Origin of the sequence: Methylobacterium bullatum (assembly GCF_014845095.1) — a bacterium.
GTDB lineage: Bacteria > Pseudomonadota > Alphaproteobacteria > Rhizobiales > Beijerinckiaceae > Methylobacterium > Methylobacterium bullatum.
In genome coordinates this window covers 1-56,728 of sequence record NZ_NKUG01000054.1, presented here as the reverse complement: position 1 = coordinate 56,728, position 56,728 = coordinate 1, and the positions used below count along the sequence as shown (strand labels likewise).

Annotated in this window: 50 protein-coding genes and 3 pseudogenes (1 of these 53 cut by a window edge); 25 read left to right on the top strand and 28 right to left on the bottom strand. The window is 65.0% G+C overall.

The genetic code is table 11. From position 1 onward, the window contains the following. A protein-coding gene (locus tag MBTS_RS08480; RefSeq protein WP_147832810.1) for a TonB-dependent receptor family protein crosses the window boundary here: on the top strand, positions 1–1,661 show its 3' portion. The gene continues 427 nt to the left of window position 1, outside the view; only the last 1,661 of its 2,088 coding nucleotides appear in the window; the start codon falls outside the window, past its left edge; it ends in the stop codon at positions 1,659–1,661. A 180-nt stretch (positions 1,662–1,841) separates the two neighbouring features. Here MBTS_RS08480 and MBTS_RS08475 read toward each other — a convergent pair whose 3' ends face one another. Next, the gene (locus MBTS_RS08475) at positions 1,842–4,262 is read right to left on the bottom strand and encodes a penicillin-binding protein 1A (protein ID WP_056145706.1); all 2,421 of its coding nucleotides are present in this window, start codon (positions 4,260–4,262) and stop codon (positions 1,842–1,844) included. A 173-nt stretch (positions 4,263–4,435) separates the two neighbouring features. Beyond that, a complete protein-coding gene (locus MBTS_RS08470) occupies positions 4,436–5,710 on the bottom strand; it encodes an N-acetylmuramoyl-L-alanine amidase (protein WP_056145701.1) in 1,275 nt (424 codons plus the stop codon). A gap of 770 nt (positions 5,711–6,480) precedes the next feature. Between MBTS_RS08470 and MBTS_RS08465 the strand changes: the two genes are divergently transcribed. From MBTS_RS08465 to MBTS_RS23730, 3 genes are all read left to right on the top strand, one after another. After that, positions 6,481–9,486: an Rne/Rng family ribonuclease gene (locus MBTS_RS08465; RefSeq protein ID WP_192215407.1), complete on the top strand. Its 3,006-nt coding sequence runs from the start codon at positions 6,481–6,483 to the stop codon at positions 9,484–9,486. Positions 9,487–9,960: 474 nt separating this feature from the next. Continuing rightward, complete coding sequence (locus MBTS_RS23735; RefSeq protein ID WP_238253820.1) at positions 9,961–10,329, top strand: TorF family putative porin; 369 nt, start codon at positions 9,961–9,963, stop codon at positions 10,327–10,329. Positions 10,330–10,419: 90 nt separating this feature from the next. Next, positions 10,420–10,935: a hypothetical protein gene (locus MBTS_RS23730; protein WP_238253822.1), complete on the top strand. Its 516-nt coding sequence runs from the start codon at positions 10,420–10,422 to the stop codon at positions 10,933–10,935. A gap of 73 nt (positions 10,936–11,008) precedes the next feature. Here MBTS_RS23730 and MBTS_RS08455 read toward each other — a convergent pair whose 3' ends face one another. After that, positions 11,009–12,199 carry a pyridoxal phosphate-dependent aminotransferase gene (locus tag MBTS_RS08455; protein ID WP_192215406.1) on the bottom strand — a complete coding sequence of 397 codons (1,191 nt, stop codon included), beginning with the start codon at positions 12,197–12,199 and terminating at the stop codon, positions 11,009–11,011. A 185-nt stretch (positions 12,200–12,384) separates the two neighbouring features. On the opposite strand from MBTS_RS08455, the gene MBTS_RS08450 reads away from it, so the two are divergent. The 6 genes from MBTS_RS08450 (at position 12,385) to aat (ending at position 17,645) form a co-directional block, all read left to right on the top strand. Beyond that, a complete protein-coding gene (locus MBTS_RS08450; protein ID WP_056145693.1) occupies positions 12,385–13,194 on the top strand; it encodes a DsbA family protein in 810 nt (269 codons plus the stop codon). Positions 13,195–13,306: 112 nt separating this feature from the next. Beyond that, positions 13,307–13,804, top strand: coding sequence for a type II 3-dehydroquinate dehydratase (aroQ, locus tag MBTS_RS08445; protein WP_018044714.1), 498 nt, complete (start codon positions 13,307–13,309; stop codon positions 13,802–13,804). A gap of 20 nt (positions 13,805–13,824) precedes the next feature. Beyond that, positions 13,825–14,310: an acetyl-CoA carboxylase biotin carboxyl carrier protein gene (accB, locus tag MBTS_RS08440; protein ID WP_192215405.1), complete on the top strand. Its 486-nt coding sequence runs from the start codon at positions 13,825–13,827 to the stop codon at positions 14,308–14,310. An 11-nt stretch (positions 14,311–14,321) separates the two neighbouring features. After that, positions 14,322–15,683, top strand: a complete 1,362-nt coding sequence (accC, locus tag MBTS_RS08435) for an acetyl-CoA carboxylase biotin carboxylase subunit (RefSeq protein WP_056145690.1) — start codon at positions 14,322–14,324, stop codon at positions 15,681–15,683. An 852-nt stretch (positions 15,684–16,535) separates the two neighbouring features. Beyond that, the gene (locus tag MBTS_RS08430; protein WP_198290830.1) at positions 16,536–16,841 is read left to right on the top strand and encodes a hypothetical protein; all 306 of its coding nucleotides are present in this window, start codon (positions 16,536–16,538) and stop codon (positions 16,839–16,841) included. Positions 16,842–16,964: 123 nt separating this feature from the next. Continuing rightward, complete coding sequence (gene aat / locus MBTS_RS08425) at positions 16,965–17,645, top strand: leucyl/phenylalanyl-tRNA--protein transferase (protein WP_192215420.1); 681 nt, start codon at positions 16,965–16,967, stop codon at positions 17,643–17,645. Between the two features lie 13 nt (positions 17,646–17,658). On the opposite strand, the gene MBTS_RS08420 is transcribed toward aat, so the two are convergent. The 3 genes from MBTS_RS08420 to MBTS_RS08410 all read right to left on the bottom strand — a co-directional run bounded on the left by MBTS_RS08420 (position 17,659) and on the right by MBTS_RS08410 (position 19,563). Continuing rightward, the gene (locus tag MBTS_RS08420) at positions 17,659–18,291 is read right to left on the bottom strand and encodes a LysE family translocator (RefSeq protein ID WP_192215404.1); all 633 of its coding nucleotides are present in this window, start codon (positions 18,289–18,291) and stop codon (positions 17,659–17,661) included. Between the two features lie 28 nt (positions 18,292–18,319). After that, on the bottom strand, positions 18,320–18,916 hold the full coding sequence (locus MBTS_RS08415; RefSeq protein WP_238253835.1) for a DUF2155 domain-containing protein: 597 nt from the start codon (positions 18,914–18,916) through the stop codon (positions 18,320–18,322). Between the two features lie 233 nt (positions 18,917–19,149). Further along, positions 19,150–19,563 (bottom strand): NADH:ubiquinone oxidoreductase subunit NDUFA12, encoded by a 414-nt coding sequence (locus MBTS_RS08410; protein WP_056145673.1) that lies wholly within the window; start codon positions 19,561–19,563, stop codon positions 19,150–19,152. A 538-nt stretch (positions 19,564–20,101) separates the two neighbouring features. On the opposite strand from MBTS_RS08410, the gene MBTS_RS08405 reads away from it, so the two are divergent. Next, positions 20,102–23,836: a vitamin B12-dependent ribonucleotide reductase gene (locus MBTS_RS08405; protein ID WP_192215403.1), complete on the top strand. Its 3,735-nt coding sequence runs from the start codon at positions 20,102–20,104 to the stop codon at positions 23,834–23,836. Positions 23,837–24,049: 213 nt separating this feature from the next. Here the strand turns inward: MBTS_RS08405 and MBTS_RS23725 are convergent. After that, a pseudogene (locus MBTS_RS23725) lies at positions 24,050–24,463 on the bottom strand (IS5/IS1182 family transposase); the annotation flags it as partial. 90 nt (positions 24,464–24,553) lie between these two features. Continuing rightward, positions 24,554–24,796: a hypothetical protein gene (locus MBTS_RS08400; RefSeq protein ID WP_192215402.1), complete on the bottom strand. Its 243-nt coding sequence runs from the start codon at positions 24,794–24,796 to the stop codon at positions 24,554–24,556. Between the two features lie 144 nt (positions 24,797–24,940). On the opposite strand from MBTS_RS08400, the gene MBTS_RS08395 reads away from it, so the two are divergent. Together MBTS_RS08395 and MBTS_RS23720 are read left to right on the top strand one after the other, a co-directional pair. Further along, positions 24,941–26,020 (top strand): YeiH family protein, encoded by a 1,080-nt coding sequence (locus MBTS_RS08395; protein ID WP_056253493.1) that lies wholly within the window; start codon positions 24,941–24,943, stop codon positions 26,018–26,020. A 21-nt stretch (positions 26,021–26,041) separates the two neighbouring features. After that, positions 26,042–26,440, top strand: a pseudogene (locus MBTS_RS23720) (3-keto-5-aminohexanoate cleavage protein); the annotation flags it as partial. A gap of 130 nt (positions 26,441–26,570) precedes the next feature. On the opposite strand, the gene MBTS_RS08390 reads toward MBTS_RS23720, so the two are convergent. The 5 genes from MBTS_RS08390 to MBTS_RS08370 all read right to left on the bottom strand — a co-directional run bounded on the left by MBTS_RS08390 (position 26,571) and on the right by MBTS_RS08370 (position 31,745). Continuing rightward, entirely contained in the window at positions 26,571–26,990 is a 420-nt protein-coding gene (locus tag MBTS_RS08390) for an FKBP-type peptidyl-prolyl cis-trans isomerase (RefSeq protein ID WP_027172428.1), read from the bottom strand. A 58-nt stretch (positions 26,991–27,048) separates the two neighbouring features. Further along, the gene (locus MBTS_RS08385; protein WP_192215401.1) at positions 27,049–28,200 is read right to left on the bottom strand and encodes a GNAT family N-acetyltransferase; all 1,152 of its coding nucleotides are present in this window, start codon (positions 28,198–28,200) and stop codon (positions 27,049–27,051) included. Beyond that, positions 28,197–29,561, bottom strand: a complete 1,365-nt coding sequence (locus tag MBTS_RS08380; protein WP_192215400.1) for a lipopolysaccharide biosynthesis protein — start codon at positions 29,559–29,561, stop codon at positions 28,197–28,199. Before MBTS_RS08380 ends, MBTS_RS08385 begins: the two co-directional genes overlap by 4 nt. A gap of 178 nt (positions 29,562–29,739) precedes the next feature. Then, complete coding sequence (locus MBTS_RS08375) at positions 29,740–30,687, bottom strand: SGNH/GDSL hydrolase family protein (RefSeq protein ID WP_056253500.1); 948 nt, start codon at positions 30,685–30,687, stop codon at positions 29,740–29,742. Continuing rightward, the gene (locus tag MBTS_RS08370; protein ID WP_147830601.1) at positions 30,657–31,745 is read right to left on the bottom strand and encodes an OpgC family protein; all 1,089 of its coding nucleotides are present in this window, start codon (positions 31,743–31,745) and stop codon (positions 30,657–30,659) included. Before MBTS_RS08370 ends, MBTS_RS08375 begins: the two co-directional genes overlap by 31 nt. Before the next feature lie 228 nt (positions 31,746–31,973). Here MBTS_RS08370 and MBTS_RS08365 point away from each other — a divergent pair, with 228 nt between their 5' ends. Both MBTS_RS08365 and MBTS_RS08360 read left to right on the top strand, forming a co-directional pair. After that, complete coding sequence (locus tag MBTS_RS08365) at positions 31,974–33,518, top strand: ATPase domain-containing protein (RefSeq protein WP_147830599.1); 1,545 nt, start codon at positions 31,974–31,976, stop codon at positions 33,516–33,518. Further along, on the top strand, positions 33,505–34,545 hold the full coding sequence (locus MBTS_RS08360; RefSeq protein WP_056146508.1) for a sensor histidine kinase: 1,041 nt from the start codon (positions 33,505–33,507) through the stop codon (positions 34,543–34,545). Before MBTS_RS08365 ends, MBTS_RS08360 begins: the two co-directional genes overlap by 14 nt. Positions 34,546–34,555: 10 nt before the next feature. Here MBTS_RS08360 and MBTS_RS08355 read toward each other — a convergent pair whose 3' ends face one another. The 9 genes from MBTS_RS08355 to tpiA form a co-directional block, all read right to left on the bottom strand. Further along, the gene (locus tag MBTS_RS08355) at positions 34,556–34,942 is read right to left on the bottom strand and encodes a hypothetical protein (protein WP_192215399.1); all 387 of its coding nucleotides are present in this window, start codon (positions 34,940–34,942) and stop codon (positions 34,556–34,558) included. Next, positions 34,939–36,537: a S10 family peptidase gene (locus MBTS_RS08350; protein ID WP_056145646.1), complete on the bottom strand. Its 1,599-nt coding sequence runs from the start codon at positions 36,535–36,537 to the stop codon at positions 34,939–34,941. The genes MBTS_RS08355 and MBTS_RS08350 overlap by 4 nt, the downstream gene beginning before the upstream one ends. Before the next feature lie 32 nt (positions 36,538–36,569). Then, positions 36,570–37,022, bottom strand: coding sequence for a DNA polymerase III subunit chi (locus MBTS_RS08345; protein ID WP_147830595.1), 453 nt, complete (start codon positions 37,020–37,022; stop codon positions 36,570–36,572). 53 nt (positions 37,023–37,075) lie between these two features. After that, positions 37,076–38,245 (bottom strand): glutathionylspermidine synthase family protein, encoded by a 1,170-nt coding sequence (locus MBTS_RS08340; RefSeq protein ID WP_147830593.1) that lies wholly within the window; start codon positions 38,243–38,245, stop codon positions 37,076–37,078. Continuing rightward, the gene (locus MBTS_RS08335) at positions 38,245–38,841 is read right to left on the bottom strand and encodes a DUF1190 domain-containing protein (protein ID WP_018044737.1); all 597 of its coding nucleotides are present in this window, start codon (positions 38,839–38,841) and stop codon (positions 38,245–38,247) included. Before MBTS_RS08335 ends, MBTS_RS08340 begins: the two co-directional genes overlap by 1 nt. Before the next feature lie 168 nt (positions 38,842–39,009). Then, positions 39,010–39,408 carry a DUF350 domain-containing protein gene (locus MBTS_RS08330; RefSeq protein ID WP_018044738.1) on the bottom strand — a complete coding sequence of 133 codons (399 nt, stop codon included), beginning with the start codon at positions 39,406–39,408 and terminating at the stop codon, positions 39,010–39,012. 16 nt (positions 39,409–39,424) lie between these two features. After that, positions 39,425–41,053, bottom strand: a complete 1,629-nt coding sequence (locus MBTS_RS08325) for a CTP synthase (protein ID WP_147830591.1) — start codon at positions 41,051–41,053, stop codon at positions 39,425–39,427. A 159-nt stretch (positions 41,054–41,212) separates the two neighbouring features. After that, the gene (gene secG / locus MBTS_RS08320) at positions 41,213–41,581 is read right to left on the bottom strand and encodes a preprotein translocase subunit SecG (RefSeq protein WP_018044740.1); all 369 of its coding nucleotides are present in this window, start codon (positions 41,579–41,581) and stop codon (positions 41,213–41,215) included. A 155-nt stretch (positions 41,582–41,736) separates the two neighbouring features. Next, positions 41,737–42,498 (bottom strand): triose-phosphate isomerase, encoded by a 762-nt coding sequence (tpiA, locus tag MBTS_RS08315; protein WP_056146506.1) that lies wholly within the window; start codon positions 42,496–42,498, stop codon positions 41,737–41,739. Between the two features lie 194 nt (positions 42,499–42,692). Here tpiA and MBTS_RS08310 point away from each other — a divergent pair, with 194 nt between their 5' ends. The 8 genes from MBTS_RS08310 to MBTS_RS08275 all read left to right on the top strand — a co-directional run bounded on the left by MBTS_RS08310 (position 42,693) and on the right by MBTS_RS08275 (position 51,460). Then, positions 42,693–44,594: a peptidylprolyl isomerase gene (locus tag MBTS_RS08310; RefSeq protein WP_192215398.1), complete on the top strand. Its 1,902-nt coding sequence runs from the start codon at positions 42,693–42,695 to the stop codon at positions 44,592–44,594. 7 nt (positions 44,595–44,601) lie between these two features. Further along, positions 44,602–46,122, top strand: coding sequence for an anthranilate synthase component I (gene trpE, locus MBTS_RS08305; protein ID WP_192215397.1), 1,521 nt, complete (start codon positions 44,602–44,604; stop codon positions 46,120–46,122). Positions 46,123–46,221: 99 nt separating this feature from the next. Further along, a complete protein-coding gene (locus MBTS_RS08300; protein WP_192215396.1) occupies positions 46,222–47,142 on the top strand; it encodes an alpha/beta hydrolase in 921 nt (306 codons plus the stop codon). Between the two features lie 76 nt (positions 47,143–47,218). Beyond that, complete coding sequence (locus MBTS_RS08295; RefSeq protein WP_192215395.1) at positions 47,219–47,833, top strand: anthranilate synthase component II; 615 nt, start codon at positions 47,219–47,221, stop codon at positions 47,831–47,833. Between the two features lie 36 nt (positions 47,834–47,869). Then, the gene (gene trpD / locus MBTS_RS08290) at positions 47,870–48,883 is read left to right on the top strand and encodes an anthranilate phosphoribosyltransferase (protein ID WP_018044746.1); all 1,014 of its coding nucleotides are present in this window, start codon (positions 47,870–47,872) and stop codon (positions 48,881–48,883) included. An 11-nt stretch (positions 48,884–48,894) separates the two neighbouring features. Continuing rightward, on the top strand, positions 48,895–49,752 hold the full coding sequence (trpC, locus tag MBTS_RS08285) for an indole-3-glycerol phosphate synthase TrpC (protein ID WP_147830582.1): 858 nt from the start codon (positions 48,895–48,897) through the stop codon (positions 49,750–49,752). Further along, positions 49,749–50,234, top strand: coding sequence for a cyclic pyranopterin monophosphate synthase MoaC (moaC, locus tag MBTS_RS08280; protein ID WP_147830580.1), 486 nt, complete (start codon positions 49,749–49,751; stop codon positions 50,232–50,234). Before trpC ends, moaC begins: the two co-directional genes overlap by 4 nt. Further along, complete coding sequence (locus MBTS_RS08275) at positions 50,231–51,460, top strand: molybdopterin molybdotransferase MoeA (protein WP_147830578.1); 1,230 nt, start codon at positions 50,231–50,233, stop codon at positions 51,458–51,460. Before moaC ends, MBTS_RS08275 begins: the two co-directional genes overlap by 4 nt. Positions 51,461–51,485: 25 nt before the next feature. On the opposite strand, the gene MBTS_RS08270 is transcribed toward MBTS_RS08275, so the two are convergent. The 3 genes from MBTS_RS08270 to MBTS_RS08260 all read right to left on the bottom strand — a co-directional run bounded on the left by MBTS_RS08270 (position 51,486) and on the right by MBTS_RS08260 (position 53,123). Further along, positions 51,486–52,181, bottom strand: coding sequence for an alpha/beta hydrolase (locus tag MBTS_RS08270; RefSeq protein ID WP_147830576.1), 696 nt, complete (start codon positions 52,179–52,181; stop codon positions 51,486–51,488). Between the two features lie 35 nt (positions 52,182–52,216). After that, positions 52,217–52,585: a YybH family protein gene (locus tag MBTS_RS08265; protein WP_147830574.1), complete on the bottom strand. Its 369-nt coding sequence runs from the start codon at positions 52,583–52,585 to the stop codon at positions 52,217–52,219. 94 nt (positions 52,586–52,679) lie between these two features. Beyond that, the gene (locus MBTS_RS08260) at positions 52,680–53,123 is read right to left on the bottom strand and encodes an OsmC family protein (RefSeq protein ID WP_147830572.1); all 444 of its coding nucleotides are present in this window, start codon (positions 53,121–53,123) and stop codon (positions 52,680–52,682) included. A gap of 405 nt (positions 53,124–53,528) precedes the next feature. On the opposite strand from MBTS_RS08260, the gene MBTS_RS08255 reads away from it, so the two are divergent. Both MBTS_RS08255 and frc read left to right on the top strand, forming a co-directional pair. Next, the gene (locus MBTS_RS08255; RefSeq protein WP_147830570.1) at positions 53,529–53,972 is read left to right on the top strand and encodes a PAS domain-containing protein; all 444 of its coding nucleotides are present in this window, start codon (positions 53,529–53,531) and stop codon (positions 53,970–53,972) included. Between the two features lie 125 nt (positions 53,973–54,097). Continuing rightward, positions 54,098–55,348, top strand: a complete 1,251-nt coding sequence (gene frc, locus MBTS_RS08250) for a formyl-CoA transferase (protein ID WP_147830568.1) — start codon at positions 54,098–54,100, stop codon at positions 55,346–55,348. Between the two features lie 160 nt (positions 55,349–55,508). Here the strand turns inward: frc and MBTS_RS08245 are convergent, their stop codons facing one another. The 3 genes and pseudogenes from MBTS_RS08245 to MBTS_RS23715 all read right to left on the bottom strand — a co-directional run. Beyond that, the gene (locus MBTS_RS08245) at positions 55,509–56,009 is read right to left on the bottom strand and encodes a DUF2867 domain-containing protein (protein ID WP_147830566.1); all 501 of its coding nucleotides are present in this window, start codon (positions 56,007–56,009) and stop codon (positions 55,509–55,511) included. A gap of 118 nt (positions 56,010–56,127) precedes the next feature. After that, positions 56,128–56,445 carry a hypothetical protein gene (locus MBTS_RS08240; RefSeq protein ID WP_147830549.1) on the bottom strand — a complete coding sequence of 106 codons (318 nt, stop codon included), beginning with the start codon at positions 56,443–56,445 and terminating at the stop codon, positions 56,128–56,130. Positions 56,446–56,551: 106 nt separating this feature from the next. Then, positions 56,552–56,728 (bottom strand): annotated as a pseudogene (locus MBTS_RS23715) (oxalate/formate MFS antiporter); the annotation flags it as partial.

Genomic DNA, 56,728 nt, shown 5'->3' with positions numbered 1-56,728 from the left:
GCTCTGTCGAAGTCTATAAGGGTGGCAACGCGCTCACCTTCGGTGCGACGACCCTGGGCGGCGCAATCAACTTTATCACGCCCACTGCCCAGACGGCCTTCGCGCCAAACATCCTGCGCGTCGATGGCGGCAGCTTTGGCACTATCCGAGAGCACTTCCAGTTCTCGCGGATCTCCGGCCCAGTCGATTTCCTCATCAGTGGCACGCTGACCAATTCCGATGGTTTTCGCGACCACGAAACCCAGCGGACCCAGAATTTCAACGCCAATGTCGGCTACCGGCTCGCACCCGGTGTCGAGACGCGGTTCTACGTCGGCATCTACCTCACCGATCAGAAGCTGCCCGGAACGCTCAGACTCTGGGACGCGCTTAACAACCCGACCATGGCCAATCCGAGCGCCATTTCGGGCAACCAGTCGCGCAAAGTCGAGACGGAGCGGGTGGCCAATCGCACGTCGTTCGCCCTCGATGTGGGCAAGCTCGATATCGACACCTGGGCGATCCACAAATCGCTCTATCACCCGATCTTCCAGGTCATCGACCAAGACGGCTGGACCTACGGCATCTCCCCGCATTGGGCCGGCACCTTCGACATCGGCGGATACCGCAACGACACGATCCTCGGCCTTCGTGCCTTCGCCGGTCAGAACTCGGCGCTGCAGTTCCAAAACGTCGCCGGACAGCGCGGAGCGCAGACTCTGAACGCGCTTCAGAGCTCATCGAACTACGAGGCCTATGGCGAGAACCGGTTCTGGTTCCTGCCGGATGTCGCCTTGATGACCGGGGCGAAGGCGTTCTCCTCGAACCGGACCTATAGCGATAAGGGCGGCTTCGGCCCAAACCCGGCGGTGAAATTCGACAACCGGACCTATCAGGGGATCAACCCGAAGCTCGGACTGATCTGGCAGCCGCTGCCCGACATCCAAGTTTTCGCGGACATCACCCGCTCCCGCGACGTGCCGGACTTCACTGACCTGACACAGACGATTGGGACGACGACGCAATTCGTGCCGCTTCAGGCCCAGCGGGCCTGGACCTACGAGGCTGGCACACGTGGCCGCCTTGACCGCCTCGCATGGGACGTGACGCTCTATCGCTCGGAAGTCCGGGACGAGCTCATCAACTTTTCTGTCGATCCGGGTCGCAACATCCCTGCGGCGACTTTCAATTCGCCGCGCACGATCCACCAGGGCGTCGAGGCGGCCGTTTCCCTCGACATCATCCGTGACCTCACCGGGGTCGGCGACCGAGTCTCGGCGTCGCAGGTCTGGACGCATAACGATTTCCGGTTCGTCGGCGATCCGGTCTTTGGCGACAATCAAATCGCCGGCATCCCTCAAGACGTGCTGCGCAGCGTCGTCACCTATACCCACCCGAGCGGCTTTCACCTCAGCCCTTCGGTGGATTGGGTGCCGCGAGGCGCCTTCTCGGATCATGCCAACACCCTGCAGGTGCCTGGCTACACCCTGATCAACGTCCAAACCGGCATCGACTTCTCGAATGGGGTGTCGCTGTTCCTCGACGCCCGCAATCTCGCCGATACACGTTACGTCTCTGACGTGGCGGTGGTGAACAACGCAGTGACGATGGGCGGCAATCCGACCGCCTTCTACCCTGGCGTCGGTCGCAGCTTCTTCGGGGGCGTGCGAGCTTCCTTTTGAGGGGGGCGTTCCCATCACCCGGCAAAACCGCCTGATCGGATGGGGCGCAAGGCCGGACCGAGACGGGTTCTCACTTCCTCGTTGCCGGCTCCATGAACGCTTCGGCTTCCTGCGGCTTTTGGGTCATCGAGCGCAGTCAGCGCCCGATGACCCGGAATGGGATCCCCGCGGAGCTCGCTCTCAGTACAATCCACCAGCCTGTGCCGCACGGTCGGCGTCCGCCGGTACGGCGGCGGGAGCGGCCGGCGCCGCGACGTAGGCGTCGGGCGGGGCGGTGCCCGGCTTGAACGCCTCGAGAATCGTACCGGAGCCTTCCCCGGAGCCGGCGCGCATGCCGGAGGCGACGTTGACGCGGATTAGCTTGATGCCGGGCGGCACACGGAACGGTGTCGGCGGCTTGTCCTTAAGGGCCTGTTTCAGGAAGTCGAGGGCCACAGGCGCCGCGAGACCGCCACCGGTTGCGCGGTCGCCGAGCGAGCGCGGCTTGTCGAAGCCGATATAGACCCCGACCGCGAGGTCCGGCGAGAAGCCGACGAACCACGCGTCCTTGGCATCGTTCGTCGTGCCGGTCTTGCCGGCGAGCGGCTTGCCGATCTGCTTCAGCAATGTCGCGGTGCCGCGCTGGACGACGCCCTCCATGATCGAGACCATCTGGTAGGCAGTGAGTGGATCGAGGACCTGCTCCGAATCATCCACCAGCTTCGGCTCGTCCTGGCCGGACCACTTTTCAGCGTCGCAGCCGAGACACTTTCGGTTGTCGTGCTTGTAGATGGTTTCGCCGACACGATCCTGGATGCGGTCGATGAGGGTCGGGCGAATACGGCGGCCGCCATTGGCCAGCATGGAATAGGCGGTGACCATGCGCATGACGGTCGTTTCGCCCGCCCCGAGCGACATCGGCAGGACGGGGAGCATATCGTCGTAGACACCGAAGCGGCGGGCGTATTCGGCGATGAGCGGCATGCCGACATCCTTGGCCAGCCGCACGGTCATCAGGTTCTTCGAATGCTCGATCCCGTAGCGGAGCGTATGCGGGCCGCCCGCCTTGCCGTCGTAGTTCGACGGAGACCACGCTTCCTGGCCGGGACCGGCCTCAATGGTGATCGGCGAGTCCTGTACGATCGAAGACGGCGTGTAACCGTTGTCGAGGGCGGCCGAGTAGACGATCGGCTTGAACGACGAGCCCGGCTGACGCTGGGCCTGCGTCGCACGGTTGAACTGGCTCTCGTCATAGGAGAATCCCCCGACCATGGCGTGGACGCGTCCGGTATAGGGGTCCATGGCGACGATGGCGCCGGAGACCTCCGGACGCTGGCGCAGCCGGTACTGTCCGCGCCCCCCGTCGATGGCCTCGACATAGATGACATCGCCGGCATTGAGCGCTGCCGATGGCGAGCGTCCGGTCCAGCGGGTGCCGTCGGCGGCGATAGTGCCGGTCTCACGCTCCTTCGAGACTTGACCGGATGCCTCGCGGCGGGGCTGCAAGCCGATCTGAGCAACGCCTCCCGTCGTGCTCAGGACGACGGCGAGACGCCAAGGTTGGACGTCACCGAGGCCCGGCACTTCGGCAACGGCGAGACCCCAATCGCGGCCGACGAGATCGACCTTCGCCTGAGCTCCCCGCCATCCGTGAGATTGATCGTAACGGATCAGGCCATCCACGAGCGCCTTGCGCGCCCAGGCCTGCATCTTCGGATCTAGGGTGGCGCGCACGGAGAGCCCGCCCTCATAGAGCTTCTTTTCGCCGTAGCGTTCCGTGATCTCGCGGCGAACCTCTTCCGTGAAGTAGTTGGCATTGGCGGCGTTGGCGAAGGCGACGCGCGGGTTGACGCCGAGCGGCATCTTACGCGCGGCTTCTCCTTCTTCCTTCGTGATGTAGCCGTTCACGGCCATAAGGCCGATGATCTCGTTGCGTCGGTCGAGGGCCTTCTGGGTCTGACGATAGGGGTGATAGTTGTTGGGGCCTTTCGGCAGCGCGGCCAGATAGGCAGCCTCGTTGATCGTCAGCTCGTGGACGGACTTGCCGAAATAATCGAGTGCGGCGGCGGCGACCCCGTGCAGGTTGCGGCCGGGCACGATGGTGCCGAGGAAGATTTCGTTGAGGTAGAGCTCGAGGATCTTGTCCTTGGAGTAGGCCGACTCGATCCGCAGGGCGATCAATGCCTCTTTGATCTTGCGGTCGAAGGTCTGCTCGTTGGTGAGCAAGAAGTTTTTCGCCACCTGCTGGGTGATGGTCGAGGCGCCCTGCTTCTTGCCACTCTTGGCGTTGGTCAAGATCGCCCGCACGACCCCCTCGGGGTCGATGCCGCCATGCTTGTAGAAGTTCTTGTCCTCGGCCGAGAGGAAGGCGGCCACGACGATCTTCGGCATCGCCTGGATCGGCAGGTAGAGCCGGCGCTCGTTGGCATATTCTGCGAGCAGGCTGCCATCCGCTGCGTGGACGCGGCTCATCACCGGCGGCTCATAATTGGCGAGGGCGGCGTGATCGGGCAGATCCTGACTGTAGGTGTAATAGAAATACGCGCCGGCTGCCGACAGCAGCACGAACAACATCGCCCCGATGCTGAACAGGAAGCCGAAGAAACGAAGGATGAAGCGCATCCGGGTCCCGTCCGTCGATGATCTGCCGCTGCCGGTCCGGCCGAGAGGCGAGGATGACCGAGACCTCAATCGTCCCGGAAAGGCAAGAATGACGCGACGACCCGCTATCGTTCGGAAGGCGTGAGAGGCCTATTCCGAGCCGGGGCGCCGTGAGCCCCGGTTTCACACCGTATCTATGGTGAAACTGGGGCGATTGCCGCAGAGCGGCGCGGCGGCACCGGCCGTGTCAGGGAAGTACGGTTAGCAAAAAATGCGTCAATGGCCTTCGCCATCCCGCCTGTGACATCGGCGCGCCAGGCTTCGGACTGCAGCAGGTCGAGGTCGCGCTTGCTCGACAGGTAGCCGAGCTCCACCAGCACTGACGGCACGTCCGGCGAACGCAGGACCACGAAACCCGCTTCACGATGCGGTTTGTTGCTCAGCTCCATGACGGGGCTGAGATAGGACATAAGACCCTTGGCGAAGCCCGACGAGAAGGTGCGCGTCTCGCGCAAAGTGAGTTCCTGGAGGATGTCGGCGATGTGGCCGGGACCTTGGCCGGAATCTGTGCCGGCGGTCGAATCCGCCTTGTTCTCACGCTCTGCGAGCTTGGCCGATTCGGCGTCCGTGGCCTTTTCGGAGCCAGTATAGATCGTCGCGCCGCGCACTTGCGGGGCCGACGAGATGGAATCAGCATGGATCGAGACGAAGAGATCGGCGCTGGCCTCGCGGGCGATTCGCACGCGCTCGGCCAGAGGAACGAACACGTCGCGATCACGTGTCATCCGCACCCTGTAGCGGCCGGACGCTTCGAGCTTACCGACGAGGGCCTGGGCGAAGCCAAACACGATGTCCTTTTCGAAGATGCCCGAGGCAGCGATGGCGCCTGGATCGATGCCGCCATGCCCGGCATCGATCATGATCAACGGCCGGGAATCACTCGGTTCTGCCATGGCTTCCTTGCGGGCCGGAGGTGACGGGTCGTTTGCCACAGCGGCGCGACGGAAGGTGTCGCGGTCGGCCCGCTGGAACTCTATCGAGAGGAGGATGGCGCCGTCTCGCATGCGCGTCGTCGTTTCGATGCGCCCGACTGTGGCCGGCTGAGCAAGGTCGACGACGATGCGCGAGCGACCCGGAGCGAACAGGCCGTATCGGAAGGAAGAGACCAACCCTTCGCGGCGTCGTCCGGTGTCAGGTGCGAGTTGAAAGTTCACTTCCGTAAGATCGATGACGACCCGGTCGGGCCGCTCCATGACAAAGGTGCGCGCCTCGATCGATTTCGACAATGTGAGGGTCAGCTTGGTCGATCCGCCCGCACCGGTGGAGAGGTCCGCCGCGATGGCGACGGCCGATTGTTGCCCGGATACTGTCGGATTCGTCCGGATGTCGTCCTGGGCCACGACCGGAACAGCCATCGCGAGGGCGGATAGGACAATTGCGTGGCGCAGCAGGCGAGCGAGAGGCGGCATCGATCCGGCAGTCGTTGTCCTGAAACCAGGGGGCCGTTGGAACCAACAGACTTCCGGAACCGAGGGGCCTTGGGAAGCGCGAGTGTTCGATAAGGGATACGGCCGGGATGGTTAACCGTTCCTCTCCGGCCGGATGGCGAAGCAGCCTGGATGTTGGTGTGGGGCGACAGGACCGAACCGGATGCCCGCCTGGGCGCCAAGGCGTCAAAGTTGTGGCGGCATGCTCTTGCTGCTTGCCAAGCGCCCGCGACGATCTGTAATGGTACTGTCCCTCCCCGGGTGTCGTGCGGTCTCATTCGCGGCCCGCGAGAGCGTCCTGGCCAGTCGCCGTGTCGCCTCGCAGTCGGCTCTCCGCGTCAAGTCCGTCGGCGTTTTTGAATTCGGGTGGGTACCGGTGCATGCGGCGATCGTTTCGCCAAGTCGCCGTTCTGGAAATCAGCGGCCGGCATTTGCACGGTCTCAAAGTCTTCGTGAGGTCAGGGAGCGGATGGACGGACGCACAGCATCGGTTGCCGTTGCTCGTGTTCAAAGCGTACGCGTTTCGCGTGGCGCCGGTTCGCCGTCGGCCCTGGCCATGTTCAACCCCACGCGCGCCGATCACCGGCGCCTAGCGGCGGTTGACGGCAATCCCTTCCCCAAAGCCCCCCTGGCCCGCATCGTCGGGCCTGGGCGTGCGCTCCCCCCGACGCCCGATGGGCCGGAATCGGGCAGCGCTTCGCCGGGACAGTTCGGCTGCAGAAGGACGACGTCGATCGCCATGAAAGTCCGTCATGGCCAACAACAACAAGATGCTCATCGATGCGATGCACCCGGAGGAAACCCGGGTCGTCACGGTCCACGGGTCTAGGGTCGAGGAGTTCGACTTCGAGGCGGCCAATCGGCGTCAGCTTCGTGGCAACATCTACCTTGCCAAAGTGACGCGCGTGGAGCCTTCGCTCCAAGCAGCCTTCATCGAGTATGGCGGCAACCGCCACGGTTTCCTCGCCTTCAGCGAGATTCATCCCGACTATTATCAGATCCCCCTCGCCGATCGTCAGGCGTTGCTGGAAGACGAGGCGCGGGACGCCGAGGAGCACCGCGAACGCGAGGAGCGCAAGCCGCGCCGCCGTTCGCGTGGGCGCCGTGCAGAGGCTGCATCCGCCAAGACCAGCGAGACAGTGAGTGCCGAAGACGTTTCGGAGACCGTCGAGGTAGGTCTTGCAGAGGAGCAGTCGGGTCAGGCCTCGGCACCGCCCAGCAACGAATCCGGTGAGCATCCCATCGTATCAAAGACCGCCGGCGAGCTCGACGGCGACGTGAGCGTCAATGACGAGGCCGCCCCTGCGGATGTCGTCCCGTCCGAGGCCATCGGCATCGAGCCCGGCTCGGATGAATCGTCCGATCTGCCGCCCGCTTCCCTCGAAGGCGAAGTCTCCGCACCGGTAAAGGCGACCTCATCTGCGCTCGAAGAAGCGGCGCCGGCCCAAGTGGACGTGGCGGAACCAGTCGCCGAGGGGCATCCCGATGCCCCCGTTCTCGAAGACGAAACCGACGAGGACGAAGAGACCGACGAAGATGAATCGGACGAGGACGACGATTCGGACGACGAGGAGGACGAATCCGACGACGAGGATTCGGACGACGAGCATGATGGTGAGGATGGCGAGCACAAGATCGCCCAGGTCGGCGGTAACGGCGACGCTCTGGCCGAGATCCCCGAGCGCCCCCGTACCTATCGCCGCCACTACAAGATTCAGGAGGTGATCAAGCGCCGCCAGATCATCCTGGTACAGGTCGTCAAGGAGGAGCGTGGCACCAAGGGCGCGGCACTGACCACGTATCTGTCGCTGGCTGGCCGCTACTCGGTGCTGATGCCCAATACCGGCCGTGGCGGCGGCATCTCGCGTAAGATCACCTCGGCGGCCGACCGCAAGCGCCTCAAGGAAGTCGCCCAGGATCTTGAGGTTCCGGAAGGCATGGGCGTGATCTTGCGCACTGCCGGTGCGTCCCGGACCAAGCCGGAGATCAAGCGCGACTTCGAATATCTCATGCGCCTCTGGGAAAGCGTGCGTGAGTTGACGCTGTCCTCCTCTGCGCCGGCCCTGGTCTACGAGGAAGGTTCGCTCATCAAGCGCGCCATCCGCGACCTCTACAACAAGGATATCGACGACATCCTTGTGGCGGGCGACGAGGCGTACCGCGAGGCCCGCGACTTCATGCGCATGCTGATGCCGGGCCAGTCCAAAGTGGTGCAGCCCTATCGCGACCCGACGCCGATTTTCGCGCGCCACGGAGTCGAGCAACAGCTCGATGCGATGTTCTCGACGCATGTGACGCTGAAGTCAGGCGGCTACCTCGTCATCAACCCGACCGAAGCCCTGGTTTCCATCGACGTCAATTCGGGCCGCTCGACCCGCGAGCACGACATTGAGGACACGGCACTCCGCACCAATCTGGAGGCGGCCGAAGAGGTCGCCCGCCAGCTTCGCCTGCGCGATCTCGCTGGTCTCGTCGTGATCGACTTCATCGACATGGAAGAGAAGCGCAACAACCGCGCGGTCGAGAAGAAGCTCAACGATTGCCTGAAAAACGATCGCGCACGCATTCAGGTCGGCCGCATCTCGCCCTTCGGTCTGCTCGAAATGAGCCGCCAGCGCATCCGCACCGGCATGCTGGAGAGCTCGTCGCTCCCCTGCGTCCATTGCGGTGGCTCGGGATATGTCCGCGCCACCGCCTCGGTGGCCCTTCAGATCCTGCGCGCCATCGAGGAGTCGCTTCTCAAGAGCACGACACACAATCTCATCCTTCGCACCCGCACGGAGGCGGCGCTCTACATCCTGAACCAGAAGCGTGCGCATCTGCGCGAACTGGAAATCCGCTTTGGCGTCACCGTGACCATTGCCGCGGACGAGCGGCTGGCCGCGACATCGGCGTTCCAGCTCGATCGAGGTGAGTTGGCGATCAGGAGCGAGGGTCCCGTAACCGGGGTCCGCGCCGTGGCGATCTCGCCTCAGCTCGATGCCGACGAGGATATCGACGGCGACGATGAGGAAGAGGCCATCCTCGAGGCTGAGGCCGAACCGGTCGAGCCGGAGGCACCGCGCGAGAAGTCGAGTGAAGGCAATGGCGAAGGCCGATCGGGCGGTCGTCGTCGGCGTCGGCGGCGGCGTGGTGGTCGCCACGAGACCGGCGAATCGTCGGGGGATCACGCGACCGGCGAAGACGAGCAGTCCGGCGACGACGAGACCGACAGCGAGAGCCGGGACAACGACGATCAAACCGGCGAAGATTCGGATGGACGGGTTGGAGAGAATGACGGCGATGAGCTCGTCGTAGCAGATGTCCGGGACGGCGAGGCAACACCTCGGTCCGACTTGTCCGACGACGAGGGGGCCGGTCGCCGTCGTCGTCGTGGACGCCGAGGCGGACGCGGTCGTGACCGCACAGAAGGTCGCCCGCGCGAGAATGGCGAAGAGCAGCAGGCCGTGTCGGCCTCCTTCGAAGAGGTTGCTCAGGTTTCGACCGGCCTGCCTCAGGAGGCGTCGGAAACGGCACCCGCACCCGTTTCGGTAGACCTCCCGGTCGCTGAAGAGCCTTCGATACCTGCCGCTGAGGCGGCAGCTCCGGAGGCGTTGGTCAGCGATACGGTGGATTCGGATATTGCCGCGACGGAGCCGGTTCCGGCTGCAACTCCGGCCCCCGAGCCGGTAGCAGTCGTGCTAACGCCAATCGATCCGGATCGTCCGAAGCGCGCCGGATGGTGGTCGCGGACCAAGGCCGCGCTCACGGGCGATTAGTCCAACTCCCGATAACGCCTATCCCAACGTTCGAGCGGGCCGCATCCAGACAGGATGCGGCCCGTTTCGTTTGTCGCTTCGAGGTCAGTGGGCGAGGCAACGACCTTTGACGGATCGAGAGACCGCGTCCGCGGGCAGATTTCCATGGCCGAATGATAACTGTTGTGCATTGTCATTATAAATATTGTTCTGACTGCCTTCAGTGAGTAAAAAAACCAATTTCTAAAATAATAATATGTGATTGATTGGGAATTTTTCAGCAAAGCAATTTTTTCCGAAGCCATGATCGCTTACGGTCGAGCAGGATTTGAAGACAAAGTATACGACGTCGGAAAGGACGGTTGTTATCCTGCTGTCTTCGCCGTCGCGAGACGGCCGGAGTGTTTTCAAGTCGGCCTGGAAGACTGGGGAATCTCTTTGAAAGAGGGTTTATGTTGTCACAACCCTAGCGGCCATCAATAAAAGGATCGGGCCATGCGCCGTTTGTACACATCATTGCTGGCGTTCGGTACACTTGCGGGTGTCGCTCTATCACCGGCGATTGCTACCGATCTGTCCGTTCCCAAAGCCATGCCGGTCGAGGCGAAGGCCGCCGACCCACTCATCGGCTTCTCTTTCGGCTCGCGCTATCAGACGGACTATAACTTCCGCGGCGTGTCGCAATCGAACCTGCAGGGAAGCTATCAGACGTTTTTCGAAGCCCAGTTCCTGAACAACTTCGCCTATGCGGGCTTCGCCACCTATCAGACCCGCCTTCCCACCCGGCCGGACATGGAGTTTGATCTGATCGCCGGTATTCGCCCGACCTTCGGAAAGTTCGCCTTCGATCTCGGCGTCCTGTAGTATTTTTATCCCAACTAGCAGCAGGTCATCCTGCCGGGCGGCACGGCGTTTTCGACGAAGAACTCGGACTTTTACGAAGCCGCCGGTAAGATGCTCTACACCGCGACAGATTCGCTGACGCTGGGCACGAACGTGTTCTTTTCACCGAATTTCTTCGGTACGCACGCGATCAGTACCTATGCGTCCGGAACGGCCGCTTACACATTGCCGGCATCGCTGTTCCCGTTCCTGCCGGAGTCTTATGCGGGCGGGTTCTCGCTGTTGTCCGAGCTCGGCTACTTCTTTCTTGGCGCCGCAAAGAACTCGGCTACCGGATTCAATGCGGATATCGGGCGGTTCACTTCATTCAACCTGCCGAGCTACCTCTATGGGAACGTCGGCCTGTCCTACACCTACAAGAACATCGTTCTCGACGTACGCTACCATGATACCGATCTGACCAAGGCCGAGTGCGCCGCCTTCAGTGGTGACTTCCGCCAGGTGACCAATGGCGGAATTTCGAAATGGTGCGGCGATGCGGTGATCGGTTCGATCACCTTCCAGACATCCACGGCGGCACCGGGCATCTATGCCGAGCCGGGCGGGTTCCTGAACCTGTTCCGCTAAGCGCGGAGCCGAGCGACTAGAACGGAGGACCCCGGAGCGATCCGGGGCCATTTTTCTGTCGATGGGCGAGACATCACCCAAGCCACGACTTCAGGCGCCGCACGGCTTCCACGCAATCCCCTTCGGATCCCGCGAAGGAGAACCGCACATGGTGGCCTCCCTCGGCAGCGTCGAAATCGAGCCCAGGGGTCGCGGCTACCCCCGCCTGTTCCAGCATCCGGCGGCAGAAGGATGATGCGTCGTCGGTGAGGCCTGCGACATCAGCGTAGAGATAGAAGGCACCATCGGCCGGATGTGTCCGCCCCAGGCCGAGGGAGGGAAACGCGTCGAGCAGCAACGCCCGGTTCGCGGCGTAGCCGAGGCGGATCGTCTCTGCCTCTTCCGTCGCGTCGAAAGCCGCCAGTGCGGCGACCTGCGAGAGGTAGGGGGCCGAGATGTAGAGGTTCTGCGCCAAACGCTCGACGGGCCTGACCAGCCAGGGCGGGACAACCATCCAGCCGATGCGCCAGCCGGTCATGCAAAAGGTCTTCGAGAACGAATTGATGACGATGGCGTTGGGATCGAATTTCAGCGCGGTCTCGGCGGGAATTCCGTAGCTGAGTCCGTGATAGATTTCGTCGGAGATGAAGGGCAGCCCAAGATCTCGAGCCGTGGCACAGAGCTCCGCGAGACGGGCAGGCTCGATGACCGTGCCCGACGGATTGGCCGGGCTCATCACCAGTATCCCGGAGAGGGCCTCGCGGCGATGGAGGGCGCGCAAAGCCTCGCTGGTCGGAGCGAAGCGGTCGTCCTCCCGCAGGATCATGGGTGCGGGAACGAGGTCCAATGCGTGGAGTATGCTGCGATAGGCGGGATAGCCTGGCTGTGGCACCGCTATGCGCGCTCCGGCATCGAACAGGCTGAGAAAAGCCAGCACGAAGCCGGCCGAGGAGCCGGTGGTGACGACGATCCGGTCGGGGGCCACAGCGACGCCGTAGGTGTCGCGATAGGACCGGGCGATGCGCTCGCGGAGAGCCGGGATTCCGCAGGCATCGGTATATGGCAGCCTGCCGGTTTCCAGAGCGCGTTGCGCGGCCTCGATCACGCGGCGCGGCGCAGGAGCAGAGGGTTGCCCAATTTCCATATGGATCACGCCGTCGCCCTGTTTGTCGCGGATCGCGGCGGCCGCCATGATGTCCATGGCAAGGAAGGGCGCCACGCGACTCGCGCGGAGAGAGGTTTTGGCGGAAATGCTGATGTCAGAGCGATCGTCGGCTGGTGTCATGGCGCTGGTTTACTCTCCTGCGCCCTCCCCTTCCAGGCCACCGATCCGTTCCGCGCCTACCGCGCGGGAGCTGGCGGGGCGGGCGAACAATTGACCCGCCGCCGCGAAAACGCCTAACCCGGTGGCTAACGACCGGTTGTCCCGCGCCTGACCACGGCCGACGGGACGCGACCCCGCGAGGATCAATGCGCCTGCTTCGCCACCTTCTTTCGTCCGTTGCCCTCGTCGGCGCGCTCGCTTCCGGCGTTTCGAGCGCTGTCGCGCAGGCCCCGGCTCCCGCGCAAACGGCCCCGACCGCGGCTGCGGCCTTCACCGATGTGCAGCGCCAGGCGATTGAGGCGATCATCAAGGATTACCTCGTCAAGAATCCCGATGTCCTGCAGGAGGCCATCGCCGAGGGTGAGCGGCGCCAGCAGGAAACACAGAAGCTGGCACAATCCGCCGCGCTGAAGGAATCCCGTGAGGCTCTGGTCAACTCACCTCACGGCGTCGTGGTCGGCAACCCGACCGGCGATGTCACTCTTGTGGAGTTCTTCGACTACAATTGCGGTTATTGCCGCAAGGCACTCGCCGACATCCAGACGCTGGTGAAAGGCGATCCCAAGCTGCGCGTGGTTCTGAAGGATTTCCCCGTCCTCGGCGCGGAATCTCTCGAAGCCAGCAAGATTTCGCTGGCGGCCAAGCAGCAGCTCAAGGGTGACAAGCTGTTCGAGTTCCACGTCAAGCTGCTGGAGAGCAAGGGCCGGGTCAACGGCGAGCGTGCGATCGCCTTGGCCAAGGATATGGGTCTCGATATCGCCAAGCTGCAGAAGGATGCACAGGGAGCGGAGGTGAAGGCAGCGCTGGCGGAGAATGTCGGCCTCGGTGACAAGCTCGGCCTTTCCGGTACGCCCGCTTTTATCATCGGCGATGAGATCATCCCCGGCGCTGTCGGTGTCGACCCGATCCGTAAGACTATCGGTGACATCCGCCAGTGCGGCCACGCGAGTTGCTGAAGGCTTATGCTCCTCGGCGATTGTTCCGGCCTGCGCCTGTCGCTATCCGGAACGATCGTCTACGACCACTGCCCCGACCGCTTGGCACAGCCGGCGCTTCGAACGCGATATCATGATCCCGATCCACGTCCTTCATGGACCGAACCTGAACCTTCTCGGTCGCCGTGAGCCCGGCATCTACGGGACCGCGACGCTCGATGACATCGAGCGTGACCTTCGTGCGCGCGCGGACACTCTCGGCGTAGCGCTGACCGTGCGTCAGACCAATCACGAGGGCGAACTGGTCGGTTTCGTGCAGGATGCGGGCCTTGCCGGCGCCGGCGTGCTCATCAACGCCGCTGCCTATACCCATACATCCGTGGCCTTGCGCGATGCTATTGCCGGTAGCGGCGCGATTGCGGTCGAAGTGCATCTCTCGAACGTGCATGCGCGGGAAGCTTTCCGGCATGTCTCGCTCATCGCCCCGGTCTGTGCCGGAGTTATCTGCGGTTTCGGTCCGCACAGTTACGGTCTGGGCCTGGAAGCCCTGGTGCGGCTGCTCCAGTCCCGTCTGCCCTCTCTCCCCTCGCTCTTGTCCGACGCTTCGTCGGACGCCAACTCTCAAGACTGACCGGAATGGCCAAGGTGCCGATGCCTAAGAACGAACCTTTCGATCCCGAGCTCGTTCGCGAACTCGCCAAACTCGTGACCGAGACGGATCTGACCGAAATCGAAGTGGAAAAGGGTGACCTGCGTATCCGCGTGGTCCGCCGGATTGAGCCCGTGCATGTCCAAGTTGCGGCACCCGCACCTGCCGTGGCGGCGGCCGCCCCCGCTGCGGCGGGACTGCCCGTGCCGGGCTCCGGCGCCGCTGGCGAGCGCGCCAAGGCCGGGGCCGGTCATCCGGGCGCCGTGCCCTCCCCCATGGTCGGCACCGCGTATCGCCGGCCCTCGCCAGATGCAAAGGCCTTCGTCGATATCGGCTCCCAGGTGGCGGCAGGCGAGAAACTGCTTCTGATCGAGGCGATGAAGACCTTCAACGAGATCGTCGCGCCCCGCGCCGGAACGGTGACCGCGATCTTCTTCGAGGATGGTCAGCCGGTCGAGTTCGGCGAACCTCTCCTCGTCATCGAGTGATAGCGCCCCCCATGTTCGAAAAGATCCTGATCGCCAATCGTGGCGAGATCGCCCTGCGCGTCCTGCGCGCGGCCAAGGAACTCGGGATCGCCACCGTGGCGGTGCATTCGACTGCGGATGCCGATGCCATGCATGTGCGGCTCGCCGACGAGAGTGTCTGTATCGGTCCGCCCTCGGCCAGGGACAGCTACCTCAACATTCCCTCGATCATCGCCGCCTGTGAGATCACCGGCGCGGATGCGGTGCATCCGGGCTACGGATTTCTGTCGGAGAATGCGCGCTTCGCCGAAGTGCTGGCCCATCACAATATCGGCTTCATCGGTCCCAAGGCCGAGCATATCCGCATCATGGGCGACAAGATCGAGGCCAAGCGCACAGCCAAGCGGCTCGGTATTCCTTGTGTGCCCGGCTCTGAGGGCGGTGTCGACGATCCGGTCGAGGCCAAGCGAATCGCGGCGGAGATCGGATATCCTGTTCTGGTGAAGGCCGCTTCCGGTGGCGGTGGCCGCGGCATGAAGGTGGCGCGTACGGAGGCCGATCTCGAACAAGCCCTCGACATGGCGCGCACCGAAGCGAAAGCGGCGTTCGGTGACGATGCCGTCTATCTCGAAAAATATCTCGAGAAGCCGCGGCACATCGAAGTTCAGGTTCTGGGCGATGGTCGCGGCAAGGCAGTCCACCTAGCCGAGCGCGATTGCTCGCTCCAGCGACGTCACCAGAAAGTCTGGGAGGAAGGCGGATCGCCGGTGATCGACGAGGCGACCCGTGCTGAAATCGGCGGTATCTGCGCTCGGGCGATGCAGGAGCTGCAATATATCGGCGCCGGAACGGTCGAGTTTCTCTACGAGGACGGGCGGTTCTACTTCATCGAGATGAATACCCGCATCCAGGTGGAGCATCCGGTAACGGAGATGATCACCGGGGTGGATCTCGTGTCCGAGCAAATCCGTGTGGCCGCTGGCCTGCCCCTCTCGGTAACGCAGGAGGACATCAAGGTCACGGGTCATGCCATCGAGTGCCGGATCAATGCCGAGCATCCGGCTACCTTCCGTCCATCGCCTGGGCTCATTACCTACTTCCATCCGCCCGGCGGGCTCGGTGTACGCGTCGATTCTGCCGCCTATCAGGGGTATCGCATCCCGCCGAACTACGATTCGCTGATCGGGAAACTCATCGTTCACGGGCGTACCCGACATGAATGCCTCATGCGCCTGCGTCGCGCCCTCGACGAATTCGTGGTCGCCGGCGTCGACACGACGCTTCCGCTGTTCCGAACGCTGGTACGAAATCCGGAGGTCCTCGCGGGGGCCTACGACATCCATTGGCTGGAGAGCTTCCTCGAAGGCGGTGGCCTCTCGGAGACGACGACCTGAATGACGCCGACAAACGGCTGAGAGGAACTGCTCCGCTTAAAGCTCGTTCTCTGGATAAGAAGTTTCTCATTGCTCGCAATCCAGGGTGACCGCCCGGCGCAGTGGGAGCACGAACCCAGAAGGACGAACGTCATGCGCATTGCAAAGCTTACCGTCGCTGCCCTGCTTCTCGCAGCCTCCCCGGCCTTGGCGCAGTCACCCTCAGGCAACGTCTCGCAGCCGGAGCGGACTGTGCCACAGGCCGGCACGACGACGGGTGGTCCGCTCGACAATCCGTCCACCCGGGATATGCCGCCGGCCACCGGCAGCACGAGCCGTCCCATTGGCGAGAATGGGATGTCCCCAGGAGCCGGCGCAGTCGATTCGGCAAAAGGCGGAAATTCCGATCAGACCAACAAGGGCATGGGAGCCAATACCGGTTCCACTTCCGGCGGTCCGGCGCGCTAATCGCAGCGCTTTCCCTTTGCTTGATTTAGAGCAGCCTGCCCCAAGAGGCAGGCTGCTTTGTTTTGACCAGCAGAAAAGACAGCTTTTTAACCGTGCGAATTGTTACAACGAGCGGATGTTTCGTTTCTCTCCGTACTCGACACTTATTGGTATTCTCATCCAAAAGAATAATTCGAAGTGCCCTATGAGAGAAGAATTTGCTGCCTTTAATGCCCATTTAGAAGCACGGAGCTTTTGATGTTTGTTTTTACCCCCATTGAGATGCGACACATTGCCGGCTCACTACAAGGGGAACGCCTGGCGACGACAGAGCTTATCCGACCAGCCCGGCCCGGAAAGCGCCTTTTCTGACATCAGCAGGCAGCTACCGAGAGGCCGATCACCCTTATGACAATCGAGATATTCATGCGCACCCTGACCATCGCCGTGTTGGCCGCCTCACTGAGCGCCACCGCCGCCTTCGCCCAGTCACCATCCGCATATATCGGTGCGCCCGACCGCATCGTCCCGATGACCGGCACGCAAGCCGACGGCACCTATCGTGATGCCGAAGGTCGCGTCGATGTCGAGGATACCGGCAGCGTTCGTAGCCGCCCCTTCATTTCGAACCGCGAGGCGGTGTTCGAGGATTCCGCGAAGGGCGGCAATGCCGAGCAGAACCAGCGTTCCAACCCCAATCTCGGTACGACTTCGGGCGGTCCCGAATTCTGAAATTGATCCTTTTCACAAGACGAGACGGCGGAGCGAAAGCTCCGCCGTTTTTCGTTGGGCGCGACGCTGGGTGATGCGTCCGCCCTCTGGCTTTCGTACGTCCGAAGCGTCACATTGGTCATCATGCAGCACGACCACGACGGCGACCGCGTGGACATCACTCCGCAGATCTTGCTGAAGGCCTATGCCGCCGGAATCTTTCCCATGGCGGAAGATGCCGATGATCCGACCATCTATTGGGTCGAGCCGAAAGCACGCGGAGTTCTGCCGATCGACCGTTTCCACGTCTCACGTCGGCTCGCCCGTACAATAAGGTCCAACCGTTTTGAGGTTCGGACAGATTTCGAATTCGATAGCGTGATCGCCGGCTGCGCTGCTCCTCGAGGCGACGGGGAGAAGACCTGGATCAACGCACGTATCCGAGAACTCTACCGTGCCCTCTATGATGCCGGCCATGCCCATACGATCGAAGTCTATGCGGAGGGACGGATCGTCGGCGGACTCTACGGCGTATCGCTCGGAGCGGCATTCTTCGGCGAGAGCATGTTCCACGTCTCCCGCGATGCATCGAAGGTTGCCCTTGTCCATCTGATGGCGAGGTTGCGGATGGGTGGATATCGCCTCGCCGATACGCAGTTCGTCACGGACCATCTGATCCAGTTCGGAGCGGAGGAAGTGCCGCGCCATGTCTACAAACGACGGCTTGCGGAGGCGATCGCTGAGGAAGCGGTCTGGGATGTCTGGCCGAAGGAGCGGGCCGTGAGTGGCGAGGAGGTGCTCACCTCGATCGCTCGGCAGACATGAATCGCGGTACGCGTTAGCGGGTTCTGTCGAGCGCCATGCGCAGGGCGAGACTTCCGAGAACGCCGCCCATGATCCAGCGCTGGGCTTTCAGCCATCTGGGATTGCGCGACAGAAAGACGGCGATCGATCCTGCCGCCAACGCGATCAGCGTATTCACCGCGACGCTGATCGCGATCTGGACGGAGCCCAGCATCAGTGTCTGTCCCAGCACCGAGCCGCCCGTGGGTGTCACGAATTGCGGCAGGAGCGCGAGATAGAGCATCGCGATCTTCGGATTGAGGAGGTTGGTGAGGAAGCCCATGGCGAAGAGCCGCTTCCGGCTATCGGGGGCGAGCCGGCTCACCTCGAACGGTGAGCGGCCACCAGGCTTCAGCGCCTGCCAGGCAAGGTAACCGAGATAGAGGGCGCCAGTCAGTCTTAGTGCATCGTATGCGTAGGGGATCGCCAGGATCAGAGCGGTGATGCCGAAGGCGGCACAGAGCATGTAGACGACGAAGCCCAGCGCGACCCCGCCGAGGGAGACCAGCGCCGCCCCGCGGCCCTGGCAGATCGCGCGGGAGACCAAATAGGCCATGTTCGGCCCTGGCGTCAGCACCATCCCGAGGGAAACGCCCGCGAAAGCCAGAAGGGTGACGGCATCGGGCATGAAGCAAAACTCGGTTGCTCGGCCGATCCTACCGGAAGATGGCGTCGAAGATCGATTGCGGCTGCTGAGGCGGCGGCGCGGGCGCCGGGCCTTCGTTGGTCGGGAAGAATTTCCGCGATGGCTTCTGCTTCGGCTGCACCGGAACTCCGCGCGGCGCCTCCACATCGACCTGCCCGTTCGGGTTGACCTGTTGGGCCGTACGCGTCGGGTCCGAGTTCCGCTGGCGCTTGGTCTTCTCCGGCTTCGACGCCATGGCAGGCACGTCTTCCTGCTCGCGGGCCTCGGCGATGATGTCGTTGCCACCTTTGCAATCCACGAGCCACACATCGTAGATCGGATGCTCGATCGCATGCAGCCCGGGGCTCGCCGCGAACATCCAGCCGGTGAAGATGCGGCGGTACTTGTTGTCGAGGGTTACCTCGTCGACTTCGAGGAAGGCCGTGGTCTTTGGGCTCTCGGTGGGCGGCCGGCTGTAGCAGACGCGCGGGGTCATCTGCAGTGCGCCGAACTGAACGGTCTCGTCCACCGCGACTTCGAACGACACGATCCGCCCCGTGATCTTGTCGAGGCCGGAGAACACCGCGGTCGGGTTCTTGATCTTGTCGGCGAGGGCATGGCCCGTCATCGGCAGGCCGAGCGCCGCGGCGCCCGCGAACAGAAGGCCGGCTCTGATGGCGAGATGCAGATTGCGGTGAACGAGCATGCGGCTTACCCGGCGCGGGACGAAGAGGCGTCTGCCCTAAGCCAGGGCGGTCGCGATGTCATGCACCGATAGACAGGCCAAGCATGGTGTAAAAAGGGCGGCCCGATCATGGGTGCTGGATCCGGCGTCGGCGGCCGCTCTCATTCGGCGAAGCGCTATTCCGGGCTCCAGGCCGCGTAGTCACCACCCGTCACGACGTTGTTGCCCGGATTGAGTTGGGATCCCTTCGGACGGTACGCCGCGCTGGTTCCGGTGAGATTCTCCACATGCGGCTTCTGCCACTCGCGCGGGGTGTAGCTCTCCTCACTCGGAGGAACGTCACCGTTATGGCAGAGCCAGCCGCGCCAGCCGGGCGGGACCTTCGATGCATCGGCATAGCCGTTATAGACGACCCAGCGACGCTCCGTCCCGACCGAGCGGTCGATCAGCGGTCCGATGGCCTTGTAATAGGTGTTTCCGAAATCGTCTTTGCCGACCAGCTGGCCGTGACGGGCCGTCATGACGGCGAGCGACATGGTCTGCCCGTTCCACCATGTGAAGATCCGCAGAAGCGTGTCCTTGAGAGCCATCGCACTTGCCTGAACCGGACCGGCGCGACCGCCCGTCCTTCGATGGCCGGACTATGGTCAGGGGCCGGCACGAAGTCCAGCGCGAGTCGGACCGGGGACAGCCATCGGCGCGCGATCAGCGATCAGGCTCCTGGGGCGGTGCGGCGGGAATCACACAGCCAACGCGCCTTAACCAAAAGCTTACATGGCCGAGGCGGCGTCCACCCTGTGAACGCAGAAATTTTCCAGCCGGATTCCCGCAATGGAAAACAGCACTTATCGCCGCCGCCGCGATATCCACAGGTTTTACCGAAGCACCACAACATATAGCGCGGAACGTAGCCGGCACACACAAGTTGTTGACGTGGAGGGCGTGTCCGAGATAGCTTTCGAAGGTCGCCGGGACGACGGGTTCGGTCCGGTAGCCCTAAGCATTTTCGGCCATCTGACAGCGCATCGCGAGCGTTCGCGAGCGCTTGCCTTCGTCAGACTTCAGTGAATCGGCGGCTGCGCAGGGCGCGGCGGCATCGTCGACTCTTCGACAAGGGATACAGGGTTCATGCGGTTCGAGCGGCGTTACACCACGGCCGGGCAATCCCCCTACGCGACCATCGCCTTCCGCAAGGCGTTGAGCGAGATCCGCAACCCGGACGGATCGATCGTGTTCCGCCTCGACGGCATCTCGGTGCCGGACAGTTGGAGCCAGGTCGCCAGCGACGTGCTGGCGCAGAAGTACTTCCGCAAGGCCGGCGTGCCGGCGCGCCTGAAGAAGGTCGAGGAGAACGACGTTCCCTCCTTCCTGTGGCGCTCTGTGGCCGACGAGGCCGCCCTGGCGGAACTGCCGGAGGCCGAGCGCTCCGGCTCCGAGATCTCATCCACCCAAGTGTTCGACCGGCTCGCCGGCTGCTGGACCTATTGGGGCTGGAAGGGCGGCTACTTCACCTCGGAGGAGGACGCATCCGCGTTCCTCGACGAGCTTCGCTTCATGCTGGCCAAGCAGATGGTCGCGCCGAACTCGCCGCAATGGTTCAACACCGGTCTCCACTGGGCCTACGGCATCGACGGTCCGGCGCAGGGCCATCACTATGTCGATTACCGCACCGGCGAACTGGTGAAGTCGGCCTCGTCCTACGAGCACCCGCAGCCGCATGCCTGCTTCATCCAGGGTGTGCAGGACGACCTCGTCAACGAGGGCGGCATCATGGACCTGTGGGTCCGTGAGGCGCGCCTGTTCAAGTATGGCTCGGGCACCGGCTCCAACTTCTCCATGCTGCGCGGCGAGAACGAAAAGCTCGGCGGGGGCGGCAAGTCGTCGGGCCTGATGTCGTTCCTGAAGATCGGCGACCGGGCGGCCGGCGCGATTAAGTCCGGTGGCACCACCCGGCGCGCAGCCAAGATGGTCATCGTCGACATCGACCACCCGGATATCGAGCAGTACATCGATTGGAAGGTGAAGGAGGAGCAGAAGGTCGCCGCCCTCGTCACAGGCTCCAAGATCGTTTCCAAGCACCTCCAGGCAGTGATGAAGGCCTGCACCCAGTGCGAAGCCGAGGGTGATGCCTGTTTCGACATCGAGCGCAATCCCGTCCTCAAGAAGGCCGTGAAGGCCGCCCGCAAGGAGATGGTGCCGGACGGCTACACCAAGCGCGTCATCCAGTTCGCCCGCCAGGGTTTCACCAAGATCGATTTCCCGGTCTACGACACCGATTGGGATTCCGAGGCCTATCTGACGGTTGCCGGCCAGAACTCGAACAACTCCGTCTCGCTTACCGATGACTTTTTGCGCGCGGTGGAGCGTGACGAGGAATGGCATCTGACGGCTCGGACCACCGGCAAGTCCGTGAAGACGGTCCAGGCCCGCGAGCTCTGGGATAAGATCGGCGAAGCCGCTTGGGCATCTGCCGATCCGGGCCTGCATTTCAATACGACCATGAACGATTGGCACACCTGCCCGTCCGCTGGCCGAATCCGTGCGTCGAACCCGTGCTCCGAGTACATGTTCCTCGACGACACGGCCTGCAATCTCGCCTCCGCCAACCTGCTGACGATGTACGATCAGGCCAGCGGCGAGTTCGACGTAGCCGCCTTCGAGCACCTCAACCGGCTCTGGACCGTGGTCCTCGAGATTTCGGTGATGATGGCGCAGTTCCCGTCGAAGGAGATCGCGGAGCTTTCCTACCGCTACCGCACCCTCGGTCTCGGCTACGCCAATATCGGCGGCCTGTTGATGAGCATGGGCCTGCCTTACGATTCGCATAAGGGTCGGGCTCTGGCCGGTGCCCTGACCGCCATCATGACTGGTGTCGCCTACGCAACCTCGGCGGAAATGGCTGCCGAACTCGGGCCATTCCCGGGCTACGACGAGAACGCGGATGCCATGCTGAAGGTCATCCGTAACCATCGCCGCGCGGCGCATGGCGAGGCTGCGGGCTACGAGTTCCTCTCGATCGCCCCCGTCCCCCTCGACATCGCCAACATTCCTCAAACGAACCTGGCGGAACGCGCCAAGGTGGCGTGGGACCGCGCCCTCTCGCTGGGCGAGGAGTACGGCTACCGCAACGCCCAGGCCACCGTCATCGCGCCCACCGGCACGATTGGCCTCGTGATGGATTGTGACACCACCGGTATCGAACCGGACTTCGCCCTGGTGAAGTTCAAGAAGCTCGCGGGTGGCGGTTACTTCAAGATCATCAACCGTGCTGTACCGAACGCCTTGCGTTCCCTCGGCTACCGCGAATCGGAGATTGCCGAGATCGAGGCCTATGCCGTCGGCCACGGTTCGATGGGGCAGGCTCCCGCCATCAACCCGGGTTCCCTGCGCGCCAAAGGCTTCACCGACGACAAGATCGCGGCCATCGAGGCGGGACTGAAGTCGGCCTTCGACATCAAGTTCGTGTTCAACCGCTGGACCCTCGGCGACGACTTCCTCAAGGACGTGCTTCAGGTTCCGGCCAACAAGCTCGCCGACCCGACTTTCGAGATCCTGCCCTTCCTCGGCTATTCGAAGAAGGACATCGAGGCAGCCAACACGCATATCTGCGGCGCGATGACTCTCGAGGGAGCCCCCTTCCTCAAGCAGGAGCATTACGCGGTCTTCGATTGCGCCAACCCGTGCGGGCGCATCGGCAAGCGCTACCTCTCGGTGGAGAGCCACATCCGCATGATGGCGGCGGCGCAGCCCTTCATCTCTGGGGCGATCTCTAAGACCATCAACATGCCCAACGACGCCACGGTCGAGGATTGCAAGAACGCCTACAAGCTGTCTTGGACGCTGGCCCTCAAGGCTAACGCCCTCTACCGCGACGGCTCGAAACTTTCTCAGCCCCTGAACTCGGCGCTCATCGCCGATGAGGAGGAGGATACCGAGGAGGCCATCGAAGCTCTGGTGGCGCAACCGGCCACCGCCAAGGCAGCGCAGCTCGCGGAAAAAATCGTCGAACGGGTGATCGAGCGCGTCGAGCGTATCCGCTCGCGCGAGAAGCTACCCGATCGGCGCAAGGGCTATACTCAGAAGGCTGTTGTCGGCGGCCACAAGGTCTATCTGCGGACCGGCGAATATGAGGATGGCCGCATCGGCGAGATCTTCATCGACATGCACAAGGAAGGCGCCGCCTTCCGTTCGCTGATGAACAACTTCGCCATCGCGATTTCGATCGGCCTTCAATACGGCGTGCCGATGGAAGAGTATGTCGACGCCTTCACCTTCACCCGCTTCGAGCCGGCCGGATTTGTCCAAGGCAACGACGCGATCAAGAACGCTACCTCGATCCTCGACTACGTGTTCCGCGAGTTGGCGATCTCGTATCTCGGCAGGATGGATCTCGCCCATGTCGACCCCTCGGAAATCGGCAACACGGTGATGGGCAAGGGTGAGGGCGAAGGGAGCCGCAGCGGCGGCGACAAGCCGGATCCCGTGGCGTCCAGCGTCGTCTCGCGCGGCCTGCTGCGCGGATCGGCCGACCGGCTTACCCTCATCCAGGGCGGCCCCGGCGGCGGCACGATGGGCATCGGCTCCGGTAACGCCGGAACGAGTTCCCCAGCCGGCGGCGTCGTTCATGCCCTGCGGGGAGCGACGGCATTGAAGGCCGAACCGGAGCTGGCGGGCCAAGCCGAAAGCCTCGTCACCGCCCTCCCCTTCGCCAAGGCCGAACGGACTGTCTCGGATCGGCGAGCGGAAGCCAAGATGAAGGGCTATGTCGGAGAATCCTGCCCTGAATGCGCGAACTTCACGCTCGTGCGTAACGGAACTTGCTTGAAATGCGACACGTGTGGCGGAACGACAGGCTGCTCGTGATGGTGTTCGAGAAAAACCGCTATTACGACGGGCAATAGAACATTGCGGTTTTAGTGGTGTTTCTATCTGTACGAATGACACGAACCTGCGTTTTAAAGGACGGCGCGCGGAGAAATCCGCGCGCCGTCCTCTATTTGCAATGTATTATAAGTGCCGAACCTGATTGAGAACCAGGAGCAAGAACTTCGGGAAGCCTCCGGCCTGATTGATCTACACAAACACCGGCTCGACGATATGCTTCCTCAGGCGGTAGCGGGTCCGGCGGCCAGCCCGCTTCATCCACGCGGCCATCGCACGCATCGGGGGCGTCTTTCGTCAGCGTGAGAAGGCCGGCCGCTCCCTCAGAGCAGCCAAGTTTACCTCGGTTGGTAAAGCCTGCATCGCCGGAGACCTCGAACGACTGAAGCCCGAAATGACTGCGGACGTCGTCGATGATCGGCACCAGGGCGCGGGAGTCGGCGGAGGTCGTAACAGGGCGATGCGCTACGATGATCTCATTCGCGTCATCGACGGCAATCTGCCCGTTGTATCCCTGCACGAGGCCATCGCGCCTGGCAGGATCCGGCTGTCCGGGTCGGTAAACGTGCGCTGTGCTCGGTCCGGTTGCCCTGCGTCCATACCGGCCAAATACGGTGGCCGTATCTCATGCCCCGATCAAGAAAGCGATCGCCGCGTTATCTCGCCGACACGTATTGGTCGACAGCCATCGACATCACGTCAACGTACGGCCGTGACGAACGCCCCGATCTGCGCTTTGGCAAGTATCAAGGCATGGCCAAGTGGCTGATCGTTCAAATAAACCCGCCCCGCAGTCAAAGTCAGCGCGAGCGTCCAGAAGATCGCGATAGCGGCATTGCGCGCCCGACGATCAGCCTGCACCATGTGTGTGATGCGGTCTTCTCCCAACGGCTCACCATAGGGGTCGAAGCTGGTGGCGTTGGCATCGGAACACGTGGTCATGAGCGATAAGATCGGGCTTTGCGTGCTAGCGATCAATGGATAAGACTTTTGAAATTCCCGCGGTATGGAGCGCGACTTTCTCTTTTCGTCGAGCCATGTGGAAGTTTTTTTCGGGGAGCCTAGAGGCAACTCCGAGCGGGTGGAATGGGCGTGAAGGCATCCTCGAATCTGACAATCCCGACGGGAGCGGCCACGTCGCATAGGCGATCGGCGCTTCTGCCGGGCATCGTCCTCTGCCTCGGTGTCACCGGGATCGCCATAGCCATCCAAGCCTGGGAGGAGCGGGCCACCGGGCACCCCTATATCGAAGCGCTCGTGATCGCGATCCTGTTCGGCATTGCGATCCGCACCGTCTGGATGCCGGGCGAGCGCTTCCGGGCAGGGATTGCCTTCAGCGCGAAGCAACTGCTCGAACTGGCCGTGACGTTGATGGGAGCGTCGGTCAGCCTCGGCGCCATCGTCGCCTCAGGACCCGCACTTCTCACCGGCATCGTCGGCACGGTGTTGCTGGCGATCGTCTCGAGTTACGCGATCTGCCGCGGTCTCGGCCTGCCGGCCCGTATGGCGATCCTGGTTGCCTGCGGCAACGCCATCTGCGGAAATTCGGCCATCGCCGCCGTGGCGCCGGTGATCGGAGCCGATAGCAAGGACGTCGCCGGCTCCATCGCCTTTACCGCCGTGCTCGGCGTGCTGATGGTGCTCGGCCTGCCCCTCTTCATCCCCCTCGTTGGCCTATCGGATCACCAGTACGGGGTGCTGGCGGGCCTAACCGTCTACGCTGTGCCGCAGGTGCTCGCCGCCACGGTGCCGGTGGGGCTGCTCAGCACCCAAGTCGGCACGCTGGTCAAGCTGGTGCGTGTATTGATGCTCGGCCCCGTCGTCATCGCCTTCTCGCTCATCGCCCATCGGCTTCCTTTGGAAGACGGAGTTCGGAAAGCATCGACGGGGCGGCTCGGCTTCACCAAGCTCGTACCCTGGTTCATTCTGGGTTTTCTCGGGCTGGCAAGCCTGCGTTCCCTCGGCCTGATCCCTGAGGCGGCCTCCGGGCCGGTGAGGCAACTGGCTGGATTTTTGACGATCATGTCCATGGCCGCCCTGGGCCTGGGCGTCGATGTCCGGGTACTGGCCCGCATGGGCGGGCGGGTGACGCTTGCCGTCACCGGCTCTCTGGCCGTCCTCCTCGCCATCAGCCTTCTTCTCATCCGCGCCCTCGGCATCTCTTGATCGCCTGATCCGCGGTGCGCCGAAATCGAGATCTTCGACCTCTCGCACCTGTACGGCGCCCGGCGTCTTCTCGATGAGGGGTTGAAGAATGCCCGTCCCCGCGTCCCTTCGTCACCCGCCTGAAGAACGCTCTTCCTGCCAATGAGCGCCTCCTCGACCTGCTCCTCGAGGAGCTGAAACGGATCCTGCCCCCGGGCGACCTGGACCGCCGCCGGCACCGGCCGGCATCCGGCCGAGGTATTGGATTGGGCGCATGCGCGCGAGGACGATGCGGTGCGGACTGGAAGACAAGATCCGTGTCCCGGAGCACCAATTGGCAGCCAGCAGCGCTGAACTCGTCGGGCTAGCCATCGAACGGGGTTTCGCCGCGGCCGGGACGTCGCCGACCCCTACGCGGCTCGGGAGCTTCTCGGTCTCGCGACCTGTGCCTTCTGTGCCAAGAGGGCTGCAGGCGAAGCTCTTCACCGCCTGCAGCCGCACCGGACGCGTCTTTCAGGGCTCCCGGTACCTCAAGGTTAGGACCGGGGCCGCGCCGTTCTCCAGCCGGCCTTCAGTTCACGCCGAGCAGTTCGACGTCGAAGATGAGCGTGGCGTTCGGGGGGATCAGGCCACCGGCGCCGCGTGCGCCATAGCCGAGGTCGGATGGGATGATGAGCGTGCGCTTGCCGCCGACCTTCATCGTGGCGACCCCCTGGTCCCAGCCGCCGATGACCTGTCCGATACCGAGGGTGAAGCTGAAGGGCTGGCCCCGGTCGCGGGAGGAGTCGAACTTCTTGCCGGGCTTGCCACCATCGTCGAGCCAGCCGGTGTAATGGACGCTGACCTTCTTGCCGGTCTGTGGCGAGGGGCCGGTGCCGACGACTTCGTCGCGATATTGAAGGCCCGAAGGCGTGGTCACGGTCTCGGCGGATGCGGAAGCGGTCATGGCGATCAACAAGGCTCCGGTGAGGGCAAGAAGCGGACGACGCATGCGGATGGTTCCTGTCTGGCGTGCCGAACGGGCCGAGTAGCACGGCTGCGCCCGCGCGTCAGCGCCTGCCCAAGACCCGCTTGATCAGCGCCTTGCAATCGCGTTCGATCATGACAAGGCGAATCCGTCGATCTACGGGAAGCAAGCGGAACGCCCGGCGCGGGGCGGCGACGACCTCGCAGATCGTCTCCCGGTCCGGAAAGAGATCTTCTAGGACGGAACCGGCCAATGTCGCCGAATCGAGCCGCTGGGCGAACCCCGTCTCGTGCAGCGTCTCGATGATCCGTGCCTCGAGCAGGAGCCCCGGAGCGTTGGAGCGCTCGGTCTCGTCATAGGTCGTCTTCAGAAGCGTGGCCGTGCCGCCTGTCAGAAGGGCGAGGCTGATCGAGAGGGGGCGACCGTCGAGCCGAAGGATATCGGCGCGTAGGCCGATCGGGCCGCTCCCGTCGGCGAAGAGGGCTCGCGCGAAAGCCTTGTGCTGTAGCTGACAAGTCAGCGCCGTTCCGGCTCTGCCCTTCCATCCAGTCCGTTCGAGACTGAGGAAGCTGGTGACGGCATCGCGCAGGTTTGCGCCATTGGTGGCGACATCGAGGATGAGCGTACCGCGCTTCGATAGACGCCGATCGCGACGGTTCAGATCCTTCAGGCGCGACCGGTTCGGATGACCTGCGAGGAAGGCGTCATATGAGGTGCGGCGCTCTACGATCGGTCGTTCGAAACTGTGAGCGATGCCGTGCTGCCAACCCGCCCGATCCATCGCCGCGAGCAGTTCGCCACCGAGCCTCGTCGAGGTGGGAAGCAGCGGCCAGCGCCAGAGATGGCCGCCGGAGGCGGATTGTAGACCCGCCACCAGAAGATCGAGAATTTTCGCCAGGTCCGGGTCGTCGGCGACGAGCGGGCTCGTCTGCGTGATGAAGGGTGAGAGGAAGGGGCGTGCCACCTTCATTCCGAGCCCGCAGACATCGCGCTTGCATGCGAACGGTAGTAGCGCATCGAGGCCGCTCGGACCCCGCACGGCAACGAAGGCGAGATCCGTATCGGCGAGTCCCGCAGCGTGGTGGGCGGCGATGACGTGGCGGCTGTAATGCGGATGCGTGGTGAGCGCCCGGGCCATCAGCGCGTCCCAGGCACCGGGATCGGCAGCCAATTCCGAATATGTGACGATCGAGACGGAGCGTCGGCCGTTCGTCCCTCGATGCTCGGTCTTCATGAACCCGCGCGGCTTGGGAACCGCAGAACCGGCGTCACGATGCCGTGTACGAGGAAAGCCGCCATCGCCATGCCGGCTCCGCGAAGGATGGTGGCCAGTGCCATGGCGATGGCGGCCCCCATGGCGCCCATCGACGGGACGAGGACCACACACAGAAAGGCTGCCACGGCCAGCGTTGCCAGTGTGATGGCGGCGCACAGACGTTCGCCGTCGATCATGGTCAGCAGGTCCTCCCCCGGCCCGAACAGGCTTGCACCGACATTGCCCAAAACCAGCACGGCGAGGAGCGGGAAGCTCGCGCCGAATTCCGGCCCGAACATCGCGAGCAGGAACGGTCCCGCCGCCACGATGACGAGACCGACCGTCACCGTGGCGGCGAATGTGAGCCGGGCCTGGATGCGGACGAAGCGTTTCAGGCCCGGAGCATCCCGGGACGCATGGATGGCGGCGAAACGCTGAGCGGTGGCCGCGGATGCGGCGTAATGCACGAAGGGGACGAATTGCTGGATCCGGGTCGCGACGAAATAGAGGGCCACCGCCGTCGGCGGCATCATCATACTCAGGATGACCACATCGATCATGGTGAAGGTGGAATGGGCAAGATCACCCGCCGCGATTGGCAGGCATGCCCGGAGCCAGATCCGCCAACGGTATCGCGGTGGCTCCGAGGGCAGAACGGCGCGAAGGCGCAGGATCAGGAGCCACGCTTGGATCGCCAGGGCGATCCCGGTGGCGACCAAGGTGCACGCGACGGCAACCCAAGCCTGCGCCGGCGCTCCCGCGGCGACGGCTCCCGCCATGGCGGCCATGATCAGGCACTGGCGGAGGAGATAGGGTGGCGCGATGGCGAGCACCGCCCAGTTCTGGCTGCGGGCGACGCCCTCGAGATAGTCTTGCAGGGTGAAGAGCGGCAGGACCAGCGCGGCGACGAGCAGTGGTCCAGCATACGGTCCTCCGAGGAGGGTACCCTGCATCCAGACCAGTGCGAGGCCGAGACATGCGACGGTGCAGGCGCACGCGGCACTCACCCATGCGCCCCCGATGAGGAACCCCCGGACATGGACGAGGTCGGCCCGTGCTTGGTCGGCGGGCAGGAAACGGCAGGCGCCCTGGGCGAAACCCAGTGTCGAGGAATGCCCGAGGATGGCGATCCAGACCCAGATCGAGGCGAATATCCCGTATTCCGTCCGCCCCATCAGGCGCGCCATCAGCACTTGCGCCCCGTAGGCGAAGACGGCGGCAGCGATACGGATGGTGAAGACGTCGAGTGCCGCTCCCGCGGCACCTGCGCGGAACGTCTTGAAGCGGACGATCACCGCTCCGAAGGTGCGACCCTCCGTCCCATCAGTTGCTAAGCTCACGTCGCCCCTTCGAGATCTCAAGTCAGGCCCTGGCCTCGTTCCGGAAACAGGACGCCTGTCTTCGGACGAGGTCACGCAATACCGGGGCTTTTTTTCGCATCGTTCCGGCGTCGGTGTTCAGAGCGACACCCGTTGCGGCCGGGCTAAAAGAAACCGAGTGCGCATGTCACCGTGCGCATCAGGGCTTGTCCTCCAGCGATGCACCGCCGCTCCGTGGGGGCGACGGCTTGACCGAAGCATCCTTCGGCGGCGCGACGATCAGGGCCGGCGCGCCGGCCGTCCCCGTCGCCGCAGGGTCGGGCTGTAGCAGGGAGAGAGTGATGGCCCGCGTCACGTGTTCGGCCATGCAGCGCAGGCCGAGGTCGTTGAGGCGGAACTGGCGCCCCAGCATGTGCGCTTCGCCCTTGTCGCTACTGCCGGACAGGTAGCGCATCGCCTCGTAGCGCTGTACCAGCGGAACGCCTTCGCGCAGGGCCACTTCCTGCACCTTGCGGACGATGCTGCTGTAATATTCGTCCTGGGCCAGCGACGCCGTGTAGACGGGATTGACCAGCACCACGTCGATATCGTGCGACTTAATCCACTGAACCGTTTCGTCGAGAGCGCTCGCGAAGGCATCGAGATCGACGCGGGCGAGTGCATCGTGGGTGCCGACTTGCCAGACCACGAGATCGGGCTCCACCTCTGCCACCATACTGCGCAGACGCTCCGCCGCGCCGGAGGCTATCTCACCCTGCATGCCCCGGCTCTCGACTTCCACATCCACATTGGGAAGCGAGCGTTCCAGTGCCGTCTCCAGCTTGACCGGATAGGTCGCCGAGGCCCCGGCACCGGCCGAGGACGAACCGATGGCCAGAACGCGGACCGGACGCTTCTCCTTGAGCGCCGCTTTGACCGAGTTCAACCGGGCGAGGGTGTAGAGCTTGGAGCCGGGAACCCGGCATTCGGGCGACAGGCTCACATCGACGGCCTCCGACGCCTCGCCGCCCGGAGCGGGCGCCGCTGCGGTCGGTGGTGAGACGATCGTCGCACCGCCCTCCGCCCTGGTCTGCGATGATCCGACGATCATTCCCAGTAAGGCGAGGCCGAGGGAAATCAGGAGTGCCGAGGTTTGCGCGAGCGCCATTCGACGAACCATGCAGTGAAGCCCAGAGCGAACAAGCCGAATCCCATGACGCCGACATCAACCAGGATGCCGCCCCCCGTCCAGAACCGCACGAGTTGTGCGGCTAGGCTCAGGAGCGAGCCGATGGAGAAGACTGCCAGTGAATTACGACCGAGTCCCGTCAAATATCGACCGACCGCGCCGACATGCGGGACGATGAGCGCGTAGACCCCCTGGAAGGCCAGCAGCACTCCGAGGAAGTGGATCAGCCGGGCGGGCGACAGGTAGGTCTTGTCGAAGGAGAAGACGAGCCGTGGATCGGGAACGAGCAACGGGTCGGGCCTGAGATCGAACACCGATAGCACGATGCCGAGCACGACGATGACGACGCCCACGGGCATCAGTCGCTTTGACCAGCGCCGGAGCGTGTCGGATTCGCGGTTCAGATCCTGCCCGACGAATCCGAGCACGAGCAGCAATTGCCAGCACAGCGGATCGAAGAACCAATCCCCCTCCCCCGGCCAGGATGGCAGGTTCCATTCGAAGACGAGGCTTGCGGCATAGAGGGAGAAGGACAGTCCGAGCGCCGCGACGCGGCTCACCCGGGCCACCAGGATGAAGACGGGGGCGATGCCGAGAAGCACCACGTAGAGCGGCAGGATGTTGAAGAAGCCGAGTTGATGTGTGAGCAGCACGAAACCGACGGTGGTCTGTATAGGATCGGCGAAGAAGCCGCCGGCGTTGTGCCACTCAAGAAGAAGCGGATTGTCGAGAAGCAACGCCGTCCCGGCAATCATGGCCAATGCGATGGCCATCGTCGTGATCTGGGCGCGATAGACTTCGATCGTGCGTGACAGCAGTCTCAGGACGCTTTTCAGGCGCGGTTCCGGTCGTCCGTCGCGCCCGCGCGTGGCGATCCCGATCGACCATCCGGCGAGGAAGACGAACAGCTCCGCCGCATCTGAAATGCCGTATTGCGAGTAGGTGTAGCGCTCGAACGTGTTGCCCGGGATGTGGTTGACGTAGATCGTCACGAGGGCGAGGCCGCGCCAGAAATCGATCGCGTTCGGTTCGCGCATAAGGGATCCGAACTCCGGAATGTCGGGCGGGTTGGAGGAGCGCGAAGCGGAATCGGAGGCCGCCTCGCAGCGCAACGGCACGGTCTGATAATGCGGTACGCGGCAATCTGCAAAGGCGGTATCCGATCCGTCCCGTACGGGATGAATCCGCACTGTGGCCGATTTATCGGGGACAGGGCCGGCGCGGAAACTTATGCTGCGATCATGCCGTACCCACCGGACACGACGATGTCAGCCAGTCCCGCCCCCGATGCCCAACCGATTCCCACGGGAGTTCCGGGGCTCGATGTGATCCTGGCGGGAGGATACGCGGCCCAGCGTGCCCATCTCATCGAGGGACGGCCCGGTGGCGGCAAGACGACCCTCGGCCTCCAGTTTCTTCTCGACGGCGCCGCCCGGGGCGAGACATGCCTCTATATCACCCTGTCGGAGAGCCGCCGCGAGCTGATGTCCGTCTCCGAGCGGCATGGCTGGTCGCTGGAGGGGATCGAGATCTACGAACTCGTTCCGCCGGAACTCAGCTTGGATTCGAAGCTGCAGCAGAGCCTCGTCCATTCGTCCGATCTCGAGCTCGGTGAAACCGTGCGCATGGCCCTGAGCGAGATGGAGCGGGTGAAGCCGAGCCGTGTCGTGTTCGACAGCCTGTCGGAGATCAGGTTGCTGTCACAAGGGTCGCTGCGCTACCGGCGCCAGGTGCTCGCACTGAAGAGCTACTTCCTCCTCAACGACATCACCGCGCTGATGCTCGACGATCTCAGCGCCGAGCATGACGACCTCAACCTGCATTCCATCAGCCACGCGGTGATCCGGCTCGAACAGCTGACGCCGGCCTATGGTGCCCCGCGGCGGCGCGTCCACGTCATCAAGATGCGGGGCACGGAGTACCAGGGCGGCTACCACGACTTCGCAATCCGCAAGGGCGGCATCCTGGTGCATCCGCGCCTGATCGCGAGCGACCATCCCAGCAGCTTCGAGGCGGGCTCGGTGGAAAGCGGCGTCGCCGAGCTCGATCGGGTTCTGGGCGGCGGCCTCGACCGGGGGACGACGAGCCTCATCGTCGGTCCGTCGGGGGCCGGCAAATCCACGCTCGCCATGAGCTACCTGGTGGCCGCCCTCCGGCGCGGCGAACGCGGCCTGATCATCAGCTTCGACGAGACGCGCGGCATCCTGTTGCGACGTGCCCGGAGCGTGGGCATGCCCCTGGCGGATTTCATCGAGGCCGGATCGCTGCAGATCGAGCAGATCGACCCTGCCGACGTCTCGCCCGGCGATTTCGCGGGACGTATCCGCGATGCCGTGGAGCACGATGCGGCCAGGATCGTCATCATCGACAGCCTGACCGGCTACATGACCGCCATGGCGGGCCAGCCCTTCCTCGTCATGCAGATGCACGAGCTCGTCACCTACCTGAACCAGCAGGGCGTGGTGACGATCCTGATCCTCGCCCAGCACGGCATGGTGGGGAAGATGGAATCGCCGGTGGACCTGACCTATGTCAGCGACACCGTCGTGATGCTGCGGTTCTTCGAGGCCGCCGGCCGGGTTCGCCGGGCCTTGTCCGTTCTCAAGAAGCGGACCGGTCCGCACGAGGACACGATCCGCGAGTTCAAGATCGACGCCAACGGATTGCGCGTCGGCGAACCCCTGCGGAAATTCCGCGGCGTCCTGACGGGCGTGCCCACCTATGACGGCAACGGCGACAATCTCCTCGTCGAACGGGTCGGGGCCGATGGAGAGTCCCTGGACGAGCCCGGACGCGATGCCGCATCCTGAACCGGTCGTCCTGATCCTCGCGCCCCTGGGACGTGATGCGTCAGTGGCCACGGCGATCCTGGCGGAAGTCGGTATCGCCTCTGAGTCGATCTCGACCCTCGACGCCCTGGTGGCCGGCCTCGATGGCGCCGCCTGCGCGGTGATGACCGAGGAAGCGCTACTCCGCTGGGACCGCAACGCCATCGCCCACTGGGTCGAACGGCAGCCGCCCTGGTCGGATTTTCCCTTCGTGCTGCTCAGCTCTCGCGGCGGCTCGCCGGATGTGCGGCTCACCGATCTCCTGGGCAACGTGACGGTGCTGGAACGTCCCTTCCACCCGGCGGTGTTGGCCAATGCGGTGCGCTCCGCCCTCCGCGCCCGGCGGCGGCAGCGCGAAGTGCAAGCCTATCTTGAGGAACGCCAGCGGACGCACGAGCGGCAGGCCCTGCTGATCCGCGAGCTTCACCACCGCGTCAAGAACACGCTCGCCACCGTCCAGGGACTGCTCGGAGCGACGGCGCGCTCCACCAAGGATGTGAACACGTTCTATCATTCGTTCTCGGACCGGATCGTCTCGCTGGGCAAGACGCACAACCTGCTCACCGAGGATTACTGGCAGACGGCCCCGCTGCGCGAGCTGCTGCAGAACGAACTCGGTCATTACAACGATGCGACGACCAGCCGGATCATCCTCGACGGACCGGCGATCGAACTGGCCGCGGACCTCGCCGTCCCCACCGGCATGGCGATCCACGAGTTGACCACGAATGCCACCAAGCACGGTGCGCTGTCGCTGCCATCCGGGCGGATCGTGGTGCGTTGGAGCGTCGATCGGCGAGAGGCAGGGCGTGTGCTCGACCTGAGCTGGACGGAAACGGGTGGTCCCCCCGTGAAGCCGCCGGAGCGCAAGGGATTCGGCTCGACGCTGCTGCAGCGCGTGCTCGCGCAGCAATGCAATGCCGAAGTCGTCATCGCCTACGAGGCCGAGGGGCTGCGGTTCCACATGGTCGCCCCCCTGCCCGAGGATCGGCTGGTGCCCGCATACTGACTCGTTGGGGTCAGGATTTCACGATCCGGTCGAGGCGGCCATTGACGAAGAAGTACAGCTCCTTGGCTCCCGGCTCGCTGTAGAGCACCTGTACCTCGCGGCCGGAACGCCCCTCCCCGACCAGCACGTCCGTTGCGGGCTTCGCCTTCAGCCGGACGAGATCGCACTCGCCGATCCCGGGCTCGATCACGGTCGCGGTACCCGGCGCGGCCTGGCTGCAGGTGCCGTCGGCATTGAGCACCGGCCCCGTGACACCGGGCGACGGGGCCGGCGTCACGGCGACGGGGACCGGCCTGCTAACCGGCGCTTCCCGCTCGCCGGTGGTGCAGGCGCCGAGGAGGACGAGGCTCGCGAGATATGCGGCGGCCGTGCCCCATCGTGGCGAGGCGTTCGTCACTTCACGTCCTTCGAAGTGCCGGCCCGCGCCTTCAGCGCAGCCGCGTAGAGATCGGAGGCGTCCTTGTGGAAGGCCGCGCGAGAATCGGGCCGCGAATAGAACATATGGCCGCCCGGATAAACCGCGAGGTCGATCCGCTTGTCGCCGCCGAAGGCCGGTAGCTGGTCGATCAGGAGCTTCGAGGTGAAGTACGGGGTCACGAGATCGGTGAAACCGTGGGCCACGAGGACGCGCAGGTTGCCGTCGAGGGCCATGACACCGCGCAGCGCACCGAGGGATTCTGGCGCCATGCGCCCAGAGCCCCAGCCCCAGCTCCGGCTCACAGCGCCATTGAGGAGTTCGTAGCGCAGGTCGGGCACGCGGTAGTTCAGCTTCGCGCCGTAGAGTTCGATCATGGCGCTGGTCAGCGGCGCCTGCATGGCCGTGAGCAGCGGGTCCTCGAAGCCTGAGAAGGTCGCGGCCGGGTCGGGGTCCCATCCGGTGATGCCGGTATCGTAGGCGCTGGCGACACGGCCCTCATCCGCGCCGATCTCGCGCTGGACACTGTTGGAGCTCAGGCGACCGGCCTGACGGCGGACGAAGGCCGGATCGAGACCCGTGACGGCCCCCACCCTGTCGCCGAGCCGGGCGATGGCGGCCTGGTCGGACGGCCCCTTGAGCAGGTCGGCGAGATAGTCGCCGGTGGCATAGGATTCAGTCTCTGCCAGAGCCTTCCGGCTCGGCGTGCCGCCGGCCCGCTCGATGGCGGCGGCGGCATAGGATGGCAGCTTCGTCACGTGGCCCCAGGGGGTCGAGCGCGGCGATTGCAGCCAGGCGAAATCGAGCACAGGCGACAGGAGGACCATGCCGGAGAGGCCGATGCCGATCTCCTCCTGCAGCTTTGCCGCGATGAGCGGCCCGCGAAAGCCGCCATAGCTCTCCCCGACGAAGAATTTGGGCGCCGCGATCCGGTCGTTCGTGCGCAGCCAGCGGGCAATGGCCGAGGACAGGACCGACGCATCCGCATCGACGCTCCAATAGCGTTTGGCATCGCCATCCGTCGCGCGGCTGTATCCCGTGCCCACGGGATCGAGGAAGACGAGGTCGGTGAAATCCAGCCATGTGCCGTCATTGGGGACGAGGCTCACGGGCGTGGACGGGCTGATGCTCGTGCCGTCGAGGGGCAGGCGCCAGGGTCCGATCGCGCCGATATTGAGATAGGCCGAGGCCGCGCCGGGGCCGCCGTTGATCGCGAAGGTCACGGGCCGGGCCGCCTCGCTCCTGTCGGCGAGACGATAAGCGATGAAGGCGATCTCCGCCTGGAGCTTTCCGCCCTCGTCCACGAGGGGCAGGCTGCCGGCCGTGGCGGTGAAGCGCAGGATACGGCCACCCGGCAGGGTGACGCTGTGCTCGGTGGTGACGTCGGATGGAAGTTTGCGTCCTTCCGGGCCTCGCTGCTCGGCGGCACGCCTTTCCTGCGGCCTGTCGCCTCCCTGGGGCGATTGCGCCATGCCGGGCTGGGTGGTGACGAGGAGGATTGCGGACAGAGCGAGGGCGAGCAGCCTGGCGCCGCCCTCGCCACGGCTCAGGGGCGAGACGATCGAACCTCGGATCATGCGGCTTCCTTTGAGGTGATGGGCCACAGCGCTCACGCCTTCTTCTGCCAGCGCCCGGATTCGTCCTGCTGCCAATAGACGATGGTATGGCCCGCCTCCTTGGCCTGCTTCCACTGCGCCCGCGCACCGAGCAGGGCGTCCTGATCGTTGCCGTCGAACAGGATACAGATCCGCTGGTACTCCGAGGCATCCGGCGGCAGCGGCGCACCGTCCACGAGAAAACGGATGGCGGCGGAGTTGGGATTGCCGTCTTGCAGGGTCAGCACGACGGGCTGGCTCGCCGCCTGCGGGTCACGGTCCGTCCCGTGCGGCAGGAAGCTGTCGTCGCTATAGGTCCAGAGGTGATCGTCCAGCGCCTGGAGCCGCTCTTCCCCCGAGACCTGGATCGCCGCGCGCCATTGGCGCGCAAACGATCGCTCGACGAGGGTCGGCAGAACCTTCTCGAGGGGTTGCTGCTGGAGATGATAGAACAGGATTTCGGTCACACCGGTCAGGATAGGCCAATGCCGCCGTTTTGAAAGCGGCGGGATGCCGCTCTTCAGGCCGGCCCGATGAAATGGGGGACGAACAGGGCGGCATTGCCGGTGATCGGCCCTGCGCTCTCTCGGATGCAGAGGCCCGCGGCTTCGTCCCCGACCATCCACGAGCCGATCACGGGGCGACGGCCATCGAAATCCGGCAACTCGGCCAGCGCCTGTCGGATATGCCGGCCGCCGCCATAAGGGCCGTGATCCTGCGCCAGGACGGCACCGTCGCGTACCATGAGGATGTTGGCACCTTCCCGCGAGACCAGTGGTTTCTTGACGAAGGACGTTCCGAGCGAAGCCTTTCGCGGGTCGTCCTCGAAGAAAGCCGGCAGCAGGTTCGGGTGACCGGGTTCGCGGGCATGGAGATGCGCCAGCAAGCCCTTGTTCGACAGGACGGCCTTCCAGGGTGGCTCGAGAAAGAGGGTCGTCGTGGCATCGAGCCCTTCGCCGAAGGCATCCGTGAACGCCCATTCCCAGGGGTAGAGCTTGAACAACCTCGGGATCGGCGCATGGACCCGGTCGACGAAGCGTCCGTCCTCGTCCCGTCCGATGTCGGAAATGTCGAGGAAGCGTGTCGCGAGCCCCGCTTGGCGCGCGCAATCTTCGAGATAGGCCACCGTGCCCCTGTCCTCGGGCGCATCTGCATAGGCGGTGAAAGCCATTGAGCCGTCACCGCGAAGCGCGCGGAACCGGGCGACCAGCTTCTCGTGGAGGGAATTGAACTGGTCGGCCGTCTCGGGCAGCGAGCCGGTTCGCAGCCCTCCCTCCAGCCAGAGCCATTGAAACACGCCGGACTCGTAGAGGGCGGTGGGCGTATCGGCATTGTATTCGAGGAGCTTTGCCGGCCCGGCGGATGCCCCGCCATAGGAGAAATCCAGGCGGCCGTAGAGGGAGGGGTCTCCCCGCTTCCAGCTCGCGCGGATCGCGTCCCAGGCGTGGCGAGGAATGTCGAGCGAGGTCAGGATCCGCTCGTCCTCCACCGCATCGGCGACGAAGGCGAGGCACAGGGCGTGGATCTCGCTGCTCGGCGCTTCGAGATCGTCTTCGATCTCGGCCAGCGTGAAAGCGTAGGCGTGGCTCTCGGACCAATACGCTGCGCCATCGAGGGTGTGAAAGGTGAAACCATGCCGACGCGCGGTCTCCCGCCAATCCGGTCGCTCGCCGATGGGCACGCGCCGCATCAGCCGCCGCTTCCATGGCTGGACCAGCCGTGCGACGAGAACGAACGGCCCGTGCTTCCAAAACCACCGTACGCGACCCGGCGCACCGCCGAGGAGGCGACCCGTGCGCTGGAGGACGCACCGCCCGACGACGTGGTGATCCGTCCCCCCCAACCCGTGCAATAGCCAGTGCCCCCCGAGTGGCCGGCGCTTCCGCTATGGGACGCTTCCGACTTCGGAGCATGGTCGAAGATCGGCTGGGGCGTCAGGTTCTGATCGACCCGCCTGCCGATGACGTAGCCGGCCATCATCGGGACGAAGCGCCCGGCAGCACTCATGGCGACGCCGTCTCCGGGCAGGCAATGCGATGGGCCGTGGTGAGACTCGCAATCGATCATCGTCGCGTAACGCGGTGCGACCTCGGGATAGGCGGCACGCGCCGTGAGGTACTCGCTCCGGCAATCCGCTTCCGTTCGTATGTCACCGGCGATACAGGCGTCCGCATCGGCGTAGACGAGCACGGATTCTTCGTCCTGCGACGGATCGATATGGGCGAGCCCGAAGGCGGCTGCGCCCGCTCCCGCCAGCATGACGAGGGTGACCGTCTGCGAGCGCATGAGGCGCGGTGGCTTTACGGGGGTCGGTGATCTGGTCTCGGATGGCATCCCAATGTGGGCCGCCTTCCGACGACCTGCTCCCTCACGGCACGATACCGCACTGACCCGAATGTAGAATCGAGCTTGGCCGTTTGAAACCGGGAATGGAAAAATTCGCCGATCGCCCGCTCAGTAGGTCATGGACGCCGCATTGACGATGCCGCCTGCGAGGGACGACGCGGCGAGCAGGATGGACGCGGCGATCTCACCAGCTTCGATGCGACGTGACAGGTCCGGTAAAATCAGCCGCACGACAAAGTAGACCAGGATCTGCACGATGAGGGCGACGAGGCCCCAGACGATGCAGTCGAGGATCGATTGCGCGTTGTAGATCGCCACCGAGAGCGGCAGCGTATAGCCGATGAGGCTTCCGCCCAGCGCGATGGCGGCCGAGGCGTTGTTGGCGCGGATCAGCGCGATCTCGCGATGGGACGTCGCCGACAGGTAGACCGCGAGATAGACCGCCACGAGGCCGAACGCCGCCGCGACATAGGCGATAAAGGCGGGCAGACCCGAGATCGAGACCATGGCGCCCGCCCCTCCCTCAGACCAGCCGGCTCTGCACGATGGCGGCCGAGATGAAGCTCTTGAACAGCGGATGCGGCTCGAACGGCCGTGATTTCAGCTCCGGGTGGAACTGCACCCCGATGAACCAGGGATGCCCGGCATGTTCCACCGTCTCGGGAAGCAGACCGTCCGGGGACAGCCCCGAGAACCGCAGACCCTTGGCTTCCAGCCGCTCGCGATAGGCCATGTTGACCTCGTAGCGGTGCCGGTGACGCTCGGAAATCTCGGTGCTGCCGTAGATCTCGGCGATCTTGGTATCCGCGCCGAGGGTCGCCTTGTAGGCGCCAAGCCGCATTGTGCCGCCGAGATCGCCCTGGGCGGCGCGCCGCTCCAGCTCGTTGCCCTTGAGCCATTCGGTGAGCAGGCCGACCACCGGTTCTTCGGTTTCCCCGAACTCCGTGGAATTGGCATCCTCGACGCCGGCCAGCGAGCGGGCCGCCTCGATCACGGCCATCTGCATGCCGAAGCAGATGCCGAAATACGGGATCTTGCGCTCGCGGGCGAAGCGGGCCGCGCGGATCTTGCCCTCGGCACCGCGCTGGCCGAAGCCGCCCGGAACGAGGATGCCGTTGATTCCCTCGAGGAACGGCGCCGGATCCTCGCCCTCGAACACCTCGGCCTCGATCCATTCGAGGTTCACCTTCACCCGGTTGGCGATACCGCCATGGGTGAGGGCCTCGGACAGGGATTTGTAGGCGTCCTTGAGGCCCGTATACTTGCCCACGATGGCGATGGAGACCTCGCCTTCCGGATTGCGCACACGCTCGGAAATCGTCGTCCAGCGCACGAGATCGGGCTCGCCCTTGGGCTCGATGCCGAAATGCGCCAGGACTTCCCGGTCCAGCCCTGCTTCGCGGTAGGAGAGCGGCACGTCGTAGATCGAGGCGACGTCGCGCGCTTCGATGACGGCGGTCTCGCGCACGTTGCAGAACAGGCCGAGCTTGCGGCGCTCCTCCACCGGAATCGGTCGGTCGCAGCGGCAGAGCAGGATGTCGGGCTGGATGCCGATGGAGCGCAGTTCCTTGACGGAATGCTGCGTCGGCTTGGTCTTCAACTCGCCGGCCGAGGGGATGTAGGGCAATAGCGTCAGGTGGACGAAGGCGACGGTGCCGCGCGGCAGTTCCTGGCCGAGCTGGCGGATCGCCTCGAAGAACGGCAGGCCCTCGATGTCGCCCACCGTGCCGCCGATCTCCACAAGGACGAAATCGAACGCTTCGTTCCCCTCGAGCACGAACGCCTTGATGGCGTTCGTGACGTGCGGGATCACCTGGATCGTCGCGCCGAGATAGTCGCCGCGCCGCTCCTTGGTGATGATGTCGAGATAGATCCGGCCGGTGGTGATGTTGTCGGCCTTGGTGGCGGCGAGGCCCGTGAAGCGCTCGTAATGGCCGAGGTCGAGGTCCGTCTCCGCACCGTCGTCGGTGACGAACACCTCGCCGTGCTGGGTCGGGCTCATCGTGCCCGGATCGACGTTCAGGTAGGGGTCGAGCTTGCGCAGACGGACCGTATGGCCGCGCGCCTGCAGGAGGGCCGCGAGGGCCGCGGAAGCGAGGCCCTTGCCGAGCGAGGAGACCACGCCGCCGGTGATGAATACGTACCGCGTCATGGGCTTCGGCTCATAAACAAGGGTGGGTGATTCGCCAAACTTCAAACGACCCCGCCGCCAATGGCGGCAGGGCGAAATCGACGCGAACTGTGGAAAAGCCCGTCCGGCGACGGTTCGAGGCGGGGTGTGAGCGGTCCGCCACGCCTCGCCGGTCTGTGATCAGCGCGACTGGGGCGCCTCGGGTGTGGCGGGCTGGGCCGCGCCCTGCCCCGGACGAAGGGTCTCGAGCAGGTTGCCGTTGGGCGCCACCGGCTGCGTCGTTGCGGCTCCGTCGAGGATGGACTTCGGCGCGGCGCTGCGATGGGAAATGACCGCCAGCGTCATGCTGGTGGTGAAGAACAGGGCCGCCAGGATCGCCGTGGCCCGCGTCAGCGCGTTGGCCTGTCCGCGTCCGGTCATGAAGCCCGACACGCCGCCGCCGCTGCTGCCACTGCCGAGCCCGAGTCCACCCTCAGAGCGCTGCAGCAGGACCACGGCGATGAGGGCGAGAACCACGATGAGGTGAATGGAGATCAGGACGGCATTCATGTCGTTTCAGTCCGATGTTCCTGGTCCGTGAACCACGTAAGGCCGCATACGGCGCCCGATGAGGCCCGTCGAGGAACGTCTGCGAAGGGCAGGCTCCTACACGAGATGGTGTCCCGCGCCAAATCCTGCATGGAGTTTAGAAGAGGAGAATCGCCTCAGGCATAAGCGGCGGCTATCCCTAGGAAGTCGGAGGCGACGAGACTCGCACCGCCCACCAACGCGCCGTCCACATTCTCCACCGCCATCAATTCGCGGGCGTTGCCGGGCTTCACCGAGCCTCCGTAGAGGATGCGCACCTTTGCCGCTTCCGCCCCGATGAGCTGGCCGAGCATTTCGCGAAGCGAGGCATGGACCTCGGCGATGTCGGCGGGTGTCGGGGTCAGGCCGGTGCCGATCGCCCAGACCGGCTCGTAGGCGATGACCGTATCGGAGGCCTTGGCACCTTTCGGCACGCCGATGGCGAGCTGCGCCCGGACGATATCGAGGGTGCGGCCCTCTTCGCGCTCTTCCTGCGTCTCGCCGACGCAGATGATGCCGCAGAGGCCGGCCCGGCGGGCGCCCAGAGCCTTGGCATGAACGCCGTCATCGGTCTCGTGGTGATAGGCGCGGCGCTCCGAATGGCCGACGATGACGTAGGTCGCCCCGAGATCGGCCAGCATCTCGGCGGAAATGCTGCCGGTGAAGGCGCCGCTGGCCTTGGCGTGCAGGTTCTGGCCACCGATAGCGATGGCAGACCCGTAGACAGCCGCCACACAGGAGGAAATCAGCGTCGAGGGGGGGCAGACAAGGACGTCGATCCGGGATGTGAGTTCGGGCGAGAGCCCGTCGCGGATGGCCTCGACCACCGGAACCGAACTGCGCAGGCCGTTCATCTTCCAGTTGCCGGCGATCAGCGGCCGCCGTCCCGACTTCGACATCGTATCCCTCGCGTTCAGATCATCCTGGTCCGGCTTCACCGGATCGTGAGCGGGGCCGTAACAGAGCCGACTTGCCGGCGCAAACATGCGCTCGCGGATCGCCCCGGCCTTTGCGGAGGCGAGCGGATGGTCTATCGCGGGCGGCTTGGAGCCGTGCCCCGGCGCGCCATCACGACGGATTTTCGAACCTTCCGATGCTGCAGAACATGCGTAGTGCGAGCCAGCATTGGCTCGGCAAGATCATTCTCACGGTGGTCTTCACCTTCCTCATCGCCGGCGTCGCGATCTTCGGCGTGGAAGATTTCTTCCGCTCGAACTCCGCCACGACCGTGGCCACGGTGGGCAAGACGCAGATCACCTCGGAGGCTGTACGGTCGGCCTACCAGTTGCAGCTGCAGCGCTACCAGAGCCAGCTCCAGCGCAGCCTGACACCCGATCAGGCCAGAGGCCTCGGTCTCGATCGCCAGGTCCTCTCTCAGCTGATCAGCGAGGCCTCCCTCGACCAGCAGGCCAAGGATCTCGGACTCGTGATCCCCGATTCGGCGGTGCTGCGCGCGATTCAGGAAGAGCCGACCTTCAAGGGGGCCAACGGCTCCTTCGACCAGACCCTCTTCTTCCAGACGCTGCAGCGCGCCGGGATCAACGAGGCGATGTTCGTGCGTGACCAGCGCGCCGCCGCCGGACGGCTCCAGATCGCCGAGGCCGTGGCCGCGGACATCCACGTCCCCGCCGCCCTGCGCGAGGCCGTGCATCGCTACACCACCGAGCGCCGCGCGGCGTCTTTCCTGATGCTGCCCCCGTCCGTGGCGGGTGACATTCCCGCACCGACCGACGAGGAGGTGAAGACCTTCTACGACGAGAACAAGAGCGCATTCCGCGCACCGGACTACCGGGCCGTGACCCTCCTCCCCCTCGATCCGCAGGCGATGGCCAAGCCCGACGCGGTCACTGAGGAGGACGTGCAGAAGCGCTACGATCTCGCCAAGGCGCAATACGGCACGCCGGAGCGGCGCACGATCCAGCAGATCGTGTTCCCCGACGAGGCCTCCGCCGAGGCGGCGCGCAAGGAGATCGAATCCGGCGAGAAGCCATTCGAGGCCGTCGCGGTCGCGCGCGGCGTCGATGCGAAGGAACTGTCCCTCGGCAACCTCACGAAGGCCGACCTGTTCGACCCGGCCGTCGCGGATGCCGCGTTCTCGCTTGCTCAGAACACCGTGAGCGCCCCGGTCAAGGGTCGCTTCGGCACCGTGCTTCTCCGCGTCACCGCCATCGAACCCGAGACACGCAAGCCCCTCGCCGACGTGGCGCCGGAGATCCGCAAGACGATCGCTCTCGAGCGCGCGAGGACCGCCGTCGAGAAGGACCACGACGCGATCGAGGATGAGCGCGCCAACAGCAAGCCGCTGGCCGAGATCGCCAAGGAGCGGGGCCTCACCCTCGTGACGGTGCCGGCGGTGAGCGCCCAGGGGCTCGACCCGTCGGGCAAGCTCGTCGATTCCATCCCGGATCGCGACACGACGCTGCCGATCGTGTTCCGCTCCGAGATCGGGAGCGACACCGAGGCGCTTCGCCTGAAGTCGGGCGGCTACGTCTGGGTCGACGTCACCGGCATCGACCACGCCCACGACAAGCCCCTCGACCAGGTGCGCGACCAGGCCGTTGCGCAATGGCGCGCCGCAGAGGTGGCCAAGCGCCTGTCGGAGAAGGCCCGCAGCCTCACCGAGCGCCTGGACAAGGGCGAGGCCATCGACACGCTGGCGACGGAAGTCGGCGTGCAGGTGCAGACCTCCACGGACATCGCCCGCAGCCAGGCGAAGGACGGCCTCTCGGCCGACGTGGTCAACCGCCTCTTCGCCGTCCCGGTGGACAAGGCCGTCTCGGTGGAATCCGGCGAGTCGCGCGTGGTCGCCAAGGTCACGGCGGCGACGATGCCCGCCTTCGTGCCCGGCAGCGCCTCCGACGCGGCGATCTCGAAGCGGTTCCAGGCGACCCTCATCGACGACATCCTCGGCGAGTACATCGCCGACGTTCAGAAGAGCGTGGGGATCACCGTCAACCAGACGGCGTTCCGGCGCGCGATCGGCGGCGAGTACTGAACCGACCATGTTTCAGGAGCCGGATTACGCCGCCTTCGCGGAGGCCTACGAGGCAGGGCGGCCGACCCTCCTCAACCTGACCCTGGTGGCCGATCTGGAAACTCCGGTCGCGGCTTTCCTCAAGCTGCGCGCGGTTCATGCCGGGCCGGCCTTCCTGCTCGAATCCGTCGAAGGCGGTGCGGTGCGCGGCCGCTATTCGATGATCGGCCTCGACCCCGACCTCGCCTGGCGCTGCCGCGACGGCCGGCCGGAGACCGCGCGGTGCAGCGACCTGTCGGTGTTCGAGCCCGACGACGCCTCGCCGCTGGCGAGCCTCCGCTCCCTCATCGCCGAGAGCGCCATCGGAGCCGATGACGGCACCGAGCTTCCCCCCATGGCGGCAGGACTCTTCGGCTATCTCGGCTACGACATGGTCCGGACCATGGAACGGCTCGGGGAGTCGAACCCGGATCCCCTCGGCGTTCCCGACGCGATCCTCGTCCGGCCGCGCGTCATGGTGGTGTTCGATGCCGTGCGCGACATCATCACCGTGGTCGGCCCGGTGCGCCCGAGCGCAGGGGTTTCGGCGCGCGCGGCCTATGAGGGCGCCCTCGCCCGTCTGGAACGCGTGGCCGATGTCCTGGAAGGTCCGCTTCCGATGGAATCGCGGATCGACCCCCGCTCCATCGCCCATCCCGAGCCGGTCTCGAACACGACGCCCGATGCCTATCTGGACATGGTCGCGCGGGCGAAAGAGTACATCGTCGCCGGTGACGTCTTCCAGGTCGTACTGTCCCAGCGTTTCGAAGCGCCGTTCACGCTTCCGGCCTTCGCTCTCTACCGTTCCCTGCGGCGGACCAACCCGGCTCCCTTCCTGTGCTACCTCGACTTCGAGGATTTCCAGGTCGTGTGCTCCTCGCCCGAGATCCTGGTTCGGGTGCGCGAGGGCCGAGTCACGATCCGCCCCATCGCCGGCACGCGCCGGCGCGGTGCCACGCCGTCCGAGGACACGGCCCTGGCCGAGGAACTGCTGGCGGATCCGAAGGAACGCTCAGAGCACCTGATGCTGCTCGATCTCGGCCGCAACGATGTCGGTCGGGTCTCGCGCATCGGCAGCGTGACCGTGACGGGGTCGTTCTTCCTCGAATATTATAGCCAGGTCATGCACATCGTCTCGAATGTCGAGGGCGATCTCGATCCGAGCCACGACGCGCTCGATGCCCTCTCGGCCGGGTTTCCGGCGGGCACGGTCTCCGGTGCGCCCAAGGTCCGGGCGATGGAGATCATCGACGAACTCGAACGTGAGAAGCGCGGACCCTATGGCGGCTGCATCGGCTATTTCGGCGCGCGCGGCGAGATGGACACCTGCATCGTGCTGCGCACCGCCATCGTGAAGGACGGGCGGATGCATGTTCAGGCTGGCGCCGGCATCGTCTACGATTCCGATCCGGCCTCCGAGCAACAGGAATGCGTGAACAAGGCCAAAGCCCTTTTCCGCGCCGCAGAGGATGCGGTGATGTTCGCGAGCCGGGCGCGGCGGGGGCAGTAGTCCTTCCGCGTACCAAGGAAGCCCTTCCGCTCGTCCCGCGATTGCCGATAGACATCGAAAAGGTCGTATATCGGCCGGTTGCAATGGCGGAGGGACGTGATGGCTGGGACCGAGATCGATGCCGTCAGGGATCTCCTCGCGGCCAGTCCACGATCTTCGAACCTCGCCGAGCGCCGTGAGCGGCTCGATGGGTTCGGCGCGCATTATCCTGTCCCCCACGATGTGACGGTCGTGCCCGTCGATGCGAGCGGGGTGGCGGCCGAATGGACCTTGAGCCCGGAGGCCGATCCGGCCCGCGTCGTCCTGTTCCTGCATGGCGGCGGATACGTGTCCGGCTCGCTCAATAGTCACCGGCACATGATGGCCGAGACGGGCCGCGCCGCCGGAGCGCGCACGCTGGCCCTGGATTACCGGCTCGCGCCGGAACATCCGTTTCCCGCGGCCCTCGATGACGCCCTGGCGGGCTACCGCTTCCTCCTCGATTCGGGCGTCAGCCCGGGAAACATCGTCCTTTCCGGGGAGAGCGCTGGCGGCGGGCTTGCCCTCGCGACGGCCCTCTCGCTGCGTGATGCCGGCCTGCCGCTTCCGCGCTGTCTTTGGCTCACGTCGCCCTGGGTCGATCTGGAGATGACCGGTGACAGCATGGACACCGAGGCGGCGGTCGATCCCCTGATCCAGCGGGAATACCTGACGGAACTCGCGGAGGCCTATTGCGCAGGAACGAATGCTGCGACCCCGCTGATCTCGCCGCTTCACGCCGACCTCGGCGGCCTGCCGCCGATGCTGATCCAGGTCGGCAGCGCCGAGACCCTGCTGGACGATTCCCTTCGCCTCGCCGGGGTGGCCGCCTCGGCGGACGTCGCCGTGACGCTCCAAGTCTGGCCGCACATGATCCATGCCTGGCACATGTTCTATCCGCAACTCGCCGAGGGGCGGCGATCGCTTGCGAGCGCCGGTGCCTTCATCCGCGCGCATCTGGGGGACGGCGCCGCCGTCCGGCATCCGACGATCTGGGCCTGAGAGCGGGCGCGGCGCGAGAACGCTTGACCCTCTCGGCTCACCTCGTCACACGAGGGGAATCAAGAGAAGCGCGATCATGGCCAACGTCCTCGTCATCGACAATTACGATTCCTTCACCTGGAATCTCGTCCATCTCATCGGGCCGCTTTGCGGATCGATCGATGTTGTGCGCAACGACCGGATCACCATCGACGAGATCCGCGAGCGCGCCCCCGATGCGGTGGTGCTGTCGCCGGGGCCGTGCACGCCCAACGAGGCCGGCATCTGCCTCGACGTGGTGCGCGACCTCTCCGGCGAGGTGCCGATCTTCGGAGTCTGCCTCGGCCTCCAGGCGATCGGGCAGGCCTTCGGCGGCGACGTGGTCCGCGCGCCAAAGCCCATGCACGGCAAGGTCTCGAGCATCACCCACAGGGCGACGGGGGTCTTTCGCGGGCTGAACGGCCCCTTCGATGCCACGCGCTACCATTCCCTCGTGGTGGAGCGAGGCGGGTGCCCGCAGGACCTCATCGTCACGGCGGAAGCGGACGGGCTCATCATGGCGCTGGAACACGCCACACTGCCGGTCCACGGCGTGCAGTTCCACCCGGAGAGCGTCCTCTCACATCACGGCTCGCAGATTATGCGCAACTTCCTCGACATCGCCGCCGCTTGGAACGCGGGGCGTGACAAGCGAGGGTCCGGCGTGCATTGACGCGTCAGTCAGTACTGACTTACGCGTCGAACAGCCATGGACACCTTCAAGCCGCTCCTCGCGAAAGTCGCGGCCGGGTCGAGTCTCGACCGGGCGGAGGCGCGCGCCGCCTTCGACGACCTGCTTTCCGGCGAAGTGACGCCGGTCCAGGCCAGCGCCTTCCTCATCGCCCTGAAGGTCCGCGGCGAAGCCGAGGATGAGATCGTTGGCGCGGTGGAGGCCATGCGGGCGCGGATGGTGCGCGTGGCCCCGGTGCCCGGCGCCATCGATATCGTCGGCACCGGTGGCGATCATTCGGGCAGCTACAACGTCTCGACTCTCGCCGCGATCCTCACGGCGGCCTGCGGCGTGCCCGTGGCCAAGCACGGCAACCGCGCGGCCACCTCGCGCTCGGGTGCGGCCGATGTCCTCGTTTCCCTTGGGGTCAGGATCGGCCTCGACCCGGACGGGCTGGCCCGCTGCCTCGCGCAGGCCGGCCTTTGCTTCATGTTCGCCCAGACCCATCACGGCGCCATGCGCCACGTGGCGCCGGTGCGCTCCGAACTGCCGACGCGGACGATCTTCAACCTGCTCGGGCCACTCTCGAATCCGGCCGGTGTCGAGCGCCAGCTTCTGGGCGTCTCCACCGAGGCATGGGCCGAACCCCTGACGCGTGTGCTGGGCGAACTGGGCAGCACGCGGGTCTGGACGGTGCACGGGTCGGACGGGCTCGACGAGATCACCGTCACCGGCCCGACGCCGGTGGTCACCCTGGAGGACGGGCGGATCGGCCGTTTCACCATCGATCCGCGCGACGTCGGCCTGCCGCTCTGGACCCTCGAGGATCTGCGCGGGGGCGATCCCGACCATAACGCGCATGCGCTGAACGCCGTCCTGGCGGGCGAGCGCAACGCCTATCGCGACATCGCCGTTCTCAATGCGGGGGCCGGCCTCGTCGTCGCCGGTTCCGCTCAGAATCTGGCGGAAGGCGTGGCGCGTGCGGCATCCGCCATCGACGATGGCGCCGCCAGGGCGACCCTCGCGCGCCTCGTCGCGGTCTCGAACACATGAAAGATGCCCCGATGAGCGAGGCGAAACCCGTGGCAGACGTGGTTGCGGCACCGGCCACCACCGACCGGCGAGACGTGCTCTCGCGGATCGAGGCCTACAAGCGCCGAGAGATCGCCGAAGCCAAGCTGCGCGTACCCCTCGCCAAGCTCGAGAAGCGCATCGAGAAGGCCGCGCCCGTCCGCCCCTTCGCCGATGCCATCGCCGCCCATATCGCGCAAGGGCGTCCCGCCCTCATCGCCGAGGTGAAGAAGGCCTCTCCGTCCAAGGGCCTGATCCGCGAGGATTTCGACCCCGCCACCCTCGCCGCCGCCTACGAGGCGGGTGGCGCCACCTGCCTGTCCGTGCTCACCGACACGCCCTCTTTCCAGGGCAAGCCGGAATACCTCACCGAGGCACGGGACGCCTGCTCGCTGCCTGTATTGCGCAAGGACTTCCTGTTCGAACCGTACCAGGTGTTCGAGGCGCGCGCCTGGGGCGCCGATTGCGTGCTGGCGATCATGGCGTGCCTCGACGACGACGAGGCGCTGGCCATCGTCGAGACCGCGCACGATCTCGGCATGGATGTGCTGGTCGAGGTCCATGACGAGGAGGAACTCGCCCGCGCCATTCCGCTGGGCACCCGGCTTCTCGGCATCAACAACCGCGACCTGAAGACCTTCGAGGTCTCGTTCGATACGGCGATCCGCGTGGCCAAAGGCGTGCCGTCCGACCGTATCGCCGTCGCCGAGAGCGGAATCACCGGCCATGCCGACGTCCTTCGCCTGGAAAAGGGCGGCCTCCGCACCATCCTCGTCGGCGAGAGCCTGATGCGGGAGGCGGACGTGACCAAGGCGACGAAGCGCCTCCTGTTCGGCAAGGTGGGTAAATGAGCACCCTCACGCATCTCGATGCGGCCGGCGCCGCCAATATGGTCGATGTCTCCGACAAGCCCGCCACCACCCGCACCGCCCGCGCCCAGGGCGTTGTGGTGATGCTGCCCGAGACCCTGCGCCTGATCCGCGAAGGCGATGCCAAGAAGGGCGACGTGATCGGCACGGCGCGGCTCGCCGGCATCATGGCGTCGAAGCGCACGCATGAGCTCATCCCGCTCTGCCACCCTCTGCTGATCTCCAAGGTCCGGGTGGAATGTGTGCCGGACGACTCGCTGCCCGGCCTGCGCGTCACCGCCGAGGTCAAGGTGATCGGTCCGACCGGGGTCGAGATGGAGGCCCTCACCGCCGTTTCGGTCGCCTGCCTGACGATCTACGACATGGTGAAGGCCGCCGATCGCGGCATGCGGATCGAAGGCATTCACTTGCTCGCCAAGGATGGCGGAAAGTCCGGCTCGTACCGGGCCGAGGACGCCTCGTGAGCACGCTCATTCCGGTGGAGGAGGCGCTCGCGCGCATCCTCGCGAGCGCCGCCGAGCCGGTGGCGGCCGAGACGGTCACGGTGGCCGAGGCTTTTGGCCGGACGCTGGCCGAGAATGTGGCCGCCCTGCGCACGCAGCCGCCCTTCCCGGCTTCCGCGATGGATGGCTACGCCGTGCGCGCCGAGGATGTCGCCACCGTTCCGGCGACGCTGAGGCTCATCGGCATGAGCGCGGCGGGCCATGGCTTTGCCGGAACGATCGGCCCCGGCGAGACCGTGCGGATCCTCACGGGTGCTCCGGTTCCGGCGGGGGCCGATACGATCCTCATTCAGGAGAACGCCGACGTTTCCGACAACGTGGTCACGGCCGTGGAGACGGTGGCCGCCGAGCGCCACATCCGCGTTCCGGGCCTCGATTTCCGGTCCGGCGATCCCCTCCTGCGGGCGGGTGAAAGCCTGGATGCCCGCCGCCTCGCCCTCGCGGCGGCCGGTGGCCACGCGACCCTGTCGGTTCGCCGCAGGCCGCGGGTTGCGATCCTCGCGACCGGCGATGAACTCGTGGCGCCGGGCGAACCTGCCCGCTGGGACCAGATCGTGGCCTCGAATGGATTGGCGGTGGCGAGCCTCGCCCGCGAGGCGGGCGCCGAACCGATCGATCTCGGTATTGCCGGCGACAGCCTCGCATCCCTCGAAGCAGCCCTCGGAAGGGCGCGGGACGCGAAAGCCGATCTCCTCGTGACTCTCGGCGGCGCCTCCGTGGGAGATCACGACCTCGTCCAGGCGGCCCTGCATCGCGAGGGCCTCGAACTCGGCTTCTGGCGCGTCGCCCTGCGCCCCGGCAAGCCGCTGATGCATGGGCGCCTCGGGCCGATGATGGTCATCGGGTTGCCGGGCAATCCGGTCTCCGCCGTGGTCTGCGGCCTGCTCTTCGTCGTGCCGGCGATCCGCGCCCTTCTCGGCGACCCCAAGGCCGGAGCGGACCGCAGCGAGCCGGCGATCCTCGGCGCCGACATGCCGGCCAACGATGTTCGCCAGGATTACATGCGCGCGAGAGTGGAGGCCAAGGCGGGCGGCTTTCCCACGGTCTACGCCGAGAGGCGCCAGGATTCCTCGATGCTCTCGGTGCTCGGCCAGTCCGAAGCGCTTCTCGTGCGCCCCCCCGGCGCACCGGCGGCAAAGCGCGGCGACCCGTGCCGGATCATCCGGTTGGACCGGACGCTGCTCTGAGCGACTCCTTAAGGGTGACCGCCTTCTACGGGCCGTCGCCCTCAGGCCCGAACACGAACTCCATGGCCTGTGCCACTACGGCCGGCCGGTAGGCATGCGGGCCGTCATACTCCACTGACGTAACGTCGTAGCCGGCCTCTCTCAATTGAGCTGTATGCACGCGCGCACTGCGATCGATAGGGATCTGCTCGTCTCGTGTCCCGTGCGAAAGGAAGATGCGCGGCGACCCGGATTGCAGGTGAACCGACAGGAATCCCGCCGACGACACGATGAGGTGGGTCACCACATGGCCATTGGCGAGGCCGGCGGAGAGGGCGTAACTGCCCCCGTCCGAATGGCCGGCGAAGACGATGTGCAACGGATCGAGCATGAAGCGCGACGCCACGTCGGTCAAAGCGAGGTCGAGCCGTTCGCGATCCGGCCCATGACCGCCAATGACGAGGTCCCAGGTCGGGAACAGGGATTGTGGGACAAGAAGCAGAAATCCGCGTGCCGCCGCGTGCTGCTCCAGCATGGGCAGGATTTTCTCGGCGCTCCCGCCTCCGCCATGGAAGAGCACGACCAGCGGCGTCGGACGGCGCGGATTGATCCCCGGCGGGACCACCAGAATGGCATCCCGCTCGTCAAAGAGGCCTAGCCAATGCCGACCGGGGGGCGGCGGTGACACGCTCGGCAAGCGATGGGCGAAGGTCAGCCGCCCAGCGAGTCGTGGATCGATCATGCGGTGAACCTCGCGGCAGCCAGTTTTGTGATGCGCTATTCCGGCTTGGCCTCGGCCACCGGCTTGATCTTCAATTGATCAATGATCCAAAGCCAGCCGCCATCGTCCTGCAGCCGTGCCGTCTCCACCGAGATCGTGCCGTTCGGCAGGCGCGCGAAGGTCATCGCGACGGACCCGTTACGGATGCTGGGCAGCGCCTCGGCGGCCGGGAATTCGGAGCGACGGGCAAGCAGGTCGGTGTAGAAAGCGCGGATCTCCCGCTGCCCCGTCGCCACCACTTTCCCGGCGGCAAGCACCGCATCCTGTTCGTAGAGGGCGACCAATCCCTCCACGTCGCCGGCATTGGCCCGCTCGTTGAAGAGACGGGCAAGGTCTTCGGGTGATTGCGCGCGCGTGTGTGCCATGGCGTTTCCTTCCTCTCATCTTGCGAGTTGTCTCGCCGGTGCTTTTGGACGTCTAGGTCTTGGGGAATGAGCCGGCCCGTTCATCGACTCGGAGCTATTTCAACAGCGTTCCGTCCGCGTCGCGCACCGCAACGGTGACGGGAATCCCCGCTTTGACGCTCTCGGAGACGGTGCAGAAGCGCTCGAACTGGTCGAGAACCTGATCAAGGCGCGGCATCGTAGCTGCGGGAGCGCCAAGCGCGATTCCGACCTCGATCCCGCTGATCCTCAAGCGGCCCTCCGCGTTGCGCTCCACGCGAAAGCTCGATCGTGCGGCGAGCCCGGGGGCATCCTGTTTGAACTTGCCCAGAGCGAAGACCAGGCTGGCGCAGAGGCAGTTGGTGACGCCCGCGACGAGGATCTGCTCGGGGAAAGGCCCCTCCCCGCTGCCATAAGGCGGCGCCTCGTCGACGGCGAGGTTCGGGAAGGCCTCCCCGAAATCGATCTCGAACCGATAACCGTCGATCTGCCTGATGGTAATGCTGCCGTCACTGCCCATACGGGACGTCTCCTCGAGGATCGTTTAGCTGCCGCCTGCCGGGCGTAGCAGTTAGGCAACGATCGGGAAGCGAGCCCGAGTTCCCTTTCATCCATCACTCCTGCATCCGTGTTGACAGCCCGCAATCATTGGCATACCAAATACCAACAGTAGACGCACAGAAAAAGCAAGTGCGCGGAACATCTCTCGGGCGGGGTTTGACCTTTCCGCGAAATGGAGGAAGCGATCATAATGATGCATTGCAGCATTCGCATTCGCAACATGTCTTGGGCTAAAGCCGGTCGTTCGATGACGACTTCGGGCTTGGTGCCGCTCAGCCGCAGCGAAATGTTCCATCGCGCCTGACGGCCGGGCCGGCCGGCGAAGTCGATGAGCACAGTTCCAGTCGAAGACGCGAATCGGGCCATGTCGGACCAATCTATTCCCGCCGGTATCAACGTCTCGCAACTGGTGGAAGCCGCCGGAGATGCAATCGTCGTCTCCGATCCCGACGGGGCCATCGTCGTCTGGAACGCGTCGGCGGAACGGATCTTCGGGTTCTCGTCATCCGAGGCGCTCGGCCAATCCCTCGACCTGATCACCCCCGAACGCCAGCGCCAGCGTCACTGGGATGGTTACGCCAAGACGATGCGGACCGGCATTACCCGCTACGGCACGGAGGTGCTGCGCGTGCCGGCGCTCCACAAGGATGGCCGATCGCTCTCGATCGCCTTCACCGTTGGTCTCCTCAACGGACCCGACGGCTCGGTGATCGGTATCCTCGCCATTATCCGCGATGAGACCCGGCGTTGGAACGACGAACGCCAGATGCGCAAGCGTCTGAGTGAACTCGAAAGCGCCGCCGCCTGAGTGGAAGCGCGCAGGTTTAAAGATTTCGCCCGACTCCGGGCCAACACGAGCTCCGGATCAGAACCGGACAGTCGAACTATCCGATCCATTATCGTTGCATGACGATCGAAAGGGAGAACGTCGAGATGAGCAAGCCGCTTGAGGGCACCAAGATCATCGATTTCACGCACGTCCAGGCAGGCCCCGCCTGCACGCAGCTTCTCGCCTGGTTCGGCGCCGATGTGATCAAGGTCGAGCGTCCCGGTTCCGGCGACGTGACGCGCACCCAGCTTCGCCATGTGGAAGATGCCGACGCGCTCTACTTCACCATGCTCAATTCCAACAAGCGTTCGCTGACGCTGGACACCAAGACCCCCGAGGGCAAGGAAGTCCTCGAAAACCTCATCAAGCAATCCGACGTGATGGTCGAGAATTTCGGCCCCGGCGCCCTCGACCGGATGGGTTTTTCCTGGGCTCGCATCCAGGAACTCAACCCAGGCATGATCTTGGCCTCGGTAAAGGGTTTCTCGGATGGCCACCATTACGAGGACCTGAAGGTCTACGAGAACGTGGCTCAGTGCGCCGGCGGCGCTGCCTCCACCACCGGCTTCTGGGACGGCCCCCCCACCGTGAGCGCGGCCGCCCTCGGTGACTCGAACACCGGCATGCATCTCGCCATCGGCATCCTCACGGCACTCCACCAGAAGAACAAGACCGGCAAGGGCCAGAAGGTCGCCGTCTCGATGCAGGATTCGGTGCTCAACCTCTGCCGCGTGAAGCTGCGCGACCAGCAGCGCCTCGACGCCCTCGGCTACCTTGAGGAATACCCCCAGTATCCGCACGGCGAGTTCACCGACGTGGTGCCGCGCGGCGGCAACGCAGGCGGCGGCGGCCAGCCCGGCTGGGTGCTGAAGTGCAAGGGCTGGGAGACCGACCCCAACGCCTACATCTACTTCACGATCCAGGGTCATGCCTGGGCGCCGATCTGCAAGGCGATCGGCAAGGAAGAGTGGATCGACGATCCGGCCTACAACACGGCGCGCGCCCGCCAGGACAAGATCATGGACATCTTCGGCACGATCGAGGAGTGGCTCGCCGACAAGACCAAGTTCGAGGCGGTCGACATCCTGCGCAAGTTCGACATCCCCTGCTCGCCGGTCCTGTCTATGAAGGAGTTGTCGGTGGATCCGTCCCTCCGCGCCAGCGGGACCATCGTCGAGGTCCAGCACCCGAAGCTCGGCTCGTATCTGACGGTCGGAAGCCCGATCAAGTTCTCCGACATGCCTGTGGAGATCAAGTCGTCGCCGCTCCTCGGTGAGCATACCGACGAGGTCCTGCTCGACCTCGGCTACACCCAGCAGCAGATCGAGCGCCTGCACCAGGCACGCGCCGTCTGAGGCGGATGCGCGGCGGCCCGTCCCAACAGGACCGTCGAATCGGGAGAACGGCGCGCCGCGAGGTGCGCCGTTCTCTTTTGGAGTGGGACCGGGCCGGCCCATCCTCATGGCCGCCAGTAAGGGCGCTCGGCGATCGACTGGCCCCGTCCAAGTGAAGAATCTACGGGCCGGAACCAGAGGCTTCCTGCCACAACGACGTCCTCAAGCGCCGCAGGTCGGCAGCGAGGATCAAGCGATGGATCAGCGCGACCGGCACCATGTAAGCCCGACCGAAGGCATTGTGGACGACGACCGACGACGTGATCGTGAGACGATGACCGGACGTCGCGAGACAGATCATGACGTCCAGGTGCCGGTCCCGCGCGGTGAGGACCAGCATATCCGGGGCGCTGTGTTCCACGAGGAAGAAATCCAGCTTATCGCCCTCGCGGACATGCAGCCGTCGTTCTCCTGAAAAGCCGCCGATGGCCTTCACGCCGAAGCGCGCCGCGATCGCATCCCTCACGCGAAAGGCGAATGCCATGAACGGTCGCGGTTCTGAGGAGATGACATTCCAGACGTGGATCGGTGTCACCGCCGAGGAGAGTACGACCGATCGCGTGTCGTAATAGTCGAGTTGATCGCGTGGGCGCAGAATGCGAACCGGCGGGTCGGCAGCCAAGCTCTCTCTCCCAACTCATCTGTGGGACAGCCTTAGCATGACCGGCGCGGGGAGTCGGCGCTGTTGATGGGCGGAACGAGGGCGGCCTCCGTCATTCTGGATCCGGTAGCCGTGCGGTCTATCCCCCAAAGGAGGCGGTACGGCCCTGCTGCCCCGCAACGGGAAGGGAATCTGAGAGACCGTGAGATGGGTCGTCCAGCGCAGCTGCGTCCTTCTCCTCGGCCGCGAGCGCCGCGTAGGGGAGCCAGCCGGCGAAGGGTTCAAGAGTGTCCGGTCCGACCGGACGGTACCAGCGCCAGACCTGCCGGGCCGCGCTGGGGGCGTACCAGCGGCCGGGGCGGCCCTCGGCCAGGATCGGGCCGAGTGTCAGATGGTTGAGCCAGATCCGCTCGACGATCTGCGGAGCCGTGTGCATCGGGTGCCAGGTCGGCGGCATCGGACATCTCCTGCGGAGGCGATCACGGGGTGCTGAAACGGGTGCGGGGGCCAGGACTTGGCGTCCGGCCCCCGCACTCTGTCATGGTCGGTGGCTCAGCCCGAGATCAGGCAGCGACCACGCGGGGGGCGGGCTTCGCCTCGTCGGAGACGGCAAGTGCCTGGGCCACCACGCGCTTGCGCCAGGGCTTGAGCACACCGATGGCCAGCAGCGAGGCCAGGATGTTGGCGCCTGCGGCGACGAGGAAGACGCCGTCCCAGCTGTTTGTGGCCTGCTGGAGGTA

Excerpts from the sequence above, each read along its gene's own strand:
- MBTS_RS08385 (WP_192215401.1), bottom strand. The coding sequence starts at position 28,200 with ATGAAGACCGAGCATCGAGGGACGAACGGCCGACGCTCCGTCTCGATC.
- trpD (WP_018044746.1), top strand. The coding sequence starts at position 47,870 with ATGGACACCTTCAAGCCGCTCCTCGCGAAAGTCGCGGCCGGGTCGAGT.
- accC (WP_056145690.1), top strand. The coding sequence starts at position 14,322 with ATGTTCGAAAAGATCCTGATCGCCAATCGTGGCGAGATCGCCCTGCGC.
- MBTS_RS08410 (WP_056145673.1), bottom strand. The coding sequence starts at position 19,563 with ATGGCTCTCAAGGACACGCTTCTGCGGATCTTCACATGGTGGAACGGG.
- MBTS_RS08450 (WP_056145693.1), top strand. The coding sequence starts at position 12,385 with ATGCGCCTGCTTCGCCACCTTCTTTCGTCCGTTGCCCTCGTCGGCGCG.
- MBTS_RS08270 (WP_147830576.1), bottom strand. The coding sequence starts at position 52,181 with ATGATCGATCCACGACTCGCTGGGCGGCTGACCTTCGCCCATCGCTTG.
- aroQ (WP_018044714.1), top strand. The coding sequence starts at position 13,307 with ATGATCCCGATCCACGTCCTTCATGGACCGAACCTGAACCTTCTCGGT.
- MBTS_RS08360 (WP_056146508.1), top strand. The coding sequence starts at position 33,505 with ATGCCGCATCCTGAACCGGTCGTCCTGATCCTCGCGCCCCTGGGACGT.
- frc (WP_147830568.1), top strand. The coding sequence starts at position 54,098 with ATGAGCAAGCCGCTTGAGGGCACCAAGATCATCGATTTCACGCACGTC.
- moaC (WP_147830580.1), top strand. The coding sequence starts at position 49,749 with ATGAGCACCCTCACGCATCTCGATGCGGCCGGCGCCGCCAATATGGTC.
- MBTS_RS08430 (WP_198290830.1), top strand. The coding sequence starts at position 16,536 with ATGCGCACCCTGACCATCGCCGTGTTGGCCGCCTCACTGAGCGCCACC.
- MBTS_RS08415 (WP_238253835.1), bottom strand. The coding sequence starts at position 18,916 with ATGACGGGCCATGCCCTCGCCGACAAGATCAAGAACCCGACCGCGGTG.
- MBTS_RS08300 (WP_192215396.1), top strand. The coding sequence starts at position 46,222 with ATGGCTGGGACCGAGATCGATGCCGTCAGGGATCTCCTCGCGGCCAGT.
- MBTS_RS08310 (WP_192215398.1), top strand. The coding sequence starts at position 42,693 with ATGCTGCAGAACATGCGTAGTGCGAGCCAGCATTGGCTCGGCAAGATC.
- MBTS_RS08420 (WP_192215404.1), bottom strand. The coding sequence starts at position 18,291 with ATGCCCGATGCCGTCACCCTTCTGGCTTTCGCGGGCGTTTCCCTCGGG.
- MBTS_RS08335 (WP_018044737.1), bottom strand. The coding sequence starts at position 38,841 with ATGCGCTCGCAGACGGTCACCCTCGTCATGCTGGCGGGAGCGGGCGCA.
- MBTS_RS08265 (WP_147830574.1), bottom strand. The coding sequence starts at position 52,585 with ATGGCACACACGCGCGCGCAATCACCCGAAGACCTTGCCCGTCTCTTC.
- MBTS_RS08455 (WP_192215406.1), bottom strand. The coding sequence starts at position 12,199 with ATGACACCAGCCGACGATCGCTCTGACATCAGCATTTCCGCCAAAACC.
- MBTS_RS08350 (WP_056145646.1), bottom strand. The coding sequence starts at position 36,537 with ATGATCCGAGGTTCGATCGTCTCGCCCCTGAGCCGTGGCGAGGGCGGC.
- MBTS_RS08470 (WP_056145701.1), bottom strand. The coding sequence starts at position 5,710 with ATGCCGCCTCTCGCTCGCCTGCTGCGCCACGCAATTGTCCTATCCGCC.
- MBTS_RS08330 (WP_018044738.1), bottom strand. The coding sequence starts at position 39,408 with ATGGTCTCGATCTCGGGTCTGCCCGCCTTTATCGCCTATGTCGCGGCG.
- MBTS_RS08405 (WP_192215403.1), top strand. The coding sequence starts at position 20,102 with ATGCGGTTCGAGCGGCGTTACACCACGGCCGGGCAATCCCCCTACGCG.
- MBTS_RS08260 (WP_147830572.1), bottom strand. The coding sequence starts at position 53,123 with ATGGGCAGTGACGGCAGCATTACCATCAGGCAGATCGACGGTTATCGG.
- MBTS_RS23730 (WP_238253822.1), top strand. The coding sequence starts at position 10,420 with ATGCTCTACACCGCGACAGATTCGCTGACGCTGGGCACGAACGTGTTC.
- tpiA (WP_056146506.1), bottom strand. The coding sequence starts at position 42,498 with ATGTCGAAGTCGGGACGGCGGCCGCTGATCGCCGGCAACTGGAAGATG.
- MBTS_RS08365 (WP_147830599.1), top strand. The coding sequence starts at position 31,974 with ATGTCAGCCAGTCCCGCCCCCGATGCCCAACCGATTCCCACGGGAGTT.
- MBTS_RS08375 (WP_056253500.1), bottom strand. The coding sequence starts at position 30,687 with ATGGCGCTCGCGCAAACCTCGGCACTCCTGATTTCCCTCGGCCTCGCC.
- MBTS_RS08400 (WP_192215402.1), bottom strand. The coding sequence starts at position 24,796 with ATGACCACGTGTTCCGATGCCAACGCCACCAGCTTCGACCCCTATGGT.
- secG (WP_018044740.1), bottom strand. The coding sequence starts at position 41,581 with ATGAATGCCGTCCTGATCTCCATTCACCTCATCGTGGTTCTCGCCCTC.
- trpC (WP_147830582.1), top strand. The coding sequence starts at position 48,895 with ATGAGCGAGGCGAAACCCGTGGCAGACGTGGTTGCGGCACCGGCCACC.
- MBTS_RS08295 (WP_192215395.1), top strand. The coding sequence starts at position 47,219 with ATGGCCAACGTCCTCGTCATCGACAATTACGATTCCTTCACCTGGAAT.
- trpE (WP_192215397.1), top strand. The coding sequence starts at position 44,602 with ATGTTTCAGGAGCCGGATTACGCCGCCTTCGCGGAGGCCTACGAGGCA.
- MBTS_RS08240 (WP_147830549.1), bottom strand. The coding sequence starts at position 56,445 with ATGCCGCCGACCTGGCACCCGATGCACACGGCTCCGCAGATCGTCGAG.
- MBTS_RS08465 (WP_192215407.1), top strand. The coding sequence starts at position 6,481 with ATGGCCAACAACAACAAGATGCTCATCGATGCGATGCACCCGGAGGAA.
- accB (WP_192215405.1), top strand. The coding sequence starts at position 13,825 with ATGCCTAAGAACGAACCTTTCGATCCCGAGCTCGTTCGCGAACTCGCC.
- MBTS_RS08475 (WP_056145706.1), bottom strand. The coding sequence starts at position 4,262 with ATGCGCTTCATCCTTCGTTTCTTCGGCTTCCTGTTCAGCATCGGGGCG.
- MBTS_RS23735 (WP_238253820.1), top strand. The coding sequence starts at position 9,961 with ATGCGCCGTTTGTACACATCATTGCTGGCGTTCGGTACACTTGCGGGT.
- MBTS_RS08395 (WP_056253493.1), top strand. The coding sequence starts at position 24,941 with ATGGGCGTGAAGGCATCCTCGAATCTGACAATCCCGACGGGAGCGGCC.
- MBTS_RS08340 (WP_147830593.1), bottom strand. The coding sequence starts at position 38,245 with ATGCGGCGCGTGCCCATCGGCGAGCGACCGGATTGGCGGGAGACCGCG.
- aat (WP_192215420.1), top strand. The coding sequence starts at position 16,965 with ATGCAGCACGACCACGACGGCGACCGCGTGGACATCACTCCGCAGATC.
- MBTS_RS08325 (WP_147830591.1), bottom strand. The coding sequence starts at position 41,053 with ATGACGCGGTACGTATTCATCACCGGCGGCGTGGTCTCCTCGCTCGGC.
- MBTS_RS08370 (WP_147830601.1), bottom strand. The coding sequence starts at position 31,745 with ATGCGCGAACCGAACGCGATCGATTTCTGGCGCGGCCTCGCCCTCGTG.
- MBTS_RS08390 (WP_027172428.1), bottom strand. The coding sequence starts at position 26,990 with ATGCGTCGTCCGCTTCTTGCCCTCACCGGAGCCTTGTTGATCGCCATG.
- MBTS_RS08255 (WP_147830570.1), top strand. The coding sequence starts at position 53,529 with ATGTCGGACCAATCTATTCCCGCCGGTATCAACGTCTCGCAACTGGTG.